General features: G+C 72.7%; 42 protein-coding genes (1 of these 42 running past the window's edge). 13 read left to right on the top strand and 29 right to left on the bottom strand.

Annotated elements, in window-relative coordinates; genetic code table 11:
• The 8 genes from D9598_RS11425 to D9598_RS11390 all read right to left on the bottom strand — a co-directional run.
• Positions 1-1101: the 5' portion of an amidohydrolase family protein gene (locus tag D9598_RS11425; RefSeq protein WP_198366644.1), read on the bottom strand. 501 nt of this gene lie to the left of the window's left edge; the window shows 1101 of its 1602 coding nt (coding positions 1-1101); its start codon is at positions 1099-1101; its stop codon lies beyond the left edge, outside the window.
• Positions 1102-1124: 23 nt separating this feature from the next.
• Positions 1125-1952: an ABC transporter permease gene (locus D9598_RS11420; RefSeq protein ID WP_198366643.1), complete on the bottom strand. Its 828-nt coding sequence runs from the start codon at positions 1950-1952 to the stop codon at positions 1125-1127.
• Positions 1953-1955: 3 nt separating this feature from the next.
• Complete coding sequence (locus tag D9598_RS11415) at positions 1956-2993, bottom strand: extracellular solute-binding protein (RefSeq protein WP_198366642.1); 1038 nt, start codon at positions 2991-2993, stop codon at positions 1956-1958.
• 66 nt (positions 2994-3059) lie between these two features.
• Entirely contained in the window at positions 3060-4109 is a 1050-nt protein-coding gene (locus D9598_RS11410; RefSeq protein WP_198366641.1) for an ABC transporter ATP-binding protein, read from the bottom strand.
• Positions 4110-4138: 29 nt separating this feature from the next.
• A complete protein-coding gene (locus D9598_RS11405; protein ID WP_198366640.1) occupies positions 4139-4948 on the bottom strand; it encodes an ABC transporter permease in 810 nt (269 codons plus the stop codon).
• A gap of 180 nt (positions 4949-5128) precedes the next feature.
• The gene (locus tag D9598_RS11400; RefSeq protein ID WP_370591995.1) at positions 5129-6142 is read right to left on the bottom strand and encodes an amino acid ABC transporter substrate-binding protein; all 1014 of its coding nucleotides are present in this window, start codon (positions 6140-6142) and stop codon (positions 5129-5131) included.
• Positions 6143-6176: 34 nt separating this feature from the next.
• A complete protein-coding gene (locus D9598_RS11395; RefSeq protein WP_198366639.1) occupies positions 6177-7538 on the bottom strand; it encodes an aspartate aminotransferase family protein in 1362 nt (453 codons plus the stop codon).
• The gene (locus tag D9598_RS11390; RefSeq protein ID WP_198366638.1) at positions 7535-8392 is read right to left on the bottom strand and encodes a MurR/RpiR family transcriptional regulator; all 858 of its coding nucleotides are present in this window, start codon (positions 8390-8392) and stop codon (positions 7535-7537) included. Before D9598_RS11390 ends, D9598_RS11395 begins: the two co-directional genes overlap by 4 nt.
• A 73-nt stretch (positions 8393-8465) precedes the next feature.
• On the opposite strand from D9598_RS11390, the gene D9598_RS11385 reads away from it, so the two are divergent.
• Both D9598_RS11385 and D9598_RS11380 read left to right on the top strand, forming a co-directional pair.
• Positions 8466-9101: an aspartate/glutamate racemase family protein gene (locus D9598_RS11385; protein ID WP_198366637.1), complete on the top strand. Its 636-nt coding sequence runs from the start codon at positions 8466-8468 to the stop codon at positions 9099-9101.
• Positions 9102-9211: 110 nt separating this feature from the next.
• The gene (locus D9598_RS11380; protein ID WP_198366636.1) at positions 9212-10222 is read left to right on the top strand and encodes an NAD(P)-dependent oxidoreductase; all 1011 of its coding nucleotides are present in this window, start codon (positions 9212-9214) and stop codon (positions 10220-10222) included.
• A gap of 5 nt (positions 10223-10227) precedes the next feature.
• Here D9598_RS11380 and D9598_RS11375 read toward each other — a convergent pair whose 3' ends face one another.
• The 12 genes from D9598_RS11375 to D9598_RS11320 are packed head-to-tail and all read right to left on the bottom strand — an operon-like array spanning position 10228 to position 24035.
• Complete coding sequence (locus D9598_RS11375; protein WP_198366635.1) at positions 10228-10701, bottom strand: hypothetical protein; 474 nt, start codon at positions 10699-10701, stop codon at positions 10228-10230.
• Entirely contained in the window at positions 10698-11252 is a 555-nt protein-coding gene (gene gspM, locus D9598_RS11370) for a type II secretion system protein GspM (protein ID WP_198366634.1), read from the bottom strand. Before gspM ends, D9598_RS11375 begins: the two co-directional genes overlap by 4 nt.
• Positions 11249-12346, bottom strand: coding sequence for a PilN domain-containing protein (locus D9598_RS11365; RefSeq protein WP_198366633.1), 1098 nt, complete (start codon positions 12344-12346; stop codon positions 11249-11251). Before D9598_RS11365 ends, gspM begins: the two co-directional genes overlap by 4 nt.
• Entirely contained in the window at positions 12343-12966 is a 624-nt protein-coding gene (locus D9598_RS11360; RefSeq protein ID WP_198366632.1) for a prepilin-type N-terminal cleavage/methylation domain-containing protein, read from the bottom strand. The genes D9598_RS11365 and D9598_RS11360 overlap by 4 nt, the downstream gene beginning before the upstream one ends.
• On the bottom strand, positions 12963-13349 hold the full coding sequence (locus D9598_RS11355; RefSeq protein WP_198366631.1) for a type II secretion system protein: 387 nt from the start codon (positions 13347-13349) through the stop codon (positions 12963-12965). Before D9598_RS11355 ends, D9598_RS11360 begins: the two co-directional genes overlap by 4 nt.
• Positions 13330-13776 (bottom strand): GspH/FimT family pseudopilin, encoded by a 447-nt coding sequence (locus D9598_RS11350; protein WP_198366630.1) that lies wholly within the window; start codon positions 13774-13776, stop codon positions 13330-13332. The genes D9598_RS11355 and D9598_RS11350 overlap by 20 nt, the downstream gene beginning before the upstream one ends.
• An 8-nt stretch (positions 13777-13784) precedes the next feature.
• The gene (gene gspG / locus D9598_RS11345) at positions 13785-14258 is read right to left on the bottom strand and encodes a type II secretion system major pseudopilin GspG (RefSeq protein ID WP_198366629.1); all 474 of its coding nucleotides are present in this window, start codon (positions 14256-14258) and stop codon (positions 13785-13787) included.
• A gap of 13 nt (positions 14259-14271) precedes the next feature.
• A complete protein-coding gene (locus tag D9598_RS11340) occupies positions 14272-15744 on the bottom strand; it encodes a hypothetical protein (protein ID WP_198366628.1) in 1473 nt (490 codons plus the stop codon).
• A complete protein-coding gene (locus D9598_RS11335) occupies positions 15732-16355 on the bottom strand; it encodes an SCO family protein (RefSeq protein WP_198366627.1) in 624 nt (207 codons plus the stop codon). The genes D9598_RS11340 and D9598_RS11335 overlap by 13 nt, the downstream gene beginning before the upstream one ends.
• On the bottom strand, positions 16352-16972 hold the full coding sequence (locus D9598_RS11330; protein WP_198366626.1) for an SCO family protein: 621 nt from the start codon (positions 16970-16972) through the stop codon (positions 16352-16354). The genes D9598_RS11335 and D9598_RS11330 overlap by 4 nt, the downstream gene beginning before the upstream one ends.
• Positions 16969-18858 carry a YncE family protein gene (locus D9598_RS11325; RefSeq protein WP_198366625.1) on the bottom strand — a complete coding sequence of 630 codons (1890 nt, stop codon included), beginning with the start codon at positions 18856-18858 and terminating at the stop codon, positions 16969-16971. Before D9598_RS11325 ends, D9598_RS11330 begins: the two co-directional genes overlap by 4 nt.
• Entirely contained in the window at positions 18858-24035 is a 5178-nt protein-coding gene (locus tag D9598_RS11320; protein WP_198366624.1) for a hypothetical protein, read from the bottom strand. The genes D9598_RS11325 and D9598_RS11320 overlap by 1 nt, the downstream gene beginning before the upstream one ends.
• Before the next feature lie 433 nt (positions 24036-24468).
• On the opposite strand from D9598_RS11320, the gene D9598_RS21480 reads away from it, so the two are divergent.
• The 7 genes from D9598_RS21480 to D9598_RS11285 all read left to right on the top strand — a co-directional run bounded on the left by D9598_RS21480 (position 24469) and on the right by D9598_RS11285 (position 37677).
• Positions 24469-29778 (top strand): calcium-binding protein, encoded by a 5310-nt coding sequence (locus D9598_RS21480; protein ID WP_198366623.1) that lies wholly within the window; start codon positions 24469-24471, stop codon positions 29776-29778.
• A gap of 141 nt (positions 29779-29919) precedes the next feature.
• Positions 29920-30528 (top strand): prepilin peptidase, encoded by a 609-nt coding sequence (locus D9598_RS11310; RefSeq protein WP_198366622.1) that lies wholly within the window; start codon positions 29920-29922, stop codon positions 30526-30528.
• The gene (locus D9598_RS11305) at positions 30513-32216 is read left to right on the top strand and encodes a GspE/PulE family protein (RefSeq protein ID WP_198366621.1); all 1704 of its coding nucleotides are present in this window, start codon (positions 30513-30515) and stop codon (positions 32214-32216) included. Before D9598_RS11310 ends, D9598_RS11305 begins: the two co-directional genes overlap by 16 nt.
• A 5-nt stretch (positions 32217-32221) precedes the next feature.
• Complete coding sequence (locus D9598_RS11300; RefSeq protein WP_198366620.1) at positions 32222-33439, top strand: type II secretion system F family protein; 1218 nt, start codon at positions 32222-32224, stop codon at positions 33437-33439.
• A complete protein-coding gene (gspD, locus tag D9598_RS11295; protein WP_198366619.1) occupies positions 33436-35727 on the top strand; it encodes a type II secretion system secretin GspD in 2292 nt (763 codons plus the stop codon). The genes D9598_RS11300 and gspD overlap by 4 nt, the downstream gene beginning before the upstream one ends.
• On the top strand, positions 35708-36517 hold the full coding sequence (locus D9598_RS11290) for a type II secretion system protein GspK (RefSeq protein WP_198366618.1): 810 nt from the start codon (positions 35708-35710) through the stop codon (positions 36515-36517). Before gspD ends, D9598_RS11290 begins: the two co-directional genes overlap by 20 nt.
• A 113-nt stretch (positions 36518-36630) precedes the next feature.
• Positions 36631-37677 carry a malate/lactate/ureidoglycolate dehydrogenase gene (locus tag D9598_RS11285; protein ID WP_198366617.1) on the top strand — a complete coding sequence of 349 codons (1047 nt, stop codon included), beginning with the start codon at positions 36631-36633 and terminating at the stop codon, positions 37675-37677.
• Here the strand turns inward: D9598_RS11285 and ada are convergent.
• The gene (gene ada / locus D9598_RS11280; RefSeq protein ID WP_198366616.1) at positions 37658-38764 is read right to left on the bottom strand and encodes a bifunctional DNA-binding transcriptional regulator/O6-methylguanine-DNA methyltransferase Ada; all 1107 of its coding nucleotides are present in this window, start codon (positions 38762-38764) and stop codon (positions 37658-37660) included. The genes D9598_RS11285 and ada overlap by 20 nt on opposite strands.
• 205 nt (positions 38765-38969) lie before the next feature.
• On the opposite strand from ada, the gene fbaA reads away from it, so the two are divergent.
• Positions 38970-40079 carry a class II fructose-bisphosphate aldolase gene (gene fbaA, locus D9598_RS11275; RefSeq protein WP_198366615.1) on the top strand — a complete coding sequence of 370 codons (1110 nt, stop codon included), beginning with the start codon at positions 38970-38972 and terminating at the stop codon, positions 40077-40079.
• A 105-nt stretch (positions 40080-40184) separates the two neighbouring features.
• Entirely contained in the window at positions 40185-41120 is a 936-nt protein-coding gene (locus D9598_RS11270) for a LysR family transcriptional regulator (protein WP_198366614.1), read from the top strand.
• Here D9598_RS11270 and D9598_RS11265 read toward each other — a convergent pair.
• The 4 genes from D9598_RS11265 to D9598_RS11250 form a co-directional block, all read right to left on the bottom strand.
• On the bottom strand, positions 41096-42634 hold the full coding sequence (locus tag D9598_RS11265; protein WP_198366613.1) for an amidohydrolase family protein: 1539 nt from the start codon (positions 42632-42634) through the stop codon (positions 41096-41098). The two genes, D9598_RS11270 and D9598_RS11265, sit on opposite strands and share 25 nt — an antisense overlap.
• 62 nt (positions 42635-42696) lie before the next feature.
• Positions 42697-43497 (bottom strand): ABC transporter ATP-binding protein, encoded by an 801-nt coding sequence (locus tag D9598_RS11260; protein ID WP_370591992.1) that lies wholly within the window; start codon positions 43495-43497, stop codon positions 42697-42699.
• Positions 43490-44395 carry an ABC transporter permease gene (locus tag D9598_RS11255; protein WP_198366612.1) on the bottom strand — a complete coding sequence of 302 codons (906 nt, stop codon included), beginning with the start codon at positions 44393-44395 and terminating at the stop codon, positions 43490-43492. Before D9598_RS11255 ends, D9598_RS11260 begins: the two co-directional genes overlap by 8 nt.
• Positions 44392-45441, bottom strand: coding sequence for an ABC transporter substrate-binding protein (locus tag D9598_RS11250; RefSeq protein WP_198366611.1), 1050 nt, complete (start codon positions 45439-45441; stop codon positions 44392-44394). The genes D9598_RS11255 and D9598_RS11250 overlap by 4 nt, the downstream gene beginning before the upstream one ends.
• 269 nt (positions 45442-45710) lie before the next feature.
• Here D9598_RS11250 and D9598_RS11245 point away from each other — a divergent pair, with 269 nt between their 5' ends.
• On the top strand, positions 45711-46181 hold the full coding sequence (locus D9598_RS11245) for a hypothetical protein (RefSeq protein WP_198366610.1): 471 nt from the start codon (positions 45711-45713) through the stop codon (positions 46179-46181).
• Positions 46182-46275: 94 nt separating this feature from the next.
• Positions 46276-46503, top strand: coding sequence for a hypothetical protein (locus D9598_RS11240; protein ID WP_198366609.1), 228 nt, complete (start codon positions 46276-46278; stop codon positions 46501-46503).
• 15 nt (positions 46504-46518) lie between these two features.
• Here the strand turns inward: D9598_RS11240 and D9598_RS11235 are convergent, their stop codons facing one another.
• The 4 genes from D9598_RS11235 to D9598_RS11220 form a co-directional block, all read right to left on the bottom strand.
• Positions 46519-54078 carry a carbohydrate-binding protein gene (locus tag D9598_RS11235; RefSeq protein WP_198366608.1) on the bottom strand — a complete coding sequence of 2520 codons (7560 nt, stop codon included), beginning with the start codon at positions 54076-54078 and terminating at the stop codon, positions 46519-46521.
• 269 nt (positions 54079-54347) lie between these two features.
• Positions 54348-55943, bottom strand: a complete 1596-nt coding sequence (locus D9598_RS11230; protein WP_198366607.1) for an ABC transporter substrate-binding protein — start codon at positions 55941-55943, stop codon at positions 54348-54350.
• Positions 55944-56005: 62 nt separating this feature from the next.
• Positions 56006-56320, bottom strand: a complete 315-nt coding sequence (locus D9598_RS11225; protein ID WP_198366606.1) for a DUF3325 domain-containing protein — start codon at positions 56318-56320, stop codon at positions 56006-56008.
• The coding region (locus tag D9598_RS11220; RefSeq protein WP_198366605.1) for a PepSY domain-containing protein at positions 56317-57671 on the bottom strand (1355 nt) is incomplete at its 5' end. The genes D9598_RS11220 and D9598_RS11225, both read right to left, overlap by 4 nt.

The following is a 57671-nucleotide window of genomic DNA, read 5'->3' as shown; positions in this document are numbered from 1 at the left end:
CCAGTAGGCGCCATGCCCGCCCCGCGCCGGCTGGAAGTAGCGCCACATGCTGGGCCAGGTGTAGTCGTCATGCCAGTCGGCGCGCCGGAACCGCATCAGGTCGCGGTTGGCGTCGTAGATCGTCATGGTGGGGACGAAGGTGAAGCCGATCTCCAGGAAGCGGTCGAGCACCGCGTTCCACTTCGCGCTGCCCGGCTCCGCCGCCTGCAGGAAGGTCTGGCCGGCGGCGGAGAAGCGGAAGTACTCGTCATTGTAGTTGTAGCCGGTGGGGTAGCTCTGCACCACACGGTCGTCATAGAGCGCCTCGGGCAGGCCGTAATAGTGCTCGGCGCTGGTCAGGCCCCATTCGGCGGTCGTCAGCGCGTTCATCCGCGTCACCGCCTGCTGCGCGTGGTGGCAGCCGGAGCGCAGGCCGAGCCTGGCGCATTCGTCGAGCGCCGCCTTCATGATGGCGGGCGGCGCGCCGAAGAACTTCACGCCATCCGCACCGCGCTCCTTCGCCCGGCGCAGCCAGGCCCTGCCCTCCTCCGGCGTGTGGATGGTCTTGAGCATGTCGTTGACGGCGGGGAAATAGGGGTGCGCCAGGATGCGTGGCGCGGCGATGGCGTTCTCCGCCGAGGCCTGCCGCTGCTGCGCCACCCAGCCGAGGCCGCTGAAGCAGCCCATCTCGCGTACCGTGGTCACGCCATGCGCCAGCCAGAGCTTATAGACATAGTCGGCCGAGGCGACCGAGCCGTGCAGCGCGTGATAGGGCACGCCGATATGGGTGTGGCAGTCGATCAGCCCGGGCGTCACGAACTTGCCGTGGCAGTCGATCTCATGCTCGCCGGGGGCCGGGCGGCGCGCCGGGTCGATCGGCTTGCCCGGCGTGCCCACGGCCTGGATGGCGGCGATGCGCCCCTGCTCGATGACGAGGTCGACCGGTCCCCAGGGCGGCGCCCCGGTGCCGTCGATCACCGTGGCGCCGCGCAGCACCAGCCGGCGGAACGGCCCCACGCCCCGGTCGCGCCCCTCCGCCGCCGGCACCGGCGGCATGCCCCGCGCGGCGTTGCGGGCGGTCATCTCCTCGCCGACCTCGGGCTTGTCCTGGTCTGTGGCCATGGCGGGTCCTCCGTTCCTCTCCGTCAGCGACGGTACTTGCGACCGATCAGGGCACTGCCGAGCACGGTCAGCACCAGGGTCACGGTGAGCAGGATGAAAGCGAGCGCGGCGCCGAAGGGCCAGTTGTTGCCGCGCACGAACTGATCGTACACGGCGGGCGCCATCATCTTGAACTGCGGGCCGCCCAGCAGCACCGCGCTGGCATAGGTGTTCATGCAGAGGATGAAGACCAGGACGCAACCCGCCATCACCCCCGGCAGCGCCAGCGGCAGCAGCACGCGGCGGAACACCGTCATCGGCCGCCCGCCCAGGTTGGCGGCCGCCTCCTCCGTCTGGCGCGGGATGCCCTCGATCACGGCGGCGAGCGTCAGGATCATGTAGGGCAGCACCACGGCGACGATGCCGACCACGACGGAGCCGGTGTTGTAGAGCAGCGGCAGCGGCGCCGAGATCAGGCCGAGCCCGATCAGCGCCGCGTTGATCGCGCCCTCATTGCCGAGCAGCGCCATCCAGCCCGCCGCGCGCACCACATTGCCCACCAGCAGCGGAAAGAGCGTGACGATGGTGGCCAGGCTCTTCCAGCGGCTCTCCATGCGCGCCAGCCAGTAGGCCGCCGGGAAGCCCATGACCAGCGTCACCAGGGTACAGCCGAGGGCGATGCCGAGCGTGGTCAGCAGCACCTGCTGGTAATACGGGTCCTGGACGGCCTGGAGATAGTTCTGCGCCGTCGTCGCCTCCACCATCAGCTCGGTCGGGCTGAAGCGGTTGAGCGAGATGCGGAACAGCAGCAGCATCGGCGCCACCAGCAACAGCACCACCAGCAGCCCGGCGGGGAGGACGAGCGCGGCCATGGCTCAGCCCTTGAACTGCTTGTTCCAGAAGTCGAGGATCCCGGCGTGGTTCTTCAGCAGATAGTCGTAGTCCGGCGCGCGCAGCCGCTGCTGCTCCGCCTCGCTCAGGCCGATCTGCTGCATGATCTCGGGCGGCAGCGCGGCGTCGGTCACGGTCGGCAGGTAGCCCATGCGGTCGGCGAAGGCGGTCTGGGCCCTGGCGTCGAGCGAGGCGTCGAGCCAGGTGTAGGCGTTGTCCTTGTTGCGTGCGTTCTTCGGCACGCCGCACTCGAAGACGATGGCATAGGCACCCTCCTGCGGCACCACATGCTTCACCGGGATGCCGGCCTTCTGCCACATGAAGCCGCGGGCCAGCCACATCGGCGTCATCCAGATCTCCTCCGACTTGAGCGCGGCGGCCACCGCCTCGTTGGAGGGATAGACCTTGGCATCGAGCCCGCGCAGGTCCATCAGCGACTTCTTCGCCGGTTCGTAATTGTCGAAGGCGCCGCCGGCCGCCATGGCGGCGGCGAAGGTGTTGGTGCTGTAGAGGATGTCGGAGAAGCCGACGCGGCCGCGGTACTTCGGGTCCAGCATGGCGGCGAAGCCCTCGGGCTTCGGCATCTTGTCCGGATTGTAGAGCAGCACAAGGGCCGAATAGATATGCGGCACGGCATAGGGCTTGCGCAGCGCCGGGATGATGGCGCCGTTGCGGCTGAGCTTCGCGGTGTCGATCGTGTCGAAGACGTTCTGCTGGCCGATCATGTGCATGTCGGTATCGGACAGGCAGGCCACGTCATAGGTGCCGCGCCGCGCCTGCCGCTCGGCCAGCAGCTTGGTCTTGCGCGGATCGGCGTTGGCGATGTCCTGCAGCACCTCGATGTCCTTGGGCCGCATCAGCGGCGCATCGATGTTCTGACGCAGCAGCTCGCCATAATCGCCGCCCCAGGTGCCGACGACGACCTGCCCGCCTTGCGCGCGGGCATGGCCGGGCAGGCCGGCGGTAATCGAGGCGAGGGCGGCGGCGCTGCCGGCGAGCGCCGCGCGGCGGGTGATGGTCATGGGCGCGTCTCCTGTCTCTCGGAATGCGATGGGCGGCAATTCAGGCGAAGGTTGCAGACGGCGGCTTCAGGCGGCGGCGGGCAGCAGCCGGGCGGCCGAGGCCTCCCAGACGAGGGTCACGGCGTCGCCCGCGGCCAGCCGCCGCAGCGGATCGGCGGCGGCGGGGGTGGCGCCGATCACCACCAGCCGCGTGGCGCCGAAGTCCACATGGTACTCCGTCTGCGCGCCAAGGTAAGTGAGAGCCGCGAGCCGCGCCGGACCCTCGCCGCCGGCCCGCAGCGCGATGCGCTCGGGCCGCAGCGCCAGGATGGCCTCGCCCGCGTCGCCGCCGGCCTGGCAGAGCAGGAGGTCGCCCGCGCGGGTGCGGAAGCGGCCCGGCGCCTCGACCCGCCCCTCCAGCAGGTTGCAGCGCCCGACGAAGCCGGCGACGAAGGGATCGGCCGGGTCCTCGTAGAGCTGCTCGGCGGTGCCGACCTGCCGCACCCGCCCCTTCTCCATCACCACCAGCCGGTCCGCCATGGTCAGCGCCTCCTCCTGGTCATGGGTGACGATCAGCGTGGTTAGGCCGAGGCGCTGCTGCAGGGCGCGGATCTCCATCCGCACCTCGCCGCGCAGCTTGGCGTCGAGATTGGAGAGCGGCTCGTCGAGCAGGAAGACGGCCGGGTTGACCACCAGCGCGCGGGCCAGCGCCACGCGCTGCTGCTGCCCGCCGGAGAGCTGGCGCGGCAGGCGGTCGGCCAGGTGGTCGAGCTGCACGAGGCGCAGCGCCTCCATCACCCGCGCATCCCGCTCGGCGCGGCCGACCTTGCGCATCTCCAGCCCGAAGGCGACGTTCTGCGCCACGCTCATATGCGGGAAGAGGGCGTAGGACTGGAAGACCATGCCGGTGTCGCGCGCGTAGGGCGGCATGCGCGTGACATCCCTGCCGCCGATCAGCACCCTGCCCTCGCTCGGGGTGATGAAGCCGGCGACCATGCGCAGCGTCGTCGTCTTGCCGCAGCCCGAGGGGCCGAGCAGCGCCACCATCTCGCCTTGCCGCACGTCGAGATCGACGCGCTCCACCGCGGTGGAGGCGCCATACCGCTTGACCAGCGCCTCCAGCACCAGACTTCCCATTCAGACTCCTCCAGCGGCTCGGCGGCGCATCAGACCACGCGCGACAGCTTAACGAAACGATCGGTGACCAGCATCAGCACCGCCACCAGCAGGATCTGCACCGTGGCCACGGCGGCCAGCGTCGGATCGACGCGGAATTCCAGGTAGCTCAGCATGGCGACCGGCAGGGTGGTGCGCCCAGGCCCCACCAGCAGCAGCGTCAGCTCCAGGTTCTCGAAGCTCTGGATGAAGGAGAACAGCGCCGCGGCGACGATGCCGGGCCGCATCATCGGCAGCGTGACGCGGCGGAAGACGGTGAGCGGCCGCGCGCCGAGATTGGCCGCCGCCTCTTCGGCCGAGACGTCGAGCCCGGCGAGGCTCGCCGAGACCAGGCGCACCGTCCAGGGGATGGTCAGCAGCACATGCGCCGCGACCAGCCCCTGCAGCGTCGCGGTGATGTCGCGATCGATCCAGAACTCCGCGCGCAGGTAGAACATGTAGAGGGCGGTACCCGCGACCACGCCCGGCACGGCGAGCGGGCCGAGCAGCAGGGTGTTCAGCGCCGCCTTGCCACGGATGCGGCTGCGCTGCAGGGCGAGGGCGGCGGCGGTGCCGAGCGGCACGCCGATCAGCGTGGCCAGGAGCGCGACCTGGAAGCTGGTGGCGAAGCCGCGGGCGAACTCCTGCCGCGCCCAGGCATTGACGTACCATTCCAGCGTGAAGCCGGCGGGCGGGAAGCTCACGATCTCCTGCCGGAAGACACTGATCACCATGACCATGACAACCGGCGCCAGGATCACCGCATAGGTGACGGCGATGCTGCCGTGCAGCAGCCAACGGCGGGTGTCGGCAGGTCTCATCGGCGATCCTTCCTTCGTCGCGGCCTCATCCCACGGCGTCCCTATGGGCGATGGCGCCGTTCGGCAACCCCTGTCGCCGCGCCCTCCACAGGCCCCGAGGCCATGACGATGCCGCCCGGAATCGGCGGCGGGGCCGGACGCACCCGCCCGGCCCCGCCCCATCCCGGACCCGTGCCGGACTTACCGGAAGGGGATGGCGTACATCAAGCCGCCCTTGCTCCACAAGCCGTTCAGCCCGCGCTCCAGCTTGAGCTGGCCGCCCTTCCCGACATTGCGCTCGAAGATCTCGCCGTAGTTGCCGACCGCCTTGACGGCGTTCAGCATCCAGCGGTTGTCCAGACCGAGCCGGCTGCCGAATTCGCCGGATGTGCCGAGCAGGCGCTGCGCCACGGGATTGGCGCCCTTGGCCTGCTCCTCCGCATTGGCCTGGGTGATGCCGGCCTCCTCCGCCTCGACCAGCCCGTGATGCAGCCAGGCGACGATCTTCGACCACTGCGCGTCACCGTTGCGGGTGAAGGGGCCAAGCGGTTCCTTCGAGATGGTCTCGGCGAGCACCACGTAGTCCTGCGGATTGGGCGCCACGCTGACCGCGCCGGCGAGCGCCGAGGCGTCCTGCGTCATGGCGTCGCAGCGGCCGGCGAAGAAGGCCTGGTACATGGTGTCCGGCCGCTCGAAGACGACGGGCTGGAACTTCAGGCCATGGGCGCGGGCATGGTCGCCCAGCGTCACCTCATGCGTGGTGCCCTGCGCCACGCAGATGGTGGCGCCGTCCAGCTCCGCCACCTTGCTGACACCCAGCTCGCGCTTCACCGCGAAGCCCTGGCCGTCATGGAAGTTCACCGGCCCCATCTGCAGCCCGATCGAGGCGTCGCGCAGGAAGGTCTGGGTGGAGTTGCGCATCAGCACATCCACCTCGCCCGATTGCAGGGCGGTGAAGCGGTTCTGCGCCGTCAGCCCGACGAAGCGGACCTTCGTGGCGTCGCCCAGCACGGCGGCGGCCAGCGCGCGGCAGTAATCGGTGTCGAGGCCGCGATAGACGCCCTGGCTGTCCGGCATGGAGAAGCCGGGAAAGCCGGTGCTGACACCGCAGATCAGCTGGCCGCGCTGCTTCACCGTGTCCAGCGTCTGCGCCATGGCGGGCGCGGTGGTGGCGGCGAGGGCGAGGCCGGCCGCGAGGAGAAGGGGCTTCATCATGCCGTGCGTGTCTCTCTTTCGGGAAGGTGCGGGATCAGGCGGGCAGGCCGCGCAGCGCGGCGTCCACGGCCTCGCCCAGCCGCTCGACGATCAACTCGATCTCGGCCGGGGTGACAATGTAGGGCGGCGCCAGCATCACATGGTCGCCGCCGCGGCCATCCACCGTGCCGCCGCCGGGGTAGCAGGCGAGGCCGCGGGCGAAGGCCTCCCGCTTGATCCGGGCATGGAGCTGCAGGGACGGGTCGAAGGGCGCGCGGCGGGCACGGTCGGCCACCAGCTCGACGGCGCGGAACAGGCCACGCCCGCGGATCTCGCCGAGATGCGCGTGGTTGCCGAGGCGCTCGGTCAGCCGCTGCTCCAGCAGCGCGCCCATGGCGCGGACCCTCTCCAGAAGCCCCTCCTCCCGGATCACCGTCTGCACCTCCAGGGCGGCGGCGCAGGCAATGGCATGGGCCAGGTAGGTGTGCCCGTGCTGGAAGGCGCCGGAACCCCGCTCGACGGCCTCCGCGATGCGACCCTGCAACAGCACCGCGCCGATCGGCTGATAGCCGCCGCCCAGTCCCTTGGCGATGGCCTGGATGTCCGGCGCCACGCCCTCCTGCTCCCAGGCGTGCAGCGTGCCGGTGCGGCCCATGCCGCACATCACCTCGTCCAGGATCAGCAGCGCGCCGTGCCGGTCGCAGATCTCGCGCACGGCGCGGAAATAGCCTTCCGGCGCGGGGACGCAGCCGGCCGTGGCGCCCACCACCGGCTCGGCGATGAAGGCCGCGACATTCTGCGGGCCGAGGCGCTGGAACTCCGCCTCCAGCTCGGCGGCGAGGCGCGCGGTGAAGCCCGTCTCGTCCTCCTCCGGCCGCTGCTCGTGATAGGCGAAGGCGGGCGCGACATGGCTGAAGGCCGGCGAGAGCAGCGGGGCATAGGGCGCCCGGCGCCAGGCGTTGCCGCCGGCCGAGAGCGCGCCCAGCGTGTTGCCGTGATAGCTCTGCCGCCGGGCGATGTAGCGCGTCCGCTCCGGCTGGCCGATCTCGAGGAAGTACTGCCGCGCCAGCTTGATGGCGGCCTCCACCGCCTCCGAGCCGCCGGCGACGAAATAGGCCTGTGCCAGGCCGCCCGGCTCATGGCCGACCAGCTCCTCCGCCAGCGCCTCGGCCGGCGCGTTGGTGAAGAAGCCGGTATGGGCGTAGCAGAGCCGGTCCGCCTGCCGCTTGATCGCCTCGACGATGCGCGGGTGCTGATGCCCCAGGCAGGAGACGGCGGCGCCGCCCGAGGCGTCGAGGATCTCGCGCCCGCCGGCCTCGACCAGCCAGGCGCCGTGGCCGCCCACCGCCATCGGCGGCGTGGCGCGGGAGGAGCGGTGCAGCACACGGCTGCGGCGGGCGGCGGGTTCGGCGTTCATGACGGGAGGTCCTGCTCGGGGGTATAGGCGGCGATGGCGGCCAGCCGCGCCTCGGTCTCGCGCAGGCGGACCAGGGACGCCTCGCCACCCAGGGCGAAGCAGGCGGCGGCGAGCGCCTGGGCCAGCGCCAGCGCGCCGGTCAGGCTGGGAAAGAAGCCGGGCGAGGTGGCGGCATCGAAGCGCAGCAGGTGGGCGGCGCCCTCGGCCATCGCCGCATGCGGCCGGTCGGCCAGGGCGATGGTGGTGCAGCCGCCCTCCCGCGCCGCGCGGGCGGCCAGGACGATGGCGCGCGAATAGGGCGCGAAGCTGATCAGCACCGCCGCGTCGCCGGGGCGCAGCGCGCCGAGGTCGAGATCCTCCGGGCCGGCGCCGCCGATCAGCCGCACGCTGTCGGGGCGGAACAGCCGGAGCTGGTAGTGCAGCAGCTGCGCCACGCCGCGACAGGAGCGGAAGCCCGCGATCCAGATCCGCGGCGCCTCGTGCAGGGCCCGCGCCGCCGCGGCCACCGGCGCCGGATCGAGGCGCGCCAGGGCCTCGGCATCGGCCGCCAGCATGGCGGCGGGGAGATCTCCGCCCGGGTTCCGCCGCGCCCGCGCCGAATAAGGCGCGCCGCCTGCGCCACGGCGGGCCTCGATCAGCGCCTCACGCAGGGCCTCCCATCCGGTATAGCCCAGGGCCTGGGCCAGACGAGTGAAGGTGGCGGGAGGGGCGCCGGCGGCGGCGGCGAGATCGCGCATGGAGCGCGTGGCGGCGTCGAAGTCGTGCTGCGCGACGTAGCGCCCGGCCGCCTGCAGGCGGGGCGGCAGCCCCGGCAGGGCCTGGCGCAGCAGGTCGATCGGCGAGGTCTCGCGCATGAAACATCTGTTGCATTACTCCATGGTGAATGCAACATCCGTTTCCGAACGCCGACGCCGAGGAGACCCCCCGATGCGCATCGCCCTGATCCACGCCCTGCGCCATTCGCCGCCGCCGATCGAGGCCGCCTTCGCGCGGCTCTGGCCGGAGGCGGGGCTGATGAACCTGCTCGACGACAGCCTCTCCGCTGATCTGGCCCGCGACGGCACCCTGACGCCCGCCATGACCGGCCGCTTTCTCGCCCTCGCCCGCTATGCGCTCGGCACCGGCGCCGACGGCATCCTCTTCACCTGCTCGGCCTTCGGCCCCTGCATCGAGGCGGTGCAGCGGGAGTTTCCCCGAATTCCCGTGCTGAAGCCGAACGAGGCGATGATCGAGGAGGCCGCCGCCGCCGGCGGGCGCATCGGGCTCCTGGCCAGCTTCGCCCCGACCCTCGCCTCCATGCCGCCGGAGTTCCCCGCCGGCCTCGCCCTGCGGCCACGCCTGGCGGAGGGCGCCCTGGCGGCGCTGGACCGGGGCGACGCGGCGGAGCACGACCGGCTGGCCGGCGAGGCGGCCCGCGATCTCGCCGGCTGCGATGTCATCGCCCTGGCCCAGTTCAGCCTGGCCTCGGCCGCGCCCCGGGTGGCCGAGATCACCGGCCGGCCGGTGCTGACCACCCCGGAGAGCGCGGTGCGCAAGTTGCGCCGGCTGCTCGGCGCCGGCTGAAGGGGGCGAGCCCGCTCCTCGCCATGGTTGCCCCCGCCCTCCCCGGCGCGCATCATTCCCGCGCCGCGCCGGCGCATCGCGCACCGGGGGCTCACCGGATATCCGACAGCATGCCCGCCCGTCGCCCCGGCCTCCACGTCGTCATCCTCGGTGGCAGCGGCTTCGTCGGCCTCAATATCGCCGAGGCCCTGCTGCGGCGGGGCCATGACGTCCTCTGTATCGACCGCGCACCCCTCCCCGCCGCCGCCAGCCTGGCCTTCCGCGCCCTGCCGGGCCGCCTCGAGACGGCGATCGCCGATGTGACCGAGCCGGCGCTCCTGCGGGCCATGCTCCCGCCCGGGGCCGATGCGCTGGTGGCGGGGGCGGCGATCACCCCCGGCCCGGCCCGCGAGGCCCGCGACCCGGAATCCCTCCTGGCGGTCAATCTTGGCGCCATGCCGGGCATCCTGCGCGCCGCCCGGGCGGCCGGCCTGCGCCGCGTCATCCATCTCAGCTCCGCCGCCGCCTATGGCGCCGCGCCGGAACGGGCGGTCCTGAGCGAGACGGACCCGGCGCGCCCGCAACGCATCTACGGCATCACCAAACTGGCCAGCGAATGGGCGGGCGAGCGGCTGGCGGAGCTCTGGGACCTCGATTTCCTCAGCCTGCGCCTGAGCACCGTCTTCGGTCCCTGGGAATATGCCACGGGCCTGCGCGACACGATGAGCCCCCCCTACCAGATCCTGCGGGCCGCGGCGCGCGGCGAGGCGGCGCTGCTGCCGCGCGCGGGCCTGCGCGACTGGCTCTACGCGCCGGATGCGGCGAGGGCCGTCTGCCACCTGCTGGAAGCGGGCACGGCGCGGCACAGCCTCTACAACCTCACCTTCCCCGGCCGCTGGTCGCTGCTCGAATGGGGTGAGGCCGTGGCGCGGTTGCGCGGCCAGGGCTTCGCCTGCCGCCTGGCGGCCCCCGGCGAGGCGCCGAATATCGACCTCTACGCCGTCTCCGACCGTGCGCCGCTCGACCCCGCCCGCCTGCGCGAGGAGTTCGGCTGGCAGGCCCGGCACGGACTGCGGGAGTCCGCCCGGCACCTGGAAGCCTGGTGGCGGCGCCATGGCGGGGCGATGCTGGACGCGGCCTGAGCGCCTCAGTCCACCCGCCGCAGGCCCTCGGCGCCACTCAACCGCGCGCCCAGCGTCAGGCTGCGCGCGCCGCGCCGCAGCTCGACCTCCTCCCCGGTGATGCGGACGACCTCCCAGCCATCCGGTGCTTCGCCCACCGCGACGCGCAGGCTGCGGCCATCGGCGAGGCGCAGCAGGGCCAGGGCCCGCCCCTCGCGCAGCACCACGCCGAGCGCGGCGGCGGGCGCCTCCGGCTCCGGCTCGCTGGCCTCGGCGACCGGTGCCGCCACCTCCGGCGGGCGGCGACCCGGGACGAAGAGCGGCCGCTCCACCTGCTCCGCCCAGGGGCCCGCCGGCGGCGGCGGCAGGGCGGGGATGACGGGGACCGCGCCCGCGGGAAGGACGGGCGCCGGCGGCGGGCCATCCTCCCCCCTCTCGGCGAGGCCCAGCCAGGCGAGGCCGCCCAGCGCCAGCAGCGGCAGGAGCAGGCGGATGCTCATCGCCGCGCCTCCCCGGCCCAGGGGCCGCGCAGCTCGAACTGGATCTCCAGCAGGCGGCGGCCGGCCGTGCCCATCGCCAGGGTCAGGCCCCGCACCTGCAGCGGCGCGCGGCCGCCCTCCAGCTCCGCGAGCAGGTCGCGCAGACCCTCCGCATCCGCCTGCAGGCGGCCCCGCAGCCCGATCATCCCATCGCCCGTCCGCTCCTCCGGCAACGTCTCCAGGCTGTGCACCGCGGCGCGGTGCCGTCGCGCCGCCTCGCGCAGCCGCCGCTGCCATTCGGCGCCGGCCAGGGCATGGCTGCCCGCCGCCGGAAGGTCGGCCACGCCCGACAGCGCCTGGCGCAGCGCCATGTTCTCGGCGCGCAGCGCCGGCTCGCGCGCCAGCAGGGCCAGGCCGCGGGCCCGGATCGTCTCGGCCGCCTCCAGCCGGGCCGCCTGCCTCGCCCGCGCCTCCAGCCAGGGCGCCAGGAGGAGACTCCAGAGCAGCAGCGGCGGCACGGCCAGCAGGGCGAGCGCGACCATCCGGCGCACGGTCGGGGAGAGCCCGGTCATGGCCGGCTCTCCGCCAGCCGCGCCGGCCCGGTGAGCGGGGCCTCGGCGGCCACGGCCCGCTCCGGCGCGACGAGCGTCAGCGCCACCTGGAAACGGTCCGCCGGGTCGCGCGGCCCGCGCGTCACTGGCGCGGCGAAGCGCGGGTTGCGGAAGCCGGGCGCCGCGTCGAGCTGCCCGAGCAGGGCGTCGGAGCGGGCGGCGAAGCCGGTCAGCAGCAGCTGGTCGCCGGCCAGCCGGAACTCGGTCAGCCAGGCATCGTCCGGCAGCAGGGCCGCCACCTGCTCCAGCACGGCGACCGCCGCCGGCCGCCCGCCGCGCAGGGCCGCCGCCGCCGACAGGCGCTCGCGCAGGGCCTGGTTCCCGGCCTCCAGGGCCAGGATGCGCTCGGCGCCGCGCCGGGCCGCCGCCGCCTCCGCCTCCGCCGCCAGGACGCGCTCCTCGCCCGCCCACAGGGCGGCGAGACCCAGATACAGCGCCAGCAACGGCACGGCGGCGGCGAGTCCCGCCTCGAGCGGCCCGCGCCAGCGCCGGGCGGGCGGCGCGAGCCCGTCCAGCGGGATGGCCGGCCAGGGCGCGGCCGGATCGCCGCGGGCCTCCAGCACGGCATGGGCAGCCCGCCCCCGCGCGGCCCGCGCGGCCTCCGCGATGGCGGCCCGCGGCAACACCGCCACCTCCACCTCGATCCGCTGCGCCTCGGCCAGGCGGCGCAGCACCCGCGCATCCCAAAGCACCTCGGCGGCGGCGAAGGGGACGTGCTGCTCGATCTCGAAGTCCAGCACCTCGCCCAGGCGGGCCTCGGCGGCCGCCGGCAAGGTCAGCACCCGGCGCAGGACCCAGGCCGGCGGCACCAGCAGGATCAGCCGGCGTGCCCGCCCCAGCGCGGCGGGGGCGCGGCCGGCCAGGGGCCCCATCGGCTGCACGCGCCCGCCCTGCAGGCGGGCCAGCCCGGGCGCGGCGCCCCGCAGGTCCACCACCAGGCGTCGCCGGCGGCCGCGCCATCGCGGGGGCAGCATGTCCCGCAGCTCGGCGCCCCACCAGCGCAGGAAGGCCTCCGCCCCCCGCCGCGCCCGCCCCACCGTCTCGCGCAGGCTCATCCCCCGGCCTCCCGTCTGTGCGCCAGCCGCGGCGCCACCACCAGCGGCGTCCAGCGGCGCGCATCCTCCGCGGCGAAGTCGAGGTTCAGCTCGATCGCCATCGGCAGCACGGCCGCCTCCGACCACGTATCCCGCCAGAGCGCCGCCTCGCCCGGACGGGGCGCGCCGAAGTAGCGCAGGCGGAGCGCTTCGACGCCTTCGAGCAGGCGCCGCCCGGAACGGCCTTCCGGCCCCCCCTTCCCCGCCTCGCCACCCGGCAGGGCGCGCCAGGAGAGCAGCAGGGCGCCCTGCTCGTGCCGCAGGCCGAGCAGCGCCGGACCGCCCAGGCCGAAACGCGGCGGCAGTTCGGCGACGAAGGCCAGGGCCTCCGGACGCCCCTCGAAGATCAGCGCCGCGGCGCCGCCGCTCCGGCCCTCTTCCGGGATGGGCAGGGCGGCCAGCAGCCGCAGCCGCAGCAGATCCTGCACCAGCCCAAGCTCGGTCCGGTCCGCCGCCGCCACCCGCCCGGCCCGCCCGACCAGCCCGAGGGCGCTCAGCGCCAGGCTCATCACCAGCCCGAGCAGCACCAGCCCGACCAGCGTCTCGACCAGCGTCAGGCCGGGAGCGGAGCGCCGGATCATGGCGCCCCCCCGGCCGGGCCCGGGCGCAGCGTCTCCAGCACCACCGCCCCCACCGTGACGCGCACCGGATGGAGCGCCAGCCCGGGCGCGCCGGCCTCGCCCGGCCCTGTCTCGACACGCCAGGGCCCCTCCGGCGCGCGCCCCTCCAGATGGCCGGGCCGGGCGGCGCCGGGCGGGGCATGGGCCTCCAGCAGCGACTGCGCCAGGGCCAGCGCGGCGAGATCCGCCTCGCGCCCCGCCTTGGCGCGCAGCGTGGCCGCCAGGGCCGGCAAAAGGGCGGCGAGCACGCCGCCGATCACCGCCAGCGCCACCAGGGCCTCCACCAGCGTGAAGCCGGGCGCCGTCCGCCGCCGGCGCGGCGCGTCACTCGAAGAGGCGGACATGGCCGGTCATCCAGTCGACCTCCACCGCGGCCGTCATGCCACCGCGCGACAGCCGGACGCGGCCGCCGGTCGAGCCGCCCTCGGCATCGAAGCGGATGGCGAGGCGCCCCGCCTCCCCGGCCTCCGCCAGCGGGGCCTCGACCGCCAGGGCCAGGCCGGGCGTGACGCCGAGGGCGGCGGCGCCCGGACGCTGGAGGCTGCCGCGCGCCGTGTCGAAGACCACCAGGGTCTCGCGCCCGCTCCGCCGCGCCTCGGCGCGTGCCTCGCGCAGCAGCGCCGCCGCCTGCCGGGCGGTGTCGCGCAGCAGCGCGCCCTGCCCGGCGCCCCACAGGCGCGGCACGGCGCTGGCCGCCAGGCCCAGGATCAGCAGCACCACCATCGTCTCCACCAGGGTGAAGCCGGGCGCGGCGGGGGCGGGGCGGGGCATGGCGCGCCCTACCAGCTCGTCACGTCGCGATCCTCGCCCTGGCCGCCGGCGCGGTCGTCGGCGCCCAGGGTGAAGAGATCGTAGGCCCCGTGCTCGCCAGGGGCGCGATAGCGGTAGGGGCGGCCCCAGGGGTCCATCAGGTGCTCCGCCTTGCGGACATAGGGTCCGTTCCATCGCTCCGAGCCGGAGGGCGCCTGCACCAGCGCTGCCAGCCCCTCCTCCCGGCTGGGGTAGCGGCCGGTGTCGAGGCGGAACAGGTCCACCGCCGTGGACAGGCCCTGGAGCTGCAACCGCGCCGCGTCGTGCCGGGCGCCGCCCAGGTAGCGCATCGCCTGCGGGGCGGCGATCGACGCCAGCAGGCCCAGGATGACCAGCACCACCAGCAGCTCGACCAGGGTGAAGCCGGGCCGGGCGGCCCGCCGGAGGCGCGCGGGAACGACCCGCCGGCGGCGCGCGGGGATCGGAAGGGGGGACGGGGTCATGGCAGGGCGTCCTTCATTCGCCGGTTCCGGGCGGGCGCCGGGCGCCGCCCTCGCCGTCGATCAGCAGCAGCAGCGGCTGCCGCGCCAGGCTTCCGGGCTGGCCGGGGCCGGCCAGGCGCAGCCGCGGCAGGGCGCCCGGCTCGAAGCCCTCCGGCGCCTCCAGCACCGCCGCCAGCCCCTCGCGGGTCAGGCGCTGGCCGCTGCGCCGCAGGGCCTCGACCATCACCTCGGCGGCGGCGTGGCCCAGGCGGCCGGCCAGCCCCGCCCGCGCCGCCGGGCTGGTGGCGTAGCGTTCCGCCGGGGCGCCGGCGCCCCCCTCGAGCGGAACGGCGAAGGCGGCCAGGACGGGGCGGCCGGCGGCCGCGGCGGCGGTCCGCAATGCCGTGATGCCGAGGGAGCCGGGCGCCAGCAGGGGCTGGTCCAGGGATTGGCCAATGCCGCCAAGGGCGGCCAGGAAGGCCGCGCCGGACCGGGCCGGCGGCAGGAGCAGGATGGCTTCCGCCTCGTCCAGCCCGGCCGGGCTCGTTCTCGCGTCGGCCAGGCGGGGCGGCGCCTCGCCCGCCCCCTCCAGCCGCCCGGTGATGGCCTCGGCAAGGCGTTGCGCGGCCGCGTCCCCGCCATGCAGGATGACGGCGCGCTCCGGCCGCGGCAGGCGGCGCAGCAGGGCGAGGGCCTCCTCGGCGGCGCCCGGCACCAGGGCATGGCGCTGCGGCGCCTCGGCCAGGGTGGCGCGGGCCGAGAGCACCGGCAGCCGCCCCGCCGCCGCCAGCAGGGGCGCGTTCACCGGCTCGGGCAGGGCCGAGACCAGGGCGAGCATCCCCTCCGGCCCCAGGGCGGCGAGCCGCGCCGCCGGATCGGTCGCGTCGGCGGCCAGCAGGGGGTGCCAGACGATGCGGCGGCCGAAGACCCCGTCCGGGGCGGCGGCGGCGAGCGCATCGGCGAAGGCGGCGCGGAAGGCCTCCCCGCCCGGGCCGGGCGGCAGCAGCAGGCCGAGATGCACCGCCGCCGCCTCGACGCCCGGCACCGTCCGCGCGTCCAGCGCGCGCAGATGCGCCAGCAGGGCGCGGCCGTCCTCCAGGCTCAGCGCATAGCGCGGCATGGCCGGATCCAGCGCCCGGCCGCCGGAATCGAAACCGAGGGCGATGGCGCGGAGCAGCAGCGCCTCGTCATAGGCGGGGCGCCCCGGCGCCGGGCGGGACAGGGCGGACCAGGCGAGCGCAGGCGGCCGGAGCCCGGCCTCGAGCCGGCCGCCCCCGCCATCCGCGCCGTGGCAGCCGGCACAGGGCATGGCGGTGGCCGGAAGGCTCATCCCCGCCCCGGCTGTCGCGCGGGGGGCCGGGGCGCCGGGGCGCGCGCCGCGGGTGAAAATCGCCTCCCCCTCCTCCGGGGCGCCCTCCTTCGGCGCCCCGGCGCTCGCCAGGGCCGCAGGCAGGGCCAGGACGGCCGCCAGCGCCAGCCGGGCGGGGCGAGAGCTCAGCCGGAACATGCCCTGGCATCCACCAGCGGCGCGGCGGCGGCCAGCTCGGCCAGTTGCAGGCCGGCGGCGGCGGGCGGCAGATCGGGCCGCAGCTTCGCCCAGCGCCGCGCCGCGACATGGCCGGCGAGCATCAAGGTGGTGTGGCGGTCGGGCCGGTCCTCGTCCACCGCCTGCCCCAGCCGCTGCGCCACGTGGCGGAGATCGGCCGGCGCGCCGGTCAGCAGCACCCAGTCGGGGTAGTCGCCGAAGCGGGCCGCCCAGGCCTTGAGCCGCGCCGGCTGGTCGCGCCGCGGATCGGTGGTCAGGTGCAGGATGCGCGGCCGCGCGCCGGCCTCCTGGGCGGCCTCGGCGATGGCGAGGCTGCGCGCCGCCAGCAGCGGGCAGGCATCGGGGCAGCTGGTGAAGATCCAGCCGATCAGCACCGAATGGCCGCGCAGGACGTCGTCGTAGAAGCGGCGGTCCCGCCCATCCTGGTCGACCAGCACGCGGTTGCCGAAATAGTCGCGCTCGCGCCCGTCGCATTCCGGCGTGGTGGCCATGGACGTGGCGGGGCGGAGCAGCAGGGCCGGGGCGGCCAGCAGCAGGCCGCGTCGCGGCAGGGCCGGCGGGGTATGGCTCATGCCGTCCTCCGCGCCGCCAACGCCGCTTCCACCGCGCCGAGGATGGCCTCGGGCGTGGGCAGTCCCAGCACGCGGCGCAGCGTGCCGCGGCGGGCATCCAGGACCACCACCATGGGAGCATGCTCGCTGCCCGCTTCCGGCCCGCCGAGCGCCCGCAGCGCCTGCTCCAGCGGCTGGAAGCCAAGGGCGACGAAATCCCAGCCCGGCCCGGCCTCGAAGCGTTCGGCGTAATGCGCCAGCTCCTCGGGGGTGGCGCGCAGCGGATCGAGGGCCAGGCTGAGCAGCCCGACCTCCCCGCCCAGCCGGTGGCCCAACAGGTCCTGCGCCCCGGCCATGGCGGCGGAGATCGCGGTGCAGAAGCCGCTGCAATCGGTCAGCACGAAGTCGATGGCGACGACGCGGCCGGCCAGCACCTGCGAGACCAGACGGCGGCGGCGGCCCTGCGCGTCCAGCGCCAGGGCGTCGGGCAGGCTGCCGCGCAGCCGGGGCACCCGCCCCGCCTCCGCCGCGCCGGCCTCCAGGCCCGTGGCGCCGGAGCCGGCGGGCAGGCCGGCGCAGAGGCCGAGGAGGCCGAGCAGGGCACGCCGCCCGGGCGGGCGGGGGAGAGAGTCCGTCATGGCGACACTGCCCTGAGCATGAGGGGAGGAAGCGTGCCGGCCTCCAGGCCGAGGGAGGGCGCCACGAGATGCAGCCGCAGCAGGCCTGGGCGCGGCGGCGTCACGCCCTCCGCCTCGTAGCGGCCATCGCCGACCGGCCGCAGCGGCAGGCGCTCCTGCCAGTGGCCGGAGAGCTGGGTCAGCAGCACGGAGGCGTCGGGGGCGCTGCGCCAGGCCGGGCTGTCCTCCGGCCCGCTGAGGCGCAGGCGCAGCGCCGAGGGAGTCCCGGCCGGCAGGGTGTCACCGGATTCGGGGGGCGCCACGGTGAGGCGGCGGGCGAGCGGCAGCGCCCTGTCCTCGCCCAGATCGGCCTCGAAGCAGTGCAGGAAGTCGCCGCCCTGCAGCATCACCGGCAGGATGTAGCGGCCGGGGCCAGGAAACACGGCGCGCGTCTCGTAGCGGCCAGGCGCCGTCTCGCGCAGCGCGTGGTCGATGGCGGCCAGGGCCAGCGGCCGGCCGCGCGGCGCGCGAAGCAGGCCCGAGGGCGCGGCCATGCCCTCCATGTAGACATGCACCACCCGCTGGTCCGGCTCGGCGATCAGCATGCCCTCCTGGCCCGGCGCCGCCACCACCAGCGGCCCCAGCGCCGCGCCGCCCTCGAGGGCGCCGGAGCCGGCGGCGATGCCGGTGAGCGCCGGGGTGCCGCCCTCCTCCAGGCTGCCGAGCGCGATCAGCGTCACGCTCGACCCCTCGCGGCTCTGGACATAGGCCTGGGTGCCGCTGAAGCCGAGGCGCAGCGGCCCGCCGGGCACCGGCACGCGGTGCGCCACGGCGCGGCGCGCCAGGTCGATCACCGTGACGCGGTCCTCCCCCGGTTCGGGGATGAAGAGCAGCCGGCCGGTGGGGTCGGGGAAGAGGCCGGCGGCGCCCGGCGCGACGGTCCACAGCCCGACGGGCTGCCCCGCCGCGTCGAGCGCCAGCACGCGGCCGGCCGCGGCGTCGAGCAGCAGGGAGAGCTGGGCCAGGGCGGAATGGGCCGCCTCGGTGAAGCCGCCGCCGAGGCCGGGGAGCGGCGAGGCCCCCTCCGCGCCCAGGCTGATCGCCCCGTCGGTGCCGACGGCCAGGGCGCGGCCGGGGCCGAGCGCCGCCAGGGCGTGCGGCCCGGGCCCGACCGGCAGGCGGGCCAGCACGGTGCCGGTGTCGAGCCCGAGCAGCGCCACCTCGGCGGTCGCCCCGGCCTCGCCATCCTGGCCCACCCAGAGCCTCTGCGTGGCGGCGTCCAGCGCCAGCCTCGCCGGCCGGCCCCCCACCGGGATGTGCCGCGCCACGACCCAGCGCAGGGTGTCGATCTCCACCACCTCCCCGAGGGACGGGACGCTGGCGAAGATCCGGTTGCCCGCCGCATCCGCCGCCCAGCCCCCGGCCTCGCCCCCGAGCGCCAGGGCCGCCAGCAGCCGCGTGCGGCTGGTGCCGCCGACAGGGTCGAGCACCTGCACGGCGCCGTTGTCGCCGAGATAGGCGAGGTGCCAGGCATTGAAGTTCACCTCGGCGCGGCGGCCGAGGCGGTTCTCCAGCAGGCCGCGCACGCGGTCGCGGCAGGCGATGCCGCCGCCGCCACGCTCGGCCCAGGCGGCGGGCCGGAGCCCGCGCAGCGGCCGGCCATCCTCGTCGGCCAGCTCCAGGCGCAGCAGCAGCGCCTGTCCCGCCTCCAGCGCCTCCCCCGGGGCGGGCCGGAGCTCCAGCCGGGCCACCGCACCGCCCATGGCGTGGCGGAGGCTGACCACGGGCTGCCCGGCGGCCCCGGACCGGACCGGATCCGTCTGGGTCGGTTCCGCCAGGGTCGGTTCCGCCAGGGCCGGGCCGGCCAGCAGCCCGAGCAGGGCCGCCCAGGGAAGCCGGCCCCGCATCAGCGGCTCACCCGCAGCAGGCCCCAGACGCCGCCGTCGAAGACATCCGGCATCTGGTTGCGGAAGAGGTAATCGCCCGGCACGCCGGCGGGACCGCCCGCCTGCTCCACCACGATGTTGTAGTGCAGCGTCGGCGCCAGCGCGTCGCGCGTGCCGGTCGCCGGCGAGGGCGCGTAGCCCGGCTTGCCGCGGACGCCCTCGATCCGCTGCGACGGCACCGTGCCGGCGGCATAGGGCAGCATCGACCAGTTGTGCCCGTGCAGGGTGAAGACGCCCGACCGCTCATGCCCGCCGGGCTGCAGCAGGCGGAAGCGCACCTCCTGCCCGGTCCGGGCGGTGAAGACCGGCGTGTTGGGGTTGCCGCCCACCTGGGCGTTGGACAGGGCATTGGCGTAGTTCAGGCGCCGGGTGATGCCCGGATTCTCGCCGGGCGCATGACCGACGCGCAGCCACATCGGCTCGGTGCGGTAGTTCACCGCGACATTGCCGGCATCGATCGAGTCGCTGAGGCCCTTGCATCCCATCGAGGTGATGCTCTCCGGCACCTCGTCCTCATCCTCCGGCCCCTGCGGCTCGGCGGCGCCCACGGGACAGACCGGCCGGCCGCTGGCGCGCAGGTTGAGGTCGTCCTGGAAGATCAGCGCGAAGTCGCGGAACTGCCGACCGCCCGGCATGGTGACCGTGGCGGCCAGGCGCGTCGTGCTGTCCACCACCCAGCTCGACCCCTGCGGCAGCACCACCATGCCGGCGACCAGCCCCTTGCTGCTGTGGCGCAGCTTGTCGGACGGCATCAGGTTCAGCGCGCCGAACTCGACGGGCGTCGCGATGATGTCGTTGGTGGCGGAGAGGGTCAGCAGGCCGGCATACCAGCGGTAGGTCGTGCTGTCCCCCGGCGCCACGGTCTGCTTGACGGGCCGCACCGCATTCGGGCGCGTCCGGTTGAGGCCGAGGTTCAGCCCGTCATTGCGGGTGACGTCGGTGGCCAGAAGCTGCGGGTTGAGGCCGACCTCCATCGAGGGCTTCAGCTGGTTGGCGTTGAAGCGCTCGACGACGAGGGGAAACATGTAGAAGCCCTGGTTGGCCGGGGCCACGACCTGGTCCGCCCAGTCGGCGGGCAGGCGGTTGGTCAGCGTCACCTCGACGCAGTCGCCGGCGGCGGCGCGCAGCAGCAGCGGCTCGACCGGCACGCCGGCCTTCAGCTTGCCGCCGCTGAGATCACTGTCGAGCACATAGAAGGCGCCGGTCGGATCGGTGATCGGGCCGCGCTGCCCGGCATAGTTGCCGGCCCGGCTGTTGTAGACGATGCCCTGGCTGCCGATCGCCTGGCTGGCGGCGACGGCGGAGACCGCGTAGCGCCGCATCGGCGCGCCGACCGGGCAGACGCCGTTGAAGTTCGGCAGGTTGTTGACCTGGCCGCTGACGCCGAGCTGCACCGTCTCGCCGTTGTTGAGGCGCTGGTTGCGCGGATTGGTCGGCGGCGTGTTGTTCGGCAGCGGCCGCAGGTCGCCGCGCCGGTACTCATAGGCGCGCAGCAGGCCCCAGGCGCCGTGCCAGTAGCCCTCCGCGCTGGCGGAGGCGCTGTAGAGATGGTCGGTGAAGGGACCGATATCGCCCTCGGGCGCGACCACCGGCACATCGAACTCGAAATGCTCCGAGATCGCCTGCAGATGCGCCGCGCGCCAGCCGGAGTTCGGGTCGTTGCTGTTCAGCAGCCAGCGCAGGCCGCTGAAATGGATGGCATGCGGCTCCTCATGCGCGCCGGCCATCATCCGCACCTGCACGCGGTCGCGGCGATAGGCGCGCAGCAGCGGGGTGAAGGGATCACCGGGCTGCACGTCGGCGGTGAGCGGCGGGATGCTGCCCGGCTGGCTGTTCATGTCCGGCATGGCGCGGACCACGTCCGAGCGGAAGGCATAGGAAGGGTCGCCGGCCCGGCCGCTGGCCTGCCCGCCACGCCCGCCATCGGCGCGCGGGGCATTGGGATCGTAGAGCCGGAGCGCCAGGGGTTCGTTGCGGTAGTTGACGGCGAAGGTGCCGGTGTCCTTGGCGGAGATCGCCTCCGGGCAGGGCGGCGCGCCGCCGCCGGGACAGACGCTGGGCCGCTCCTGGAGATAGGGCAGGCCAAGGCGCTGGCGATGCGGCGGATTGATGACGCGGCGCGGGTCGGCCACCGTGCGGCCCTGCGAGTCCAGACCGCCGTCCTTCTCGTAGGCGCTGACGAAGTCGGCGATCTGCAGAACGAACTCGCGATAGGAATCGGCCGGATCCGGCGTGATGACATTCGCCATCCAGCTGGTCGGGCCGCCATCCTGGCGCTGCCGCGCGTTCAGCCGCGTGTTGGTCTCCGGATGGCGCCACTCCGTGCCCTGGGGCGCCACCACCAGCGCGGCGTAGAGGCCGTTCTGCTGATGCGTGGAGGGGCCGAAATGGTCGTGCGTGAAGACGGTGCGGAGCGTGTTGTCCTTGCCGGACTGGTTGGTGATCGGATCGGCGAACCAGCGCTGCACCGTGGTCTGCGCGCCGAGCCAGGCATTGTTCGGCCCGGCGCCGAGCACCGGATGCGCGCGCGCCTTCGGGCAGTTGCCGACCTCGTCGGCATCGGCGCAGGCATAGTGGTGCCGGATGGCATGGACCCGTTCGCGCACCTCTGCGGGGGCCATGGTGCCATCCTCGTAGTTCCAGCCGTTGCCGGACCCGTCCGAGCTGGTGACGTCGAACTTCACCAGATGGATGTGTTGGCCCACGATGTCGGTCGGGGTGCGGACCTGGAAATCGTCCAGCTCGTTGACCGAGGGGATCAGGTTGGTGTGGTGCACCTCGATGCATTCATTCGTCGTCGCGCGCATCACCAGCGGCTCCGGCGCGCGGGTGCCATCGAGCGTGGCCTGCACGTCGTTCCAGAGCGCCAGCAGGCGGCCCTGCGGGAAGTGCCAGCCGGCGCGATTCAGGATCAGCCGCTTCTGCACGGCGGCCACCTTGTAGACGCGCAGATCCGCGGCACCCGGGGCGGGGCGGCCATCGTCCAGCACGCAGGGATCGGCATAGGGCGCGCCGCGCACGGCGGGGCGGCCATTGGTGACGAAGGCGCGCGGCGTGCCTTCCGGGGTCACGCTGGCATGGGCGCGGCGGGCGTGGAAGGCCATCGCCGCCCGCTCCGGCGCCTCGCCCGCCTCGTTCAGCCAGCGGATCTCGAGCGCCTCGCTGACCTTGTCGAGATCATGCCGGGTCAGCTGCGCGACCGCCTCGCCGCCGGTCACGATGTGGCGCCGGAGCCCACCATCGTCGATCACGTCCAGCGGCGGGCGCGGCGGGCGGTGCCCCGACTTGCCGGGGACGAAGAAGGGAAAGCCGGCATTGTCCGCCACCTCCGTGCCGGCCGGCAGCACCGCCTGACCGGCCGCGATATGCACCGGCGCGGGCAACGGCGCCAGCGCCATGGTCGGCAGGGGAATGATCGCCGGGATGGCCGTGCCGGCGGCGACCTCGCCATCCGGCAGGGCGCGGGAGAGCGGCGCGGCGCGGCCCTCGGAATCCAGCTCGGTGCCGGCCTCGAAGACATCGTGCACGCGCCACAGGCCCCACATGCCCTGGGCGAAGTGCGGATAGAGATGGCAGTGGAAGATGCTGTCGCCCACCGTCTGGTTCCGGTTGCCCGAGCCATTGAAGGCGATCTCGTAGGTATAGCCGGAGCCGGGGGCGATCAGCTGGCTGTCGAGATAGGCCGAGCCCGGCTGGTCCGGGTTGTAGAGCCACTGATGCGCATGCAGGTGGAAGATATGCGCCTCCTTGCCGAAGTGCAGGTTGCGCATGACGACGCGGTCGCCGAGGTAGCTGCTGAAGGTATTGGACGGATCGTCGGGATAGAGCGCGCGCGTCGAGCTCGGCGCGGCGGGGTTGCGGCGGTTGTCGGGACCGAGCTGCGCGTTGGCCGGCACATCAACCAGCAGGGCGGGATCGCCGCCGGCCCAGGAGGAGAGGAAGAACTCCTCGTACTTGCACTCCGCGCATTGCGCCGTCGGGCCGACGCCGAACCGGTTGGCCAGGATCTGCGAGCCGGCGCCGGTGATGCCGTAGTTGATGCCGAACGAATCCCGGACGCTGTGCAGCGTGTGGCCCAGCTCGGCCTGCTCGAACTCGGCGAAGGCCTGGATTGACTTCACCTCGTCATGGAAGTTCAGCACGAACTCGCGATAGGGCTCCCGCCGGTCGCGCGTGCCGGAGGAAAGGCCCTCCTCGGTCTGGCCCTGGGCGAGCGTCCTGTTCGGCTCCAGCACGGGATTGGCGGCGTAGGTCCCGGCGGGGAAGCGGCCGCGGCCCGGGCCGGTGATGATGGCGTTGGTGTCGCCATGCACGATCTTGTTGTTCTGCAGCATCGCCAGGATCGGGCGCCCGGCGAGGCGGTGCCCCTGCGGGTAGACGGCGGCATAGTCGATATCCGGGTGGCCGGTGGAGAGCCGGCCGGGCGCGCCCGCCGCGTCGCGCCGCGTCGCCAGTTCCAGCTCCTGCCGGGTGGTCTGGCTGCGATACCATTCGGCGCCTTTCGGCTGCACCGCCACGGCACCAAACATGCCGAGCGCGAAGGCGCCGATATTGCTCTCGCCGCTGACCATCACGGCCGGGTTGTAGAATCCGAAGATACCCTCCCGCGATGCCTGCAGCCGATAGACGGTGGAGCCGCCGGGCGGCACCAAGCTGGAGACGTTGGCGCCGACATTGGCCCCGTCATCCGCCATGCTGCGCATGTAGTTCAGCCCGGCGACATGCAGGCCCGCGGCACGGGTGGCGGGCTGATCCACCGATACGCCGGGCACGGAAAGCGGCGAGGCGTTCAGGAGGTTCTGGAAATTGATGGTCAGGCAATCGCCGAGATTGACGCGCAGCACCAGCGGACGGGGGCGCTTGTCCTCGCGCAGCATTACCCGGCCGGGGCTGAGGGACTGGCCGCCATCGCGGGCCTGCACGTCGCCCCGCAAGGCATAGATCATGTAGCCGGGATGATGTGCGCCGTAGCGGTTGAACTCGATGGCCTGGTCCAGCGCCACGACATCGGCGGTGATCTCCCGCTCGCAGGCGGCGGTCTGCGCCTGAACGCGGCCTGGCGACCAGGCCAGCAGTCCAAGCCCGGCCGCGAGAAGCCAGCGTGCATGGCCGAGGCCCCATCCCACATGGCAACCCATCCCACCCTCCATCGCAATTCGTTTCGAATAGTTATCTTTATCACCGGACCGTCTCGCCACGCACGCTGATCGCAAAATCGTGAGATTTCTGGGATATCATACAGCTTGGTGGCCGGATTCTAGGCCATCGATCCTATTTGCCTTTCGCCTTCATATCAAAAATGTTTCTTTCCCGCATTAGTTAAATTGCTCTTGCGGAACGATATCGCCGGCTTCATGCTGAGGCTGTTGATCGAATTCCGGCATCTCTCTCCCCAATGGGAATCGGTTGGCCGGCATTCGTGAACAGATTCCAGAATCCTGAGTAAAGATCCTGAAATTCCGTCCGACCGGCCCTTCGGCCAGAATAGAGTTTGCCGTCTCATCTATTCATGATGCGGGATTCTCTTCTGGCTCGTGGCCGCCCCCGATTTCGAGCCCGGAGATTTGAGACATGCCCGCTCCGACCCCCTGGGGCAGTACCTCGGAACAGCTGGTTGTCGGCATCGACATCAATCCGCCGACCTTCGGCTTCGGCTTCACCCATTCGCGACCGAGCGTGGCGGCCAATTCAGGCGAGAACTTCGGCGTCGCCTATCTGCAGACCACGACCGGGCCCAATCCGGTGACGCATGTCCGGCTGCAGGCCTTCGACCATGTGCTCGAGCCCCTGAACGAGATCCTGCCCGGCCCGGTCACGCTGGATGACGGCATCGGCACGATCCTCGGCGCCCCGGTCATCTCCGGCTGGGGCGATGGCTACGCCGTCGCCTGGCAGGAGCAGGCGGCGGGCGGCGGGCCGACGCTGCTGAAGGCCCGGGTCTCCGGTCCCGTGGGATTGCTGGGCGGTGAGTTCACCCTCGCCGCGCCGGCCGGCGCGGCGGCGGATCTCGTCCAGCACAGCCTGGTCCTGTCGCCCTACGCCAAGATCATCGGCGTCGACCCGACCGATCCCGACCGCCCGCTGGAGGCCGTCGGCTTCGCCGCCGCCTGGGTGGAGACCTCGGGCAACGTCTCGCGCATCCGGCTGCAGCGCTACGAGGTGGTCAACGACGCCGCGGGAGAGCCGGCGCATGTCGCCCCCGCCGGACAGGACGGCGAGGCCGGGATCGGCGCCGATCTCGCCCTGGATCTCGGGGAAGGGCGTTCCCCCGCCCTGGCCATGCTGCATGACGGCGAGCTGGCCGTGGCCTGGGTCGGTGAGGACGGGCGGCTGCACGGGCAGCTCCGCGACGCCGGCAATGGCGACGTCATCCCCCCTCCCGGCCTCGACCTCGACGCGGCGCTCGGAGCCTATGTCGTGGCTCCGGGGCAGGCCGTGCGCCTGGCGCCGCTGGGCGCCGGCAACTTCGGCGTCTTCTGGGTGGCGCCGGCCGACGACAACCCGGCCACCACCGATCTCGTCGTCAAGGGTGAGACCTTCCAGTTGCTGGACGGCGCGGCGACCTGGGTCGGAAGCGGGGTGCAGACCATCCTGGACCTGCCGGAAGGCGCCTTCAGCGGCGACTTCAACGTGGCCGGCCTCGGCGAGGCCAATGACGGCGGCGTCGTCACCTTCGGCACCCTCGATGGCCGGGTCATGGCGCAGAGCTTCGACGGCTTCGGTGTGCCGGCCGCCGGCCTGCCCTATGAGATGACGGACGGCGCCGGCGGAACGGGGGGCGGCGCCCACGGCGTGGCCGGTCTCGTCAGCGACCGCGCCGTGCTGGTGACGCAGGACGACTTCGGCGACATCGCCGCCCGGATCGTCGACACACGGGAGCCCGGCCAGCTGATCTCGGGCGACCGGGTGCGCCTCGACGACAACGGCCAGATCGAGCGGGTGGACGAACGCCCCGACCTGATCGTCGGCACCATCGGCGACGACACCATCATCGCCGATCGCGGCGACACCCGCCGCGGCGAGAGCGATGACGACGTGGTCCATGCCGCGCTCGGCAACGACATCATCTATGGCGGCGGCGGCAACGACATCCTGAAGGGGAACGAGGGCGACGACCTCGCCGCCTATCGCGGCGGCCGGCAGTTCTACTCGATGACGCTGAACGGCGACGGCAGCCTCACCGTCAAGGACATGCGGCTGCAGAACCGGGGCCGCGATCCGGGGCCGGACGGGCAGGACATCGTCGACGGCGTGGAGCGGCTGGCCTTCGGCGCCACCATCGGCACCGCCCTCGGCACGGGGGACCGCCTGAGCCTGGACGGCGCCACCACGGTCGGCACCGATCTCTTCGCCCTGGATCTGCCGGGCTCCGGGCCGGCCGGCACACCGATCCCCTGGGGCCTCTTCAGCGACACCTCCTTCACCGTCAACACCTCCGGCGGGGCGGCCGACCTCACCACCGGCGCGCAGACCGCGCCCGTGGCCGTGGCGCTGGAGAACGCCTTCGGCTTCGTCTGGCAGTCGGGCAACGACGTCTATCTCAAGGCCTATGACCCGCTGGGCCAGCCGGACGCCGCCTTCGGCGGAGGCGCCGTGCCGCAGGTGCTGCGCATCAGCCTCGATCCGGACGATGCCGTGACCGAGCAGGTCTCGGGGCTCACCGCCGGCATGGCGGGCGACCTCGGCATCGTCGCGGTGTGGCAGGAGACCGGCGCCGGCGCCCCCGTCATCAAGGGGCGGCACACCGCCTCCGTCAACGGCGTCACCGGCGCCGGCGAGTTCCAGGTGCAGGCCGCGGCCGGCGGCGCCGCGCAGCGCGACGCGGCGGTCAGCGGCTACGAGGTCGTCGACGCCAACAACGCCACGGTCGAGTTCGGCTTCCACGTGGCCTATACCGAAGCGGCCGGCGGCGGCGCGACCGGCCGCCTGCTCCTCAACCGCTTCGTCATCCCCTTCGCCGCCAACGGCAACGAGCAGGCGCCCGTCGCCACGCCGGTCCAGGCCGGCGGCCCGGCCACCTTCGTGATCAGCGAGAACGGCCGCAACGCCAGCCTGGCCTCGCTGCACGACAACGAGCTGGTCGTCACCTATGTCGAGGATGGGCAGATCCGCGTCACCATCCTGACGCCCAGCACGACCGGCGGCGTCACCACCTTCGGGCAGGTCGACGCCCTGCCGCCGCTGGCCGGCATTCCGCAGGGCAGCGTGCCGCAGGTGGCCGGGCTGATCACCAGCTTCGTCGTCGCCTGGACGGATGCCGCCGGCGATGTCCGGGCCAGCGTGGTCTCGGCCAGCGGCGAGAGCTGGGCGGCGGGGCCGGAACTCCTGCTGGCCGATCTCCCGGCCAATGCCACCGGCATCTTCCGCATCACGCCGACGGCGGAGGACGACCTGGGCAGCGGCTTCGCGCTCTTCTACGAGGTGAGCGGCGCGGCCGGTGCCAGCGGCGTCCGTGGCCAGGTCTACACGCATGCCGGCGCGCCGATCGGCGATGTCTTCGACGTGCTCTCCGACGGTGCCACCGGCACGCCCGGAGGCTTCAGCGCCGCCGGCATGGGCGATGGCCGCCTGGTCATTGCCACGTCCGGACAGGCGGTGGACGGGCTGGACAATGATGGCGGCATCGTCGCCCGTGTCTTCGACACCCGCCCCCCGGGCGAGCAGATCATCGGCCCCCGTGACGGCGCCCCGCCCGACCTGCTGGTCGGCACCACCGGCAATGACGTGCTGGACGGCCGCGAGGATGACGACGAGCTGCATGGCGCCGATGGCGACGACCTGGTGATCGGCGGCAGCGAGAACGACCTCCTCTTCGGCGAGGACGGCGACGACACACTGAGCGGCGGCAGCGAGAACGACACGCTGGATGGCGGCGCGGGCAATGATCTCCTGCTCGGCGGCTTCGGCGTCGACATCATCGCCGGCGGGGCGGGCACCGACACCCTGTCCTATCAGGGCGAGTTCGCCGATTTCATCATCGACATGGCCGCGGGTACGACGCGCAGCAACCGCGACCCCGCGACCGGCACCACCACCGGCTTCGCCGTCGAGGACACCTTCACCGGCATCGAGAACGTCACGGGCGGCGAGGCGAACGACCAGATCACCGGCGACGCCCTGGCCAATATCCTTGCTGGCGGCGGCGGCAATGACACACTCAACGGCGGCGGCGGCAACGACACCCTCGATGGCGGCGCCGGCAACGACACGCTGGCCGGCGGCGAGGGCGACGACTCGCTGGCGGGCGACGGCGGCAACGACACCATCGACGGCGGCGCCGGCGCGAATGACGAGATCCGCTTCGCCGGAACCCGGTCCAGCTACAATGTCACCTTCAACCGGCAGACCGGCGTCTTCACCGTCACGCACCTGCAGGGCGGGGAGGACGGCACCGACACCATCCGCGGCGTCGAGTGGTTCGCCTTCCAGGATCAGCGGATCTCGGCCACTCACCTCGGCAACAACCCCAACCCCCCGCCGCCGGTCGGCGGCCAGGCGATCCGCGGCACCAACCAGGCCGATGTCCTGGTCGGCACGGCCGGGAATGACGACATCCAGGGCTTCGGCGGCAACGACACGTTGCGCGGCCTGGGCGGCAACGATCTGCTCGATGGCGGCGCGGGGGCGGACCTGCTGGATGGCGGCGCCGGGGACGACCAGCTCTTCGGCGGCGCCGGGGCCGACACGCTGATCGGTGCCGGCGGCATCGACCGGCTGGAGGGCGGCAATGGCGCGGACCTGCTGCAGGGCGGCGCGGGCAGCGACACGCTGCTCGGCGAGGCCGGCGCCGACACGCTCGACGGCGGCGCGGGGGCCGATCTGCTGGATGGCGGCGCCGGCGCCGACAGCATGATCGGCGGCGAGGGCAACGATACCTATGTGGTCGATGCGGCGGGCGATACCGTCACCGAGCAGGCCAATGGCGGCACCGACACCGTGCGCGCCTCGCTCAGCTACAGTCTCACCGCGCAGGTGGAGAACCTGGAGCTGATCGGCGAGGGGCTGAACCTCGACGGCACCGGCAACAACCTGGCCAACCGCATCACCGGCACCAGCGGCGACAACACCCTGCGCGGCGGCGCCGGCGATGACACGCTGATCGGCGGCGCCGGGGCCGACATGCTGATCGGCGGCACCGGCGCCGATCGCATGGAGGGTGGCCTGGGCGACGACATCTACGTGGTGGACAATGTGCTGGACCAGGTGGTGGAGGCCCTCAGCCAGGGGACCGACACCGTGCGGGTGCAGGTGACCACGAGCGGGACCCTCTTCACCCTCGCCAACACGCTGGAGAACCTGACCCTGTTGGGCACCGCCGCCCTGAACGGCACCGGCAACGCGGAGGCGAACGTCCTGATCGGCAATGCCGGCGCCAATTCCCTCCTGGGCCTGGGCGGCGACGACCGGCTGGAGGGCGGCGGCGGCAATGACACGCTGGATGGCGGCAACGGCGCCGATACCCTTCTCGGCGGCGGCGGCGCCGATACGCTGATCGGCGGCGCCGGGGCCGATGTGCTGATCGGCGGCGCGGGGAGCGACACGCTGACCGGCGGCGCCGGCGCCGACATCTTCCGCTACACCGCCCTCACCGACAGCCGCCCCGGCGCCGCCGCGCGCGACCATATCCAGGACCTCCAGGCGATCGACCGGATCGACCTCTCCGCGATCGACGCCACGGCGGACACCATCGACGGCGGGGACGGCGCCTTCGTGCTGCTCGCGGGCGGGACCTTCCTGGGCGGCGGGCGCGGTTCCATCCTCTACGCCCAAAACACCGGCCTGCTGAGCATCGATTCCGGGGATGGCGGGGCGGCGGACATGGTCATCCATCTCGCCACCAACCCGACCTTCAACCTGGTCAGTAATATCCTGATCGCCTGAATCCTGATCGACCGACGGGGGCGGGGCGACCTCACTGGCCGCCCCCAACCGTCGCGACAATCGCCCGGACGGTTTTTCATTGTGAAGCGATGCGTCTGAGATATCCTTCCTTTCAGAATCGTAGTGATCACGGCACGCCGCATGCCCGCGCCCGCCTTTCCCGCCCTGAAGAAGGCCCGCCCTCCCGGGGCGAAGCGGATGCCGACCGCGCGGCCCCTCCCGGACAGCGCATCCTGCCTCCTCTGCGGCGCCGCGCTGGCCCCCCTGGCGCTTCTGCTCCCCCCTCCCGCCTGGCCCGCCGCCCTGGGCTTCGGCGGCCTGCTGCTGGGCCTGGCCTGGATGGATCTGCGGCATGGCCTGGTGCATGCCGCCCTCGTCCTGCCCCTGCTGCTGCTGGGCCTCCTCGTCGCGTCGGGCGGGGGAAGCGCCACCCTCGCCGCGGCCCTGGCCGGGGCCGGGCTCGGCTACCTGGCCTTCCGCGCGCTTGAGGCCGGCTATCGCCGCCTGCGCGGGCAGGACGGGCTGGGGCGGGGCGATGCCTGGGTGCTCGGCGCGGCCGGCGCCTGGACCGGGCCCGGCGGTCTGCCCCTGCTGGTGACGCTGGCCGCGGCCCTGGCCCTCCTCTGCGTCATGCTGCGCGACCGCGGCCTCGCCGCCGGCGCCTCCTTCCGCTTCGTGCCGGCCCTGGCCGTGGCGGCCTGGCTGGTCTGGATCCTCGGCGGGGGCCACCCGGCATGGATCCTGTCCTGAGCGACCCGCCGGCTGAGGAAGCCCGGCTGGTGGCGCATCTCGCCGAGGGCGGCCTGCTGGCCCCGGCCGCGCTGCGGCGCGCCGAGGAGGCGCGGCAGGCGGCGGGCGAGGCGCTGATCCCCGCCCTGCTGGCGCTTGGCCTGCTGGGCGAGGAGCCGCTGGCGGCGGCGGCGGCGGCGGCGCTCGGCCTGCCCCTGCTGCCGCGTGCCGCCCTGCCGCCGGACCCGCCCCTGGCCGAACGTCTGCCCCTGCGCTTCCTGCGCCGGATGCGGGCCTATCCGGTCCGGCTGGAGGAGGATGGCGCGCTGCTGCTCGCCATGGCCGATCCGCTGGACCCCTATGCGGTGCAGGCGGCCGCCCTGGCCACCGGCCGGGCGGTGCGGCGGGCGGTCGCCGCGCCCTCCGTCATCCTGGCCGGCCTGGCCCAGCTTGAGGCGGCGGCGGCGCCGCCCGAGGTGGCGCTGGCCGAGACGCGGCCCGGCGCACCCGAGGACGCCACCCGCCTGCGCGACCAGGCCAGCGAGGCGCCGGTGATCCGGCATGTCAACGCGCTGCTGCAGCAGGCGGTGGAGAGCGGCGCCTCCGACATCCACCTCGAATCGACGGAGAGCGGCCTGCGCGCGCGGCTGCGCGTCGACGGCGTGCTGCGCGAGGCGGGCCTGATCGCGTCCGGTCTGGGCACCGGCGTGCTGTCGCGCATCAAGATCATGGCGCGGCTCGACGTGGCCGAGCGCCGCCTGCCGCAGGACGGGCGTATGCGTGTCGCCGTGCGCGGGCGCGATGTCGACCTCCGGGTCTCCATCATTCCGGCGCTCGAGGGCGAGGGTGCGGTGCTGCGCATCCTGGACCGCGGCGCCGTGGCCCTCGACTTCGCCGCCCTGGGCTTCACGGCCGGGGAGATCGCCGCCCTGCACGCCATGCTGGCGCAGACCAGCCGCATGGTGCTGGTGACCGGCCCGACCGGCAGCGGCAAGACCACGACGCTCTACGCCGCGCTGAACGCCGTCGACCGGCAGCGGCTGAAGGTCTGCACCATCGAGGACCCCGTGGAATACCGCCTAGAGGGCGTCAGCCAGGTCCAGGTGCGGCCGCAGATCGGGCTGACCTTTCCCCAGGCCCTGCGCGCCATGCTGCGGCACGACCCGGATGTCATGCTGGTGGGCGAGATCCGCGACCCGGAAACCGCCCAGGTGGCGGTGCAGGCGGCGCTGACCGGGCATCTCGTCCTGGCCACCCTGCACACCAACGATGCGCCCTCGGCGGTGACGCGGCTGATGGACCTGGGCGTGCCGGACTATCTCATCGCCTCGGTGCTGCACGGTGCCCTGGCGCAGCGGCTGGTGCGGACCCTCTGCGCCGACTGCCGCGAGGCCTTCACGCCGGCGCCGGACCTCTCCGCGCGGCTCGGCCTGGCCCGCCTGGCCGCCGGCGCCCCGATCCGGCTGCACCGGCCGCGCGGCTGCGCGCATTGCGGCGGCAGCGGCTATCGCGGCCGCACCACCATCCTGCAGATCATGCTCGTCGACGAGGCGGTGCGCGCCCTGGTGCTGCGCCGCGCCGATGCCGGCGCCCTGGCCGCCGCTGCCATGCAGGCCGGCATGCCGAGCCTGCGCGAGACCGGGCTGCGCAAGGCCCTGGCCGGCGAGACCTCGGTCGAGGAAGTGCTGCGCGTGGCGGGCGGGGATTGAAGGCCATGCCGCCCAGCTTCGACTATGTCGCCATCGCCGCCGACGGCCGCACCCTGCGGGGCCGGCTCGAGGCGGCGGACCGGCGCGCCGCCGCCCACCGGCTGCAGGAAGGCGGCCACCTGCCGATGGAGCTGCGGCCGGCCGGCGAGGGCCGGGCGGCCGCGCGGCCCGCCGCCGGGGCGGGGCTGCGCCCGCGCGAGCAGGCGCGGCTGGCCCGCGGCCTCGGCCTGCTGCTCGCCGCCGGCCTGCCGATCGACATGGCGCTGGAGGCGCTGGCGGGCTCGGAGGGCTCGGCCCGGCCGCGCCGCCTGCTGCGCGGCCTGTTGCAGGCGGTGCGCGCCGGCACGCCCCTGTCCGCCGCGATGGCGGCGCAGCCCGGCGGCTTTCCCGGCTGGCAGGTCGCCGCCGTGGCCACCGCCGAGGGCACCGGGCAGTTGCCGTCGGTGCTGGAGCGGCTCGCCGCCGAGACGCTGCGTCTGGAGCGCGTGGCCGAGAGGCTGCGCGCCGGCATGGCCTATCCCATGGTGGTGCTGGCGCTCTCCCTGGCGGTGATCGCGGTGCTGGTCGCCGTGGTGCTGCCGGCCCTGGAGCCCCTGTTCTCGGCCGCCGGCGGGCGCCTGCCGGCCTCCACCCACGCCATGCTGGCCGTGGCGGAATGGCTGCGGGCCTGGGGAGCGCTGCTGCTGGCGGGGCTGCTGGCCGCCGGCCTGCTGCTGCGCCGCGGCCTGGGCGGCGCCGCGCGGCACCGGAGCCATCTCCGGCTGCTGCGCCTCCCGCTGCTCGGCTCCCTGCTCTGGCGCAGCGCCACGGCGCGCTTCGCCCGGCTGCTCGCCACCCTGCTCGGTGCCGGCGTTCCCTTGCCCCAGGCCATGGGGCATGCCGCCGCCGCCTCCGGCAATGCCGCCATCGCCGCCGGGCTGCGCCGCGCCGCCGATCGGCTGTCCGGCGGCGCGCGGCTGGCGGCCGCCCTGGCGGCCGAGGCGGCGCTGCCGCCGCTGGCCACCACGCTGATCGGCATCGGCGAGGAGGGCGGCCGGCTGCGGGAGATGCTGGAGGAGGTCGCGATCATCCATGAGGAGGAGGCCGAGCGTGCCACCGAACGCCTTCTGGTCCTGCTGGTGCCGGGCGTGACCCTGCTGCTGGGCGGGCTGGTCGCCGCCATCGTGCTCACCACGCTGAACGCCATCCTGGGCGCCAATGCCGCCGTCATGGGGGGGATGTGAGGCCCCGCGCCCGGCCCGCCCTGGCCCTGCTGTCCCTGGCCCTGCTGTCCCCGCTGGCGGCCTGCGGCGAGCCCGAGCTGCGCGGCCAGGCCGCCTTCGACCAGGCCATGCTCAGGCTGCAGGCGGCTGGGCAGCGGCCCCTGCCCTACCAGCCCGTCGCGGCGCCCGGCTTCATCGCGCCGCCTTCCGCCGCCACCACGCGCCGCCCGACGGTGATCGACCCCGCGGCCGAGCCGCGCGGCCTGCAGCGCGCCGCGCCCTCGGGCCTCGCCCCCGCGGGAACCGGCATGGTGACGCTGAACTTCGTCGAGGCCGGGCTGCCGCAGGTGGTGCAGACGGTGCTGGGCGATCTGCTGGGCGCCGACTACACCATCGACCCCCGTGTCAGTGGCAGCGTGACGCTGCAGACCCAGCGACCGGTGCCGGAGGAGGCCGCGCTCTCGCTGCTGGAATCGGCGCTGGAGGCGAATGGCGCCGCCCTGCTGCGCGGCGCCGGCGGCTACCGCGTCGTGCCGCTCGACAGCGCGCTGCAATCCGGCCCTCCGGTGACGCTGCGGATGCCGGGGGTGCGCGCCGGGCCCGGCTTCGCCATCCTGGCCCTGCCGCTGACCCATGCCCGCGCCGCCGACCTCCAGCGCGTGCTGCAGCCGCTGGCGCCGCGCGGCGGCTCCGTCACCGCGGACGAGACGCGCAACATCCTGCTGCTCGCCGGCACGGGTCCGCAGCTCGCCACCCTGGCGGAGGCGGCGCAGAGCTTCGACGTCGGCTGGATCCGCAACCAGTCGCTCGCCCTGCTGCCGCTCGATTCCGCGCCCGCCGCGCTGGTGGCGCAGGAGCTGAACACCCTCTTCGCCAGCGAGGGCGGCGGGCGCGAGGGGCTGCGCGTGGTGCCCGTGGCGCGGCTGAACGCGGTGCTGGTCATGGCGACGCAGCCGCAGCAGCTCGAGCGCGTGCGCCGCTGGGTGCGCTCGCTCGACGCCGCCGGCATGGGCAACGCGCCGCAGCTTTTCGTGCATCCGGTCCAGTATGTCCGCGCCAGCGAGCTGGCGGCGACGCTGCGGCAGTTGCTGCAGGGCGGCGGCGGGCGCGGCGAGGCCGGCGCGCTGCTGGCACCGGGGCAGACCGCCGCCCAGGCCCTGGCGGGCGGCGTCGCGCCGATCACCGACGCGCCACTGGGCGGTTCGGGCGGTCCGGGCGGGCCCCAGGGAGGAGGCCAGGGGGGGAGCCAGGGGGCGGGGAGCGTCGCGGCGCCCGGGCTGCCGGGAGGCCCCCCGCCGGGAACGTTGCCGGGCGGCGGGCCGGGGGCCGGCCTGCCCGCCTTCCCGCCCGGAGGGGGCGGCGGCGGCGATCTGGGCGGCCTCCCCGCCGCCCCGGTCCGCATCGTCGCCGACGAGGCGCAGAACGCGCTGATCGTCTATGCCAGCCAGACCGACTGGCGCCTGGTGGAGCGCGCCGTCATGGCGCTCGACCGCCCCCCGAGCCAAGTGGCGATCGACGCGGTGATCGCCGAGGTGACGCTGAACCAGGGGCTGGAATACGGCCTCTCCTGGTTCTTCCGAACCGGCCGCTTCAGCTTCGCCTTGGCGCAGACCGCGACCGGCGTGATCGCCCAGAGCTTCCCCGGCTTCAACCTGCTCTATTCCGGCGGCGCCGATGCCGGGGCGGTGCTGGAGGCGCTGGCCAGCGTCACCGAGGTACGGGTGATCTCCTCGCCGCAGGTGATGGTGCTGTCGAACCAGACCGCGCGGCTGCGCGTGGGCGATTCGGTGCCGATCGTCACCCAGCAGGCCACCGGCGGCGGCGTCACCGACACGCGGATCGTCAACTCGGTCTCGCTGCGCGACACCGGCGTCTCCCTCGATGTCACGCCGCGGGTGAATTCCGCCGGCGGCGTGCTGCTCGATGTCGACCAGGATGTCTCGGACGCGGTGGCCACCACCACCAGCGGCATCGACAGCCCGACCATCCAGCAGCGGCGGCTGCGCACCGTCGTCTCCGTGCCCTCGGGCGAGACCGTGGCGCTGGGCGGGCTGATCCGCGAGGCCGACAGCAGCTCGCGCTCCGGCCTGCCCTACCTGCTCGACATCCCGATCATCCGCGACCTGACCGGCACCCGCAGCCGCGACCGGCGCCGGACGGAGCTGCTGGTGCTGCTGACGCCGCGCGTGGTGCAGAGCGCGGAGGAGCTGCGCCGCGCCACGGAGGAGCTGCGGCTGCGCATGCTGAACATGGCACCGCGCGAGCCGCCCCTGCGCCAGACCCGCGGCCATGCCCTGCCCCGGCCCTAGCCGCCCGGGCTCGGCGCTGGTCCTCGCGCTCTGGATGGCGCTGCTCATCGGCACCGCCGGCAGCGCCGCGCTGCTGCTGGCCGGCGCGGGGGCCGGGGCGGCGCGCGGCGAGGCCGACCTCGCCCGCGCCCGCGCCGCCGCCGAGGGCGGCCTCTGGTCCGCCGCGCACCGCCTCGCCGCCACGCCGCCCGCGGCCCGCCCGCCGGGCGAGACCTACGACCTCGCCCTGGGCGGCGCGGCGGTGAGGGTGCGGCTGGCCGACGAGGATGGGCGGATCGACCTCAATACCGTCGCCGAACCGCTGCTGGCGGCGCTCTTCGGCGAGGCCGGCCTGGCCGAGCCCCAGGCCCGCCAGGCCGCCGCGCGGCTGCTCGCCTGGCGCGAGCAGAGCAGCGATCCCAGCGGCGGGCGGCGGCGGCTGCGCAGCCTGGGCGAAGCCTTGCCCGCCGCCGGCCTGCCGTTGGCGCTCGTGGAACGGCTGCGCGGCGCGGCGACCGTGCACAGCGGGCTGAGCCGCCCGGCCGAGGAGGCCGCCCCGCCCGCCGCCCTGGCCGTCCTGCGGCGTGATGCCGCCGCCCTCGCCCTGCCGGTCCTGATGCCGGGCCGCTACCGCACGCCGCAGCCGGGCGGGACGCAGGGGGGGCGGCGGCGCATCTGGCGGATCGAGGCGGAGGGGCGGTTCGGCGCCACCACGGCGCGCATGGCCATGGTGCTGGCGGTGGCTCCCGCGGCGGGCATGCCGGGCCAGGTGCTGGAATGGCTGCCCGTGGCCGCCGCGTCCGGTCCCTGAGGGACGACGGACGAGGCAGGCTTCCAGAACGCGAGCAATCCGGGCAGGCTGGGCCTTTCCGCCCACTCCGGCCGGGTATCCGCGGGCCGGACCAGAAAGAGGACATCCCGCCCATGCTGATCGCCGCGGACCCGCTTCGGGATTTCCTCGCCGAGGCCCTGGCCGCCGCCGGCAGCGGGGTCGAGGAAGCGGCGATCGTCGCCGATCATCTGGTGGAAGCGGCGCTGCGCGGCCATGACAGCCACGGGCCGGGCATGTTGCCGGCCTATCTGCGCAGCCGCGCCGCCGGCCGACTCCTTCCCGACCGCCATGCCGAGCGGATGGGTGGCCACGGCGCGCTCGCCGCCTTCGACGGCGGCATGGGCTATGGCCAGGTGGTGGCGCGCGAGGTCACGGATTGGGCCATCGGCGCCGCCCGCCAGCACGGCCTCGCCCTGGCCACGCTGCGCAATGTGCATCACATCGCCCGCGTCGGGCAGTATGGCGAGCAGGCGGCGGCGGCCGGCATGATCGGGCTGTTCTTCGTCAATGGCCTGTCCGGCGTGCCGCGCGTGGCGCCCTTCGGCGGCGCCGATGCCCGCACCTCGACCAACCCGATCTGTATCGCCGTACCCCAGGGGGAGACGCCGGTGGTGCTGGATTTCGCCACCAGCCGCATCGCCCTGGGGAAGGTGCGCGTCGCCTACAACGCCGGCAAGCCGGTGCCGGAGGGCGCGTTGATCGACGCCCACGGCCAGCCGACGCGCGATCCAGGCGTCATCTATGGCAAGGGGGGCGGCGCCATGCTGCCCTTCGGCGAGCACAAGGGCTCCGGCTTGGCGCTGATCTGCGAACTGCTGGGCGGCGTCCTGTCCGGGGGCCCCACCGCGCCAGGGACCGATGCCGCCGACCCGGCCATTATCAATGGCATGACCGCCATTCTGATCGAGCCCGGGCACCTGATCGACCCCGCCCTGTTCGACCAGGACGTGGTGGCGCTGCTGGACTACATACGCGCCTCACCCGCCGCCGATCCGTCGCATCCGGTGATGCTGGCCGGTGAGCCGGAACGCCGCAGCCGCGCGCGGCGCCTGGCGGAGGGCGTGCCGATCGATCCGGCGAGCTGGGCCGAGATCTGCCGGGCGGCGGAGAGTGTCGGCGTCATTCCGCCGCCGGGGTGAGGGCCTCCCGCGCGCCTTCCCGCTCCAGCAGCGCCCGCTTGCGCGGCGCCCCCCAGCGGTAGCCGGACAGGCCGCCATCACCGCGCACCACCCGGTGGCAGGGAATGGCCACCGCCAGGGCGTTGCCGGCGCAGGCGCGGGCCACGGCGCGGGCGGCGCCGGGCGCACCGATGCGCGCCGCCACCTCGGCATAGCTCTCGGTGCGGCCGGCCGGGATCTGCCGCAGGGCCTGCCAGACCCGCTGCTGGAAGGTGGTGCCGCGCAGGTCGAGCGGCAGGTCGTGCCCCAGGCCCGGCGCCTCGATCAGCGCCACCACCTGCGCGACCAGCGCGCCGAAGCCGGCCTCGCCCTCGCGCAGGGCGGCGCGCGGGAAGCGGCGGCCGAGATCCTCGCGCAGCGCCTCGGGCGCATCGCCCAGCAGGATGGCGCAGACGCCCCGGTCGCTGGCCGCGACCAGCAGGGCGCCGAGCGAACAGCGGGTCGTGGCGAAGCGGATCTCCGCCCCCGCCCCGCCGTCGCGGAAGGCGGCGGGCGTCATGCCCAGGGCGCCGTCCGCCGCGGCGTAGAAGTGCCCGCTGGAGCCGAAACCGGCGCCATAGAGCGCTCCGGTGACGCTCTCGCCCCCGGCTAGCTCGCGCCGCAGCCGCTCGGCCCGGCGCCCGGCGGCATAGCCGCGCGGCGTCAAGCCGGTGACGGACCGGAACAGGCGATGGAAATGATAGGGGCTCAGGCCGGCGGCGGCGGCCAGCTCCGCCAGGGGCGGCGCCGCCTCGGCCGCGTCGATCCGCCGGCAGCTCTCCGCGACGAGCCGGGCCTGGCGCTCCCGCAGCCCGGCCTCGTCCGGGCGGCAGCGCAGGCAGGGGCGGAAGCCGGCGGCGCGGGCGGCGGCGCCGTCCGGATGGAAGGCGACATTCTCCCGCCGTGGCCGGCGCGCCGGGCAGCTCGGGCGGCAATAGACGCCGGTGCTGCGAACGGCGAAGACGAAGCCGCCATCGGCCGCCGGGTCGCGGCGCAGCACGGCCTCCCAGCGCTCCTCCTCGGCCCGCTCTCCGGCCGGGAATACGGGGCTGATGGTCTGCGCGATCATGGTGCGGCCTCCTCCTGATACTGACGGATCTAGGCCTTGGGCCAGGATCGCGCACTCCGCGGCTTGCGGGCAAATCCAAAAGCCCGGAACCCCGCCCTGCCCCGGTGAGTCAGCAAATTCAAGGGGGTTTCAGCCGCCGCCCCATGCTGTATTGATGGGCGGCGATCCGCCCCGGCGGACCCCCCCTTCCAAGCGGAGACCCTTCATGAGCGAGACCTTGCAGTCCGGCACCGCCCCCTCGACGACGCCGAAGCTGCAGCCAGGCGTCGTCACCGGTCAGGACTACCTGACGCTGCTGGACGCCTGCCGCGAGGGTGGCTACGCCCTTCCCGCCGTGAACGTGGTCGGCACCAACAGCATCAACGCGGTGCTGGAAGCGGCGGCGAAGAACAAGTCCGACGTCATCATCCAGCTCTCCAATGGCGGCGCCCGCTTCTTCGCCGGCGAGGGCTGCCCGGACGCGGCCGCGGCGCGCGTGCTCGGCGCCGTCTCCGCCGCCCAGCACGTCCATGCCGTGGCCAAGGCCTATGGCATCTGCGTCGTGCTGCACACCGACCATGCCGACCGCTCGCTGCTGCCCTGGGTCAACGCCATGATCGACCATGGCGAGGAGCACATGAAGCGGACCGGCCGGCCGCTCTTCTCTTCGCACATGATCGATCTCTCGGCCGAACCGCTCGACGTCAATATCGAGGAATGCGCCAAGGTGCTGAAGCGCATGGCGCCGCTCGGCATGAGCCTGGAGATCGAGCTCGGCGTCACCGGCGGCGAGGAGGACGGCATCGGGCACGATGTCGAGGAGAGCGCCGAGAACGCGCATCTCTACACCCAGCCCGAGGATGTGCTGAAGGCCTGGGAGATCCTGTCGCCCATCGGCCATGTCACCGTCGCCGCCTCCTTCGGCAATGTCCATGGCGTCTATGCGCCGGGCAACGTCAAGCTGCGGCCGGAGATCCTGAAGGCCTCGCAGGCGGCGGTGTCGGAGAAGTTCGGCGGCGGCGACAAGCCGATGGCGCTGGTCTTCCACGGCGGCTCCGGCTCGGAGAAGGACAAGATCACCGAGGCGGTCTCCTACGGCGTGTTCAAGATGAACATCGACACCGACACGCAGTTCGCCTTCGCCGAGCCGGTGGGGGCCTATGTCGAGGCCAATGCCGTCGCCTTCAAGCATCAGATCGACCCCTCGAACGGCAAGCCGACCAAGAAGCTCTACGATCCGCGCAAGTGGCTGCGCGCCGGCGAGAAGGGCATCGTCAAGCGGCTGGACGAGGCTTTCGCCGATCTCGGCTCCGCGGGCCGCAGCCTGGCCGGCTGACGCGCGGGAGGGGGGCCGCGGCCCCCCCTTTTCTTTCCTGTCCCGGCCATGCCTTGATGCGCGCATGCGCGCGCCGCCGGCGCGACCGCCGGATCGGGGAATGCCGTGGCAGGCTTCAACTGGGACGATTTGCGCTTCCTCCTGGCGCTTGACCGGACGGGCACCCTGCTGGGCGCGGCCCGGCTGCTCGGCGTCAGCCACAGCACCGTGGCGCGTCGTCTGGCCGCCGCCGAGGAGGCCCTGCAGACCCGCCTCTTCCACCGACGCGGCCAGATGCTGTTGCGCAGCGAGGCGGCGGAGGAGGTGCTGGCCCATGCCGGGCGCATCGAGGAGGAGATCGCCGGCCTCGCCCGATCGGCCACCGGCGCCGATGCACGGCTGGAGGGCGAGGTGCGCGTCACCGCCCCGCTCGCCCTGCTGACGGATTTCCTCGTCCCGCACCTGCCGGCCTTTCAGCGCGCGCATCCAGGCATCCGCATCACGCTGTTCGGCGACCTCTCGCTGGAATCGCTGGTGCATGGGGAGATCGATCTCGGCCTGCGCATCAGCCGCCCCGTCTCGGACCGGCTGGACATCCGCCGCCTCGCCGAGTGCCGCTTCGCGCTCTACGCCGCGCCGGAGCTGGCCGAACAGGCCTGCAAGGCGGCGGAGCGGGGCATGCTGGCCGAGTTGCCGTACCTGCAGACCACCGGCCAGGAAGTCACCATGCCGGAAGCCCAGTGGATGACTGCCCTGTTTCCGGGCCGCCCGCCGGTGATGAGCGCGGCCACCATGCCCTTGCTGCTGGCCGCCGCGCGGGCGGGCCTCGGCATCACCGCCCTGCCCTGCTTCCTGGGCGACCATGAGCCCGGCCTGCGGCGCATCCCGGTGCGGCACGAGGGGCCTTGCGAGAAGCTCTATCTGGTGACGAAGCGCGAGCAGCGGGGCATCGCGCGGGTCCGGGCGCTGGTCGGCTTCATCGACCGCATGGCGCGGTCCGAGCGGGCGCGCTTCGACGGCGCGCCGCGGCCGGATGATCAGGCCATCGAGTTCTGGCGGTAGAAGGGCTGGTGCGTCCCGGGGTCGAAGTAGCCCTCGTAGAACTGCCTCACATGCGGCAGCAGGGCCTTCGACAGGCCGCGCCGCTCCACCTCATCCGTCGTCAGCGCCTTCGACAGATCCTCGTGCAGGGCCTTCAGCGCCGCGTCCTGGTCAACACGGGTGAACCGGCCGTCCTGGTAGAGCACCTCGCCCGCCACCATGGTGGCGCGCACCCCGCCCATCTTGGCCCGCTGCAGCACGGCATCCAGCACGGGCGTCGCCTCGTCCAGGAAGGGCCAGGCGACCTGCTGCCAGTCCAGCATCACCAGATCGGCCGCCTTGCCGACCTCCAGAGTGCCGATGCGGCCCTCGAAGGCGGTGGTGCGGGCGCCGCCGGCCGTCGCCATGCGCAGAACCTGCTGCATGGTCGGCACCTCGTCGCCGACGCCCGGTGTGCGATGCGCGCGCAGCACCATGCGCATCTCCTGCAGCATGTCGCGGTCGTCGTTGATGCCCGCCTCGTCGGTGCCGATGGCGGTGGTGACGCCACGCGCCTCCAACCGGTTCAGCGGCGCGATGCCGCTGCGCAGGCGGAAGTTGGAGGAGCAGTTGTGGCAGACGCAGGCGCCGACCTCGGCCAGCCGGTCGATATCCTTCTCGCTCAGCCAGACGCCGTGGCCGAGCGTCAGGTTCTTCGTCACCAGGCCGAAGCGGTCGATATACTCCACCGCCGTGCAGCCGCCGCGCCGTGCCGCGTACTCCTTCTGGAAGGCGGTCTCCAGGAGGTGCATGTGCATCGGCACGTCCTCGCCGGCGCTGACCTCGGCGAGCTTCGTCAACGCCGCGTCGGAGCACCAATGAAGATTGGCGGGCGCCAGCTGCACCCGGACGCGCTCCTTCCCCTCGTGCCGCGCCCGCAGGTGGCGGAACAGGTCGAAGTTGTCGTCGAGGCTCATGCGGAAGCGCGCGAAATGCCGCGCCATCGGACCCTGCAGCGCCTCCGGCAGGCTGGCGACGAAGTCCTGGTCCGCCTGATAGACAAGGCGGTTCTGATCGCGCAGCGCGAAGCAGTAGGAGACCCGCATGCCGATCTCCTCGTAGGCGCCGATCACCGCGTTGGAGGCGGCCTCCACGTCGTTCAGCGTGCCGGGGATCCAGCCATGGATATGCTGCACCGTGGTGACGCCGGAGGCCAGCATCTCGAAGGCGGAGTAGAGGGTGTCCAGCCGCAGATTGACGTTGCGGCAGAGCAGCCGGGTGATGAACCACAACTCGAGCGGCATGTCGGGGCTGCCGAGTTGCACCGGGGTGAGGCCGACATGGTGATGGCCGTTGACGAAGCCCGGCAGCACCACCTCCTGCCCGCTACCCAGCACGGTCATGTCCGGATAGCGGGCGCGGAGGTCATCCCAGGCGCCGATCGCGGTGACGATGCCGTCCTCCTGGATCAGCGCCGCGTCGTCGAACTGCTCGTGCGTGTGGCGGTCGAGCGTCCGGGTGATCAGGTGGCGGGCGCGCACCATCGTCGCGGTCATGGCGATTCTTCCTTGTCTCAGGCGATGTCGGTTCGGGAACAATGTCGGTTCGGGCGGCGTGATCAGGCCGGCGCCAGGGCTTCCTGCTCGGCAAAGGCGCGGTCCACCTCGTCGCGCAGCAGGCCGGTCAGCTCCTGGCGCAGCGCCTCGGCCTCGCGCGAGAAGGGGTCGCGCGGGCGGGGCAGGTTGATCGGAACGACGGCCTTGATGCGGCCCGGCCGGGCGGTGAAGACGACGACCCGGTCGGCCAGGGCCACGGCCTCATCGATGCCGTGCGTGACGAACAGCACGGAGGCGCCGGAGCTGCGCCAGACGTCGAGCAGGAAATCCTGCATCTTGGCGCGTGTCTGCACATCAAGCGCGGCGAAGGGCTCGTCCATCAGGAGCACGCGCGGCCGCATGGTCAGCGCACGGGCGACGGCGACGCGCTGCCGCATGCCGCCCGACAACTCGTCCGGCCGCTTCTCCATCGCGTCCGAGAGGCCGACGCGCGCCAGCGCCTCGCGCGCCGCCGCCCGCCGCGCCTCCGCCCCCTCGCCGCGCAGCGAGAGGCCGAAGGTCACGTTCTGCCAGACCGTCAGCCAGGGAAACAGCGAGGTCTGCTGGAAGATCAGGCTGCGGTCCGGCGAGGGTCCGGTGACCGGCGCACCGAAGGCGTCCAGGGTGCCGGAAGTGTGCTCCTCCAGCCCGGCGACCAGATAGAGCAGCGAGGACTTGCCGCAACCCGAGGGGCCGAGCAGGACGACGAACTCTCCCGGCTTCACCGCGAGGTCGATGTTGCGCAATGCCTCATGCGCGCGGATCGTGCCGGCGTTCCAGGTCTTGCCCAGGTTGCGGCACAGAACGGAATTCTCCTCAGACACCGGCGATCACCTTCGTCTCGGGCACCCAGTAGAGGATGCGGGCCTGGAGCTTGCGCAGAAGCCAGTCGAAGCCGAAGCCGAGCAGGCCGATCAACGCGATGGTGAAGAAGACAAGCGAGGGGTTGAAGGTATTGCGCGCCAGCATGATCACCTGCCCCAGCCCGTAGCCGACGCCGGTCGCCTCCGCCACCAGCACCACCATCCAGGCGCCGAACAGGTTGAGCCGCAGCACGACGAGGAGGCCAGGCAGGATCGCCGGAACCACGACGCGGGTATAGATCTGCCGCTTCGTCGCCCCCATGGTGCGCGCGACGTTGATGAAGTTGCGGTCCACGGCGTCGATCTGCGCGATGGTCGAGATGGTCATGGTGAAGAACAGCGCGATGAACACCATGAACACCGCCGGCCCGTTGCCGATGCCGAAGAGGAAGATGGCGACCGGCAGCCAGGCGATGGGCGAGACCGGTGCCAGCAGTGTCACCGTCGGCAGCACCAGCCGCTCCGCCCAGCGGGAGTAGCGGATGCCGACACCGACCAGGATGCTGGCCGCGCCCGCCAGCAGCAGGCCGGCGAAGACGCGCGCGGTGGAGGAGAGGATGGTGATGCCGACCGCCTCCCAGGGGGTCGGGCCGCCGCCGCCGGTGCCGATCTGCCAGCGCTGCGCCGTGTTGAAGTTGCGCGCCTGCTCGACGAAGTTGCCCATGAAGACGTGCGGCGGCGGCAGCAGCTTGGGGTCTGCCCAGCCGATCAGCCAGAGGAACTCCCAGAGCAGGGCGAAGCTCCCGACCGAGAGGAGCGACCAGCCGAGCCGCACGCCCCAGGCGCGCAGCGCCGCGCGGCGCTCGAGGGAGAGGGTCGGCACCGGCACCGCCGCGGCCCGGGCCAGCTGCGCGGTCATGCCGCCGACTTCCACTTCAGGCTCTCATAGAGCGGCTTGTTCTCGGCGATCACCTGCTCCAGCAGCGTCCAGTCCAGGATGGCCGGGTCGGGCTTCTTCTTGGCGTAGCCCATCTCGATCAGGCTCTGCACGCGGCCGAGGATGAACGCCGCCTGGCTTCGCGCATCGACCACGCTGGGCTGCTTGGTCGAGGCCATGCGGGCATTCTCCATCGAGGTCTTGTAGTAGGTGCCAACCAGCTTCGGTAGCACCGCCTCCGGGTCCTTCTCGAACATCGCCTGCGCCTGCATCATCGCCTTGATGACGGCCTTGACGCCCTGCGGGTTGTTCTGAATGACCTCGGTGCGGGCGGCGAGCACGCAATCGGTATAGCCGCGGCCATAGAGATCGGTGCCGTCGGACAGCTTCACCGCGCCCTTCACGTCGTTCAGCAGCGCCGTTCCATAGGGCTCGATGGTGGCGATCCAGTCGAGCGCGCCGGCACGGAAGGCCTCGGCCGCCTCGGGCGTCGAGCCCATGTAGCGCACCGTGACGTCCTTGAGCGCGACGCCCTTCGACTTCAGCCAGTCATAGGGCAGCACCTCCAGCGTATCGAGCTGGAAGGTGCCGAGTGTCTTGCCCTTCAGCTTCTCGGCGCTGTCGAGGCCCGGCTGCGCCACCAGCACGCATCCCTCGACGCCGCCGCCGCCGACGATCCTGACCGGCGCGCCGCCGTCGATAAGCGACAGCGCGCTGGTATAGGGGAGGACACCGATGTTCGACTGACCCATGCCCAGGAAAGTGACCTGCTCGGCGAAGGTCGGCGCGTTCACGAAGTCAAGCTGCACGCCATCCTGCTTCGAGAACTGCATGGCATGCGCCAGGAACAGGTTCAGGTTGCAGAACCCCGTGCCACGGCTCGAGATCATGCTCTTGCCCTGCGCGAGGGCCTGCTGCCCCGGGCCGAGGGCCATGGTCAGGCTCGTGGCCGCGGCGGCTTTCAGGAAGCCGCGCCGAGCCAGGCGCGGCCTGTGGAGGGAGGTGGTGCAGCCCCAGCGATCGCACATCGGCGAGAACCTCCTGTCGGATTGGGTGTGGAGGCCATCCTATCCGGGAGCCTTGCCCCTCCGCAGACCCATTTTTGTGCAATGCCGAGGCGCCTCGTTCATATCCGAACAGAAGGCGGGCTATTTGCCTGCGAATCGATCATAAGCGCCCTCGCTCCTCCTCTTGTTCCGCCATTCAAGTTCACTATATGTTCTTTGCGCCGGAGCCGGTGAGGCGGCGCCTGACCCCGCCTGACAGGGTGTTCCCCCCTCGCCGCCCCGGATGACCCATGTCGGAGTATTTCCCTGATCTCGCCTCGCGCGCGCTCTGGTATGCCCGCCGCGCCACCTTTCTCGACCTTCTCCAGCAGGCGCTGGACCCTCTGCCGGACGAGGGTCTGGAGCGGACGGTGATCCGCGACTGGGCGCTCTGGGCCCGGCTCGGCCGGCAGACCGCCGATGTGACCACCAGCGTGCCCTATAGTGGCTCGGAGGTCCTGGCGGTCCTGATGCGGCTGGGCCGCGAGACCGGCTTCGGTCCCGGCCAGCCGATCCTGGCCGAGGCCCGGCTCCGCTACCGGCCCGGCGAGGCGGAGCTCACCGCCGAGGGCCGGGCCACCGCCGAGGCCCTGGCGGCCAGGCTCGCGGCCCATCTGTCGGGCGCGGCGTCTCCCCCCGGCCGGACGGGGCGGGGGCGACGCGTCCGCCAGCCCTCGCGCCGCAGCCTGGCATTGCGGGCGGCCATGTCCGGTCCCGGCTGACGGGAGGGCCGCGACGCTCTCCGCAAAGGCTGGCCCTTTGCGGCACCGTGCGGCACACTGGGCGAGGATGAGGTTTCAGAACCGGAGGGACCGGATGATCCTGCGACGGCCCGGCTTGCGTGCCCTCGCCCTCCTGGCGCTGGTCGGGCTCGGTGCCTGCGCCGGCGCGGGCGGCCGGGATATGGCTTCCTCGGTGCCGACGGATGAGGAATATCGCCGCATCGGCGCGGACTACGCCGATGCGATCCTCTTCGGCATGGAGCGGACCCGCCTTCTGCGGGAGGGCCGCCTGCCTCACGCCGCGGCGGGGTGGCCCGACTAGGGGACCAGCCCGCGGTCAGGCCACCACGCCGGGGATGTCGAAGAAGTCCCGGAGCCCGTCCTGGTCCGTATCCCGCTGCAGGACATCCAGCACCCCATTGCGGTCCGCATCCTCGAGCGCCGTCAGGGCATGGGGGCGGACATTGGTGATGAGGAAGACCAGGTCGTTGTAGTCGTAGTTGGCGCCGCCAGGATAATCCTGCACGCCGATATAGCTGCCGGCGATGACCTGCCCGTCCCCGTCCCGCGCCTGGAAGAAGCGGATCAGATGGCCCTGATCCGCGCCCACCAGCGGGCTCAGGGCCGGGTCGAGCCGGTTGGCCTGCGGGTCCGACCAGGAGGCATAGGTCGGGCGCCCGTCCACCGTCACATGCAGGCCGAAGGGCGCGGCCGGGCTGAAGCTGGCGCGGGCCACCGAGGCGCCGGCCCCCGCCCCCGCGACCAGCGAATCCGGCAGCAGCGTCTGGCCCTGCTGGTCGTCATTGGCCAGCAGGTTCGTGGTCTGGCCGGAGGAGAGGGTGTGGGTGCCGAGCCGCGCCACGGCACCCTGGTTCAGCATGGCGGCGAGCTGGACGACCTCCACCGGCCTGCCGCCATCAAGCCGCTCCAGGTAGGGCATCAGCACCTCGTCGCCGATCGTCTCGACCCGGCCGCCGCCCGCCAGCGCCGCCTGCGCCACGTTGGTGTCGTAGCCGAAGGCCTCGACGATCTGCGCGACATTCGGCTCGGAATTGTTCTCGGAGAACTCCTGTGCCAGCCCGCTGAGGGCGATGACCTTCTGGCCCTGGGTGAAGTCGGTCGAATGGATCGTCAGGCTGGATTCGTGGAGCTGGGCGCCCGCCGCCGTCCCGGCATGGGTGCCGGTGAAGCGCAGCGTCAGGCTGACGCTGGCGCCCGGCGCGAGCGTCGCCGGCGCGGTGCCGATGAGCTGGAAGCCGTTGGGATCGTCCAGGGTCACGCCGGAGATGCCGAGCGCCGCCGAGCCGTCGTTGCGCAGCGTCAGCACGGCCTCGTCGCGGAAGGCCTGGCTGGCATTGGCCGGATTGTCGATGCGGGAGAAGACCAGGCGCTCATCCGCCGCGGCGTCATCGAGCCCGGCGACGACGAGCTGCTGCCCGAAGCCCACCGGCGTGATGCCCTCGATGACGGTCATGTTGTCGTTGTAGTCGTAGTTGATGCCCGTGTAGTCCATGACGCCGAGATAGACGTTCGGGATGACATCCCCGTCCTGATCGACCGCCTGGAAGATCCGGTGCGTGTAGCCGCGCGGGATGCCGGAGGTGCCGGCGGGTGGCGTGCCGCCGCCCGCCGGGTTGAGCCGGGGGTCGGTGGAGAGGCTGTCGATCGACATGCCGAAGACGTCGTTGCCGGCCCAGGCATCCGGGATGTCGGCGGCGGTGAAGCTGCGGCTCGAGAAGCCGCCATTGCCGAGCAGCGGCAGCAGCGTCTGGTTGTCGTTCCCGTCATGGGTCCAGAGCGTGCTCTGCTGGAACTTGTTGCCGGGATTGTGGATGGCGAAGCTGGCGCCGCCGTTGCCGTGATAGGCCGCGATATGCGTGGCCGTCGCCGCGGTATAGCCATCGGCGATGCGCCAGTAGGGCGAGAGCACCTCGGTGGCATCGGCGGAACGGTAGAGATCGAAGTCGTTCAGCACCGAGTTCTCGCCGCCGCCGCGCGTGCTCAGCCCCTCGATGACATTGCCGAAGCCGAAGACCTTCCAGACCTCGTTGACATTCGGCTCCTGCCCGCCCTCGTCACGCGCCTGCCAGAAGCCGGCGAGCTGCACCGTCGCCTGCGGCGCCGCGGGATCGCTGGTGTTGATCCGGAGATGGCCCTCGAAGGTGGTCGAGGTGAGATCGACATTGCTGGTCGGCGGCGTATAGAGCGCCCGGTTGAACAGCACCGTGACATCGACCGACTGGCCGGCCGCCAGGGACAGGTTGCTGAGCGCGGCCGGATTGGCCAGGCTGAAGGGGCCGTCCAGCGTCGCGCCGCTGATCGCCAGCGGCCCCTCGCCGGAATTGGTGACCCGCACCACGCCGCTGGACTTGAAGGCACGGTCGACCAGATCGGGCCGCTGGGCGTTGGGATCCTCCAGATAGCTGAACTGGAGCCGGTCGTCGAAGAAGGTGGCGTCGAGGGCCTGCACGGCGATCCGGCCGGCACCGGCCGGCGCCGGGCGCAGGTCGAGGTAGTCCAGCGCATTCGCGCCCGGCGCGTCGGAGACGACGCGGAGATGGTAGGACTGGCCCGCCGTCAGGGAGAGGCCCGTGCTGACCTCGCCTGCCGTGCCGCTTCCGGGGAAGGCCAGATCGGCCAGCAGCGTGTCGTTCAGGTAGAGGGTCAGGCCCTGCCCATTCGGCGCGCCGGCATTGGCGGCGAGGTCGAGCAGATAGGCGCCGCTCGCGGACGGGGTGAAGTAGAAGTCGACCGTCCGGGCATTGACGATGCGCGTCGCATGCGTCGCCGTCTGCTCCAGCTCGATCCGCGTCTCGCCCGAGATGGCGGCATAGTCCGGCTGGAAGGCGGGCTGCGCCGGGCTCGTCGCCACCCGCAGCTGGTCGACATTCGGGCCGACGGCGTTCGGCGCGGTCAGGCGGATCGTGTTGTCGCCCTGCTGCAGCTCGACGGTCGTGGTCTGGAACCGCCATTCGCTCTCGGCGGCATTGCTGAAGCCCGGGAAGCTGAGCGCGCCGAGCGGCGCCTCGTTCACCGCCAGAACCAGCGGGCGGTCGCCCTTGCCGGCGGCCAGGGCATAGCGGACACCGATCTCGTAGATCCCGGCCTGCGGCGCCTCCACCGTCCAGGTGATCGACTGGTCGGCGGTGCCGTCGTAATCGACGAAGGCGCCCGACTGGTTGCGGTTCTCGGTGACGACCCTGGCACCGACCAGCGCCGCCGCCTCCGCCTCCAGGAAGACGTAGGGCTCCTGCGGCTGCGGCGGCGCGGCGGGCGCCAGCACCTCGATCTGGTCGATGTTCGGGCCCGTGTTGGCGGTCGCGCGGAAGCTGACGGTGTTGGTCCCGGAGACCAGGTTGGCGGGCACCTCCAGGATCTGCCACGTGGCCCAGGCGGCGTCGCCGCTCTGGCCTGCGGGCGGGCCGAAGCCGCGCACTCCGGTGCTGACGCCGTTCACCAGCACGTCCAGCGGCCGGTCCGTCGCCCCACCATTGCCGTAGCGGACGCGGATCAGCCCACTGCCTGCCTGCGCCGCCGGCACGGCGAAGGTGAAGGTGACGAAATCCCCGGCGAGGGCGCCGAAATCGGCATAGCCGCCCGGGACGCCATCGGTGTTGACGGTGTTCCCGTCGAGACCGAAGGCGCCCGGCCGCAGGCCATTGACCAGCCCGCTGCCGCTCTCGGGATTGGCCGCCGTGCGGATCTGGATCTGCGCGCCGGCACCGGAGGACAGGCCGACCGCCGTGCCGTCGCCGGGCGTGTTGTCCTCGGCCTGGATGGTGACCAGGGAGACAAGCTGCGCGGGCTGCTGGGGCGGGGTGTAGAGCGTGCTGGCCGTCGCCCGGTTGCCGGCACCGTCGGTCACCTCCAGCTGGGCGGTGACCGCCGTGCCGGCAGCGACCGCCAGGCTGAACCGTCCCTGCGCGTCGGGCGTGACGCTCCGCGCGGCGCCGCCGCCGAGGCTGACGGTGAAGCCGACGAGATCGGCATCGGCGCCGCCGATCTGGAACAGGACCGACGCGGGATTGCCGCCATCGACCACGCTGAGTGTCAGGTCGCCGCCTTCGTCGGCGGTGACGTCGGAGACGACGGCACCCGGCACCGGGCTGAGCAGGACGAGCTGGCTGGCCCCGGTGCCGCGGTTCAGCGTCATCAGGTAGAGCTGCCCGGTCGCGGGGTCCTCGACGATGTCGAGCGGATCGATGTAGTCGTCGATCACCGAGCCGTCGGGCCGGCGCAGCACGTCGTCGCCGATGACGGCGCCCCCGGCGTCGAGGCGGACCATGCGGACATTGTCGCCGATCGAGAACTGGGCGACGAGGATGGCGCCCTTGAGGCTCTCGCCGAAGACATTGCTGCGGTACTCGATGGCGCCGTTGGGCGACTGGTTGTAGCCGAGGTCGTAGGTGCCGGCGAGGTCGTAGGCCGGATCGGGCAGCACGCCCACGTCATAACCATCCGTGCCGGGCGTCCCGTCCTTCTCGGCAACGACCTCGTTCGGATCCTCCCCGGCGGTGGGATTGCCGCCGTTCAGGATGTACTGGTCCCGCAGCACGTTCGGATGGCCGTAGTACTTCCCTTCCGAGATCGTGAAGAGATAGTCCTTCTGCTTCGGCCCGTAGTCGATCACCTGGTCGCCGGGCTGGGTCGGATCCTCCGGCGTGTGCGGCCCGACCGCGCTGCCGTTCGTCGGCGCGTAGAGATGGCCGTTGCTGTGCCAGACGAGATCGTAGGCGTTGCGGACGCCGCTGGCGTAGATGCTCAGCACCGCATCTGCCGCGTAGGGGTTGTAGAAGCCGGGATAGGTTCCGTCGGCATTGAAGCTGGAGGGCGGATTGCTGGTCGTCGGGTCCGTCACCGGCTCGGTGCGGACGTCGAAGCCGCCGGCGGGGGCGTCGCGGCTGGGGTCGATCTCCAGCACGGCGGCGTTGAGCAGGCGCTCGGGCCGGTTGCCCCAGGCATTGTCGGCGCTGCCGCCGGAGGAATTGGAGCCCTGGGTGACATAGAGCAGGTGGGCCGGCTCGCCCGCCTGCCCGGCATCGGGATTGGCGCGGAAGGCCAGGCTGTTGGTGACATGGTCGCCGCCGGAGCGCGGCAGGCCGGTGATATAGGCCTCCGCCGTCGCGCCGCTGAAGGAGCCGCCGGCACCGAGCTCGATCTTGCTGATCCTGCCGGAGAACTCCGGCGTGCTGAAGGCCTTGTTCTCGCGCGGGATCGGGTAGTTGTCCGACACCCAGATGACATCGGGGTTCGTCGGGTCGAAGACCATGCCGATGATGCCGCGCCGCCCCGCCGCGCCCTGGTCGAAGTGGCCGAGCGACAGCGTCTCCTGCGAGGCCTTGTCGAGGCTGCCATCGCCCAGCACCGACCAGCGGTGGATCTCGCCGGTGATGGTGGCGACGTAGAGCTTGCCGTCCGGTCCGAAGGTGATGGAGGTGAAGCCCGCCGCGCCGTCAATGAAGCCGTTGAGCAGCACCTGGGTGTTGAAGCCGACCTCGCGCGCCACGTTGACCGGCGTGGCGCCGGTGACGAAGCTGGTGGTGAGATCCTGCATCTGCCGCAGCGGCGCCGCGCCATCGGTGATGCTGCCGAGATCCAGGACATCCCTCACCATCAGCGTGTAGCCGGTGAAGGGCTTGAGGTCCTGGAGCGGGCGCAGCGTCAGCGAATCCGCCCCGCCGCTGATCTGGACATCCAGCGGCACCTCCAGGCCGGTCAGCGTCTCGACCAGGGTGACGCCGTCCGTGCGGGTCACGTTCGGTCCGCGGTGGCCAGGCGCCTGCAGGTTGACGCCGACGACGAAGCTGGAGAGCGGATTGATGCCGATCGGCAAAGCGCCGCCGGCGCCGATGGAGATCGGCACCTGCTCGTTCAGGTAGGCGGCGACGGGACCAACGAAGTACGAGTAGTCGCGATCGGCGCTGCGCCCGTCACTCGGCGTCAGGTCCGGCACGCGCTCGATCTCGAGATACTGCAGCTCGGTGTTGGTGCCACCGATGGAATCGATGGTGAGGCGGCCATCGGTCACCTGGACGATGCCGGTCTGCAGCGTCGAGCGGAAGCCGCCGCCGTCCTGCGCGCCATTGCCGCCGGGATTGGCGGGAACCCAGCTGCGGCCGAAGGCGAGCCCCTCGACATTGACGGCGTAGGTGCTGTCGAAGGGGCCGCCGCTGTCGCCGATGGACAGGCTGAGCTGATAGGTGCCGTTCTCCAGCGCGATCTCCCAGGCCCGCGCGCCCGCGGCGCCGGCCGCCGGCTGTTCCATCTGCGCCAGGGTCTTCTGAAGCGCGGTGGCGCCGGGCACGGTGTTGCGGTAGCTCAGCGCGCCCGTCGGCAACGCGGCGGCGATGGTGCCGTTGGCGGTGCCGTCCGCGACGCTCGCCTCCGTCACCCAGCCATAGCTGAAGCCGCCGCCCCGGCTGCCGAAGGCTGCGCCGGTGTCGGCCTCGTAGCCGGCCGGCGTGGCATAGCCGGCCGGCAGGCCGCCCGCGCCCGCCGCCGGCTCGAAGTTGACGCGGACGACCTCGCCGAAGACCTGCGGCAGGCCGGGCCCGCCGGGTTCGTCCTGAAGCTGGAGCGTCACCTGGTCGATGTTCGGACCCGAGTTGGCGCCCGCCGGAATGCTGAGGCGCAGCACATGGTCGCCCGCCCCCAGCGTGACCGGAAGCGTGACCTCGCCCCAGGCATTCCAGCCGGTCGCGCCGGTGCCGCTGCCGGCCGTGCCGGCGGGCGGAAAGTTCACCGTGATCGCGTTGCCGCCATCGACGGCGAGCAGCAGCGGCCGGTTGCCGGCGCCGCCATTGCCGTAGCGGAAGGTGACATCGTAGACGCCGGTCTGCGCCACACTGACGGCGACGCTGATGGCATCTCCCGCATTGCCACCGAAATCCATATAGGCGCCGCCGGCGGCGCCGGCGCGGACATTACCGCCGGAATCGGGATGCGCCGCGTCCACCACGCGGGTGAAATCGGCGCTCGCCGGGGAGCCGGTGTCCTGCACGGTGACGCGCGACGTGTCCTCCGCCTGGATGACGATGGCGGCCGCCGGATCGACCGCCGCGGCAATCTGCAGGCCGGCGGTGGCCGAGGCGACGTTGCCGACCTGATCGGTGACATAGACCGTGGCGGTCACGGCCCCGGGGGACAGATGGCTGGCGTCGAAGACGAAGTCGCCATCCGCATCCGGCCGGCCGGTGATGTCGGTGCGGGTGACGCCGCCATCGAAGCTGATCGCCAGAGCGACGATATCGGCATCGACGCCGCTGATGGTGAAGTTGACCGAGGCCAGGGCAGCCCCGGAGAGCAGCGCGTCCGGCGCGTCGAGGAAGAGGTTGCCATCGGCGTCGGCGCTGCTGTCGGCCGGGATCGGTCCGGTGCCGGCGGGGGTCAGCTCGATCCGATCGACATTCGGCCCGGTGGAGGCGCCCGCCGGAATGGCGAGGGTGACGGTATTGGTCCCCGCCGCCAGCGTCACGGTGCGGGTCAGGAAGCCCCAGACGTTGAAGCCCTGCTGTGCCGCCGCGCCACCCGCCGGGCCGGTGTCGGGGAAGGCCACGACACCCGGGCCGCCGGCATTCACCCCGATGTCGAGGCTGCGCGGCCCTGCGCCGAAGATCTGCGACGCATAGCGGATGTTGAGGTCGTATGATCCGGCCTCCGCCACATCCAGGTTGAAGCTGACCCGGTCGCCCGGCGTGTCGCCGAAGTCGAGATAGCCGGTGCCGGTGAAGCCCGGGCGCAGCGTGCCGCCACCCGGCACCGGTGAGGTTTCCGGGTGGGCGGCATCGCGGATGAGGGTGTCGTTGGTGTTGGCGTCCTGATCCAGGACCGTCAGATCGCCGCTTTCCACCTGGATGGAGAGTCGCGTGCTTCGCGAGGGAAGGGAGAATGTCGCCATGGGTTGTATCCGCCCGCCGGTGCACGGCCCAAAAGATTCAATTTCGATACAAGCTGAAGTTTTGTAAGCGGCCCGCACAAGAGACAATCTCTTTCCGCGACTTGAACTTGGTGTGACCAATCTTATTGAGACGCGTTGCGTTGCGGGATACGCCTTGGTGCGCGAGAATTTCGACGGCTCCCTGCATCGGCGCAGTGACCGGGGTCACATCGCGAAAAGGGCCGGATCCCTGCGGATCCGGCCCTTCCTCTCCCGATATGTCAGGACGATCAGACGCGCCGCATGTTCCACATGATGGCGAAGCCGGGAACACGGCCCTGGAGGTTCTTGTTGATCGCCGTCATCGACTTGTAGGCGCCGACCGGGATGTAGGGCAGCTCATCCATCGCCACGCGCTGCATCTCCTCGCCGATCCGCTTCTGCGCCGGGAGGTCGGTCGCGAGGAACCACTCGTCGCGGAGCTGCTCCAGGCGCGGCATGTCCGGCCAGCCGACCCAGGCGGCGGCACCGTTGCCGCGCAGCGGGAAATGCGCCGAGGGATCGGCGAAGTCGAAGGAGGAGAAGGAGGTGAGCAGCATGCTCCAGCCGCCCTTGTCCACCGGCTCGCGCGAGGTGCGGCGCTGCACCACCGTGCCCCAGTCGCCGAGTGCGATGTCGGCATTGAACTCGAGGCGCCGCACCAGATCCGCCGCCACCTGGGTCATCGCCGACGGCGCCAGGATGTCGGTGGGCCCGATCAGCCGCATGGGCTGGTTGCCGTAGCCGGCCTCGCGCAGCAGCGCCTTGGCGCGGTCGAGGCTGCGCTCGCCCTTCAGCGGCTCCAGCGCCACCTCGCTCGCCATCGGCGTGCCGGGCGTGAACACGCCCACATTGTCGAAGTAGAGCGACGGCTCGGGCCCGACCACGGCGCTCATGAAATCGGACTGGCTGATGGCGGGCAGCAGCGCCTGGCGGATCTTCTTGTCGTTGAACGGCGCGTGCAGGTGGTTGAAGCGCAGCACACCGACCAGCGGCAGCGGGTCGATCGCCTCGATCGAGATCTGCCGGTTGCGTGCCAGCAGCATCTGGATCTCCGGCGGCGGCTGCTCGAACCAGTCGATCTCGCCGGTCTGCAGCGCCGCCGCGGCGGTCGAGGCATCGGTGATGATGTGCCATTCGACGCGGTCGAAATGCGGCACCTTCGGCCCGGCCGTCAGGCTCGGCTGACCGTCCGGCGTCGGGCTGTACTCGGCGTTGCGCTCATAGACGACGAGGCTGCCCGAGTTGAACTCGTCCGCCTTGAAGCGGAACGGGCCGCAGCCCGTGGTGTCGCGGATCTGGGTGAAGGCGTCGGTCTGCGCCAGCCGGGCGGGGACGATGAAGGGCGGGCTGTTGCTCACCTGCGCCAGTGCCGCCTTCAGCATCGGGAAGCGCTGCTTCAGGCGGAAGCGGAAGCGGCGGTCATCCACGACCACCATCTCCTCGACGAACATGGCGAGCTTCTGCCCCATCGGGCTGCGCTTCATCCAGCGCTGCAGGCTCGGCACCGCATCCTGCGCGCGCACCTTCTCGCCGTCATGGAAGCGGGGCCCGTCGCGGAGCGTGACGGTGACGCTGCGGCCATCATCCTCCTCGACCATCCCTTCCGCCAGCTGTGGCCGGGGGGTGAAGCTGCTGTCCATGCCGTAGAGCGTGTCATGGATCATGTAGGCATGGTTGCGGGTGATGTTCGCCGTCGTCCAGACCGGATCAAGGCTGGTCAGGTTGGCCTGCGGCACGAGCTTCAGCAGGCGCTGCCGGGCCGGCTGGGCGATCGCGAAGCGGCCGGGCGCGGCGGCCACGCCGGCGGCGCCGGCGGCCGCCAGAAGAGTGCGGCGACTGAGCATATCCATCTCCGTTCAGGATCGACCGGCATGGAACAGGAGCGGGGCGGCCTCCGCAACCCCGCTCAGGCCAGCGGCAGCCCGGCCAGGGCCAGCAGCGGCGGCAGGGCCAGCAACCGCGGCGCATAGGGCATCAACAGGACCAGAAGGCCAGCGGCCAGGGTCAGCAGGCCACACCAGAGCACGCTGCCGATACCCCAGCCTGCCGCCAGGACGCAGGGCGGCAGGGACAGGCCGAGCAGCAGCCAGCCCGCCCAGCGCAGGCCGGCCGAGCGGCCCGCCGCCAGGCGGCGGCCGAAGAGGTCGCGCTGGTGGCGGTCCATGGCCAGGCAGAGGCCGGCGAAGCCGGCATAGGCCAGGGCGAAGCTCAGCGGAATCATTCCGCCGGCCTCGCCGCCGGCTTCGCCGCGCCCCGCGCCGCCCGGGGCAGCGGCGCCTTCCGCCGCGCCAGATAGACTGCGCCTCCGAGCATCAGGGCGCCCAGCGCGGCCACGGTCAGCTCCACCGCCGCGACCGTGGCCGGCCCCCGCGTCAGGCTGGCGCCCAGATGGCTCGGCACCGTCAGCGCGCTGGCCACCGGCAGCAGGAGGCCGAGCGCCCCGGCCAGGCTGAGCTGCTCGATCCAGCCGCGCAGACCGGGGCGGCAGAGAGCGTGCAGCAGGCAGAGGCCCCAGAGGATGAAGAACCCGTCCGTTTCCCAGCCCGAGCGTCCCGGCATTTCCGCCGGCAGCAGGCGGTTGAGCCAGAAGAAGCCGGCCATGGCCACCGGCAGCCCCGCCAGGGTGGCGAGGTTCAGCACCTCCACCAGCCGCAGGCCGGGGCCGACGCGGCCCGCCTTGCGGTGCTCCTGCCGCTCCTTGACGGCCCAGAGCAGCACGCCGGTGCCAACCATGGCGGTGCCGGCCAGGCCGGAGAGGAAGAACAGCCAGCGCAGCGCCCCCTCGGCGAAGCGCCCGACATGCAGGCTGTAGAAGGCTCCATGCGTCAGGGCCGTGCCGCTGTCGCGGTCATCCCGATCCAGCAGCGCACCGCTCACGCCATGGAAGACCAGGCTCTGGCGGCTGGCGGCCAGGCGGTCGTCATCGCCGCGATTGATGTCGATGCGCGCTTCCGCATCACCCGGGTTGCGGATGGTGACCCGCGCGACGCGCCCTCCCTCCCAGAGCCGCGCCGCCTCGGCCAGGATGGGGTCGATCGCCACCAGCGGCGCGGCCTGGCCGGAGCGGCGGACCGGCGGCTGGCTGCCGAAGACCTCGGCGGTGAAGGTGCGGGGATCGTCGCGATAGGCGGCCTGCACGCCCCAGGGCATGTAGAGCAGCATCAGCGTGATCAGCCCGGTATAGGTGATCATCAGGTGGTAGGGCAGCGCCAGCACGGCGGTCACGGCATGCGCGTCGAGCCAGGAGCGCTGGCCCTTGCGCGGGCGGAAGGTGAAGAAGTCCGAGAAGATGCGCCGGTGCGTGATGATGCCGCTGACGATGGCGACCAGCATGAACATGGAGCAGAGGCCGACGATCCAGCGCGCCCAGATCGGCGACATGTAGTGCAGGTCGAAATGCAGCCGGAAGAAGAAGTCGCCGCCGCGGGTCTCGCGCGCCTTCAGGGCCTCGCCGCCGACAGGGTCGAGCAGGGCGGTGCGGAAGCCCCGGCCGCTGGCCGTGGGGTCGCGCCAGAAGGCGGAGGCCAGGGACAGGCGGGGATTGGGCAGCGTCAACGTCAGGTCATTGCCGC

The sequence above is a fragment of the Roseomonas sp. KE0001 genome (genome assembly GCF_016107285.1).
In the GTDB taxonomy this organism is placed as follows: domain Bacteria; phylum Pseudomonadota; class Alphaproteobacteria; order Acetobacterales; family Acetobacteraceae; genus Pseudoroseomonas.
This window is presented reverse-complemented; position numbering and strand designations above follow the sequence as displayed.

Bases quoted from the DNA above. Each gene is read 5' to 3' on its own strand.
- ada (WP_198366616.1), bottom strand. From the start codon at position 38,764: ATGATCGCGCAGACCATCAGCCCCGTATTCCCGGCCGGAGAGCGGGCC.
- D9598_RS11335 (WP_198366627.1), bottom strand. From the start codon at position 16,355: ATGAGCCATACCCCGCCGGCCCTGCCGCGACGCGGCCTGCTGCTGGCC.
- D9598_RS11330 (WP_198366626.1), bottom strand. From the start codon at position 16,972: ATGACGGACTCTCTCCCCCGCCCGCCCGGGCGGCGTGCCCTGCTCGGC.
- D9598_RS11245 (WP_198366610.1), top strand. From the start codon at position 45,711: ATGTCGGAGTATTTCCCTGATCTCGCCTCGCGCGCGCTCTGGTATGCC.
- D9598_RS11350 (WP_198366630.1), bottom strand. From the start codon at position 13,776: ATGCCCCGCCCCGCCCCCGCCGCGCCCGGCTTCACCCTGGTGGAGACG.
- D9598_RS11240 (WP_198366609.1), top strand. From the start codon at position 46,276: ATGATCCTGCGACGGCCCGGCTTGCGTGCCCTCGCCCTCCTGGCGCTG.
- D9598_RS11325 (WP_198366625.1), bottom strand. From the start codon at position 18,858: ATGCGGGGCCGGCTTCCCTGGGCGGCCCTGCTCGGGCTGCTGGCCGGC.
- gspM (WP_198366634.1), bottom strand. From the start codon at position 11,252: ATGACCGGGCTCTCCCCGACCGTGCGCCGGATGGTCGCGCTCGCCCTG.
- D9598_RS11355 (WP_198366631.1), bottom strand. From the start codon at position 13,349: ATGTCCGCCTCTTCGAGTGACGCGCCGCGCCGGCGGCGGACGGCGCCC.
- D9598_RS11235 (WP_198366608.1), bottom strand. From the start codon at position 54,078: ATGGCGACATTCTCCCTTCCCTCGCGAAGCACGCGACTCTCCATCCAG.
- D9598_RS11400 (WP_370591995.1), bottom strand. From the start codon at position 6,142: ATGATGAAGCCCCTTCTCCTCGCGGCCGGCCTCGCCCTCGCCGCCACC.
- D9598_RS11365 (WP_198366633.1), bottom strand. From the start codon at position 12,346: ATGAGCCTGCGCGAGACGGTGGGGCGGGCGCGGCGGGGGGCGGAGGCC.
- D9598_RS11415 (WP_198366642.1), bottom strand. From the start codon at position 2,993: ATGACCATCACCCGCCGCGCGGCGCTCGCCGGCAGCGCCGCCGCCCTC.
- D9598_RS11380 (WP_198366636.1), top strand. From the start codon at position 9,212: ATGCCCGCCCGTCGCCCCGGCCTCCACGTCGTCATCCTCGGTGGCAGC.
- D9598_RS11395 (WP_198366639.1), bottom strand. From the start codon at position 7,538: ATGAACGCCGAACCCGCCGCCCGCCGCAGCCGTGTGCTGCACCGCTCC.
- D9598_RS11265 (WP_198366613.1), bottom strand. From the start codon at position 42,634: ATGACCGCGACGATGGTGCGCGCCCGCCACCTGATCACCCGGACGCTC.
- D9598_RS11385 (WP_198366637.1), top strand. From the start codon at position 8,466: ATGCGCATCGCCCTGATCCACGCCCTGCGCCATTCGCCGCCGCCGATC.
- D9598_RS11300 (WP_198366620.1), top strand. From the start codon at position 32,222: ATGCCGCCCAGCTTCGACTATGTCGCCATCGCCGCCGACGGCCGCACC.
- D9598_RS21480 (WP_198366623.1), top strand. From the start codon at position 24,469: ATGCCCGCTCCGACCCCCTGGGGCAGTACCTCGGAACAGCTGGTTGTC.
- D9598_RS11285 (WP_198366617.1), top strand. From the start codon at position 36,631: ATGCTGATCGCCGCGGACCCGCTTCGGGATTTCCTCGCCGAGGCCCTG.
- D9598_RS11410 (WP_198366641.1), bottom strand. From the start codon at position 4,109: ATGGGAAGTCTGGTGCTGGAGGCGCTGGTCAAGCGGTATGGCGCCTCC.
- D9598_RS11340 (WP_198366628.1), bottom strand. From the start codon at position 15,744: ATGTTCCGGCTGAGCTCTCGCCCCGCCCGGCTGGCGCTGGCGGCCGTC.
- D9598_RS11250 (WP_198366611.1), bottom strand. From the start codon at position 45,441: ATGTGCGATCGCTGGGGCTGCACCACCTCCCTCCACAGGCCGCGCCTG.
- D9598_RS11255 (WP_198366612.1), bottom strand. From the start codon at position 44,395: ATGACCGCGCAGCTGGCCCGGGCCGCGGCGGTGCCGGTGCCGACCCTC.
- D9598_RS11310 (WP_198366622.1), top strand. From the start codon at position 29,920: ATGCCCGCGCCCGCCTTTCCCGCCCTGAAGAAGGCCCGCCCTCCCGGG.
- fbaA (WP_198366615.1), top strand. From the start codon at position 38,970: ATGAGCGAGACCTTGCAGTCCGGCACCGCCCCCTCGACGACGCCGAAG.
- D9598_RS11290 (WP_198366618.1), top strand. From the start codon at position 35,708: ATGCCCTGCCCCGGCCCTAGCCGCCCGGGCTCGGCGCTGGTCCTCGCG.
- D9598_RS11320 (WP_198366624.1), bottom strand. From the start codon at position 24,035: ATGGGTTGCCATGTGGGATGGGGCCTCGGCCATGCACGCTGGCTTCTC.
- D9598_RS11230 (WP_198366607.1), bottom strand. From the start codon at position 55,943: ATGCTCAGTCGCCGCACTCTTCTGGCGGCCGCCGGCGCCGCCGGCGTG.
- D9598_RS11360 (WP_198366632.1), bottom strand. From the start codon at position 12,966: ATGATCCGGCGCTCCGCTCCCGGCCTGACGCTGGTCGAGACGCTGGTC.
- gspG (WP_198366629.1), bottom strand. From the start codon at position 14,258: ATGACCCCGTCCCCCCTTCCGATCCCCGCGCGCCGCCGGCGGGTCGTT.
- D9598_RS11390 (WP_198366638.1), bottom strand. From the start codon at position 8,392: ATGCGCGAGACCTCGCCGATCGACCTGCTGCGCCAGGCCCTGCCGGGG.
- D9598_RS11375 (WP_198366635.1), bottom strand. From the start codon at position 10,701: ATGAGCATCCGCCTGCTCCTGCCGCTGCTGGCGCTGGGCGGCCTCGCC.
- D9598_RS11405 (WP_198366640.1), bottom strand. From the start codon at position 4,948: ATGAGACCTGCCGACACCCGCCGTTGGCTGCTGCACGGCAGCATCGCC.
- D9598_RS11420 (WP_198366643.1), bottom strand. From the start codon at position 1,952: ATGGCCGCGCTCGTCCTCCCCGCCGGGCTGCTGGTGGTGCTGTTGCTG.
- D9598_RS11305 (WP_198366621.1), top strand. From the start codon at position 30,513: ATGGATCCTGTCCTGAGCGACCCGCCGGCTGAGGAAGCCCGGCTGGTG.
- D9598_RS11225 (WP_198366606.1), bottom strand. From the start codon at position 56,320: ATGATTCCGCTGAGCTTCGCCCTGGCCTATGCCGGCTTCGCCGGCCTC.